The sequence below is a fragment of the Marinobacter salexigens genome, assembly GCF_018860765.1.
GTDB lineage: Bacteria > Pseudomonadota > Gammaproteobacteria > Pseudomonadales > Oleiphilaceae > Marinobacter > Marinobacter salexigens_A.
In genome coordinates this window covers 57672-115342 of the sequence record NZ_JAHKPV010000007.1, presented here as the reverse complement: position 1 = coordinate 115342, position 57671 = coordinate 57672, and the positions used below count along the sequence as shown (strand labels likewise).

General features: G+C 53.0%; 46 protein-coding genes and 1 tRNA gene (2 of these 47 cut by a window edge). 33 read left to right on the top strand and 14 right to left on the bottom strand.

From position 1 onward, the window contains the following. On the bottom strand, positions 1 to 241 hold the 5' portion of the coding sequence (locus tag KO508_RS07360) for an outer membrane protein assembly factor BamE (protein ID WP_216007704.1). 86 nt of this gene lie to the left of the window's left edge; only the first 241 of its 327 coding nucleotides appear in the window; the start codon lies at positions 239 to 241; its stop codon lies beyond the left edge, outside the window. Positions 242 to 363: 122 nt separating this feature from the next. Here KO508_RS07360 and fur point away from each other — a divergent pair, with 122 nt between their 5' ends. Further along, positions 364 to 771 (top strand): ferric iron uptake transcriptional regulator, encoded by a 408-nt coding sequence (gene fur, locus KO508_RS07355; protein ID WP_216007703.1) that lies wholly within the window; start codon positions 364 to 366, stop codon positions 769 to 771. Positions 772 to 880: 109 nt separating this feature from the next. Here the strand turns inward: fur and recN are convergent, their stop codons facing one another. After that, entirely contained in the window at positions 881 to 2560 is a 1680-nt protein-coding gene (gene recN, locus KO508_RS07350) for a DNA repair protein RecN (protein ID WP_216007702.1), read from the bottom strand. A gap of 246 nt (positions 2561 to 2806) precedes the next feature. Between recN and grpE the strand changes: the two genes are divergently transcribed. The 7 genes from grpE (at position 2807) to greA (ending at position 12746) form a co-directional block, all read left to right on the top strand. Then, positions 2807 to 3406 carry a nucleotide exchange factor GrpE gene (gene grpE / locus KO508_RS07345; RefSeq protein WP_216007701.1) on the top strand — a complete coding sequence of 200 codons (600 nt, stop codon included), beginning with the start codon at positions 2807 to 2809 and terminating at the stop codon, positions 3404 to 3406. A 103-nt stretch (positions 3407 to 3509) separates the two neighbouring features. After that, entirely contained in the window at positions 3510 to 5429 is a 1920-nt protein-coding gene (gene dnaK / locus KO508_RS07340) for a molecular chaperone DnaK (RefSeq protein WP_216007700.1), read from the top strand. 77 nt (positions 5430 to 5506) lie between these two features. Continuing rightward, the gene (gene dnaJ, locus KO508_RS07335; RefSeq protein ID WP_216007699.1) at positions 5507 to 6637 is read left to right on the top strand and encodes a molecular chaperone DnaJ; all 1131 of its coding nucleotides are present in this window, start codon (positions 5507 to 5509) and stop codon (positions 6635 to 6637) included. 24 nt (positions 6638 to 6661) lie between these two features. Beyond that, on the top strand, positions 6662 to 7462 hold the full coding sequence (gene dapB, locus KO508_RS07330; protein ID WP_216007698.1) for a 4-hydroxy-tetrahydrodipicolinate reductase: 801 nt from the start codon (positions 6662 to 6664) through the stop codon (positions 7460 to 7462). Positions 7463 to 7823: 361 nt separating this feature from the next. Further along, a complete protein-coding gene (gene carA, locus KO508_RS07325) occupies positions 7824 to 8954 on the top strand; it encodes a glutamine-hydrolyzing carbamoyl-phosphate synthase small subunit (protein WP_252737982.1) in 1131 nt (376 codons plus the stop codon). 89 nt (positions 8955 to 9043) lie between these two features. Then, entirely contained in the window at positions 9044 to 12262 is a 3219-nt protein-coding gene (carB, locus tag KO508_RS07320) for a carbamoyl-phosphate synthase large subunit (protein WP_216007696.1), read from the top strand. Between the two features lie 4 nt (positions 12263 to 12266). Further along, on the top strand, positions 12267 to 12746 hold the full coding sequence (greA, locus tag KO508_RS07315; RefSeq protein WP_216007695.1) for a transcription elongation factor GreA: 480 nt from the start codon (positions 12267 to 12269) through the stop codon (positions 12744 to 12746). Between the two features lie 95 nt (positions 12747 to 12841). Here greA and yhbY read toward each other — a convergent pair whose 3' ends face one another. After that, positions 12842 to 13153, bottom strand: coding sequence for a ribosome assembly RNA-binding protein YhbY (gene yhbY / locus KO508_RS07310; protein ID WP_200362058.1), 312 nt, complete (start codon positions 13151 to 13153; stop codon positions 12842 to 12844). Positions 13154 to 13473: 320 nt separating this feature from the next. On the opposite strand from yhbY, the gene ftsH reads away from it, so the two are divergent. From ftsH to pnp, 13 genes are all read left to right on the top strand, one after another. Then, positions 13474 to 15417, top strand: a complete 1944-nt coding sequence (gene ftsH / locus KO508_RS07305; protein WP_252737981.1) for an ATP-dependent zinc metalloprotease FtsH — start codon at positions 13474 to 13476, stop codon at positions 15415 to 15417. Positions 15418 to 15529: 112 nt separating this feature from the next. Continuing rightward, positions 15530 to 16360 (top strand): dihydropteroate synthase, encoded by an 831-nt coding sequence (folP, locus tag KO508_RS07300; RefSeq protein ID WP_216007727.1) that lies wholly within the window; start codon positions 15530 to 15532, stop codon positions 16358 to 16360. After that, a complete protein-coding gene (glmM, locus tag KO508_RS07295; protein WP_216007694.1) occupies positions 16360 to 17703 on the top strand; it encodes a phosphoglucosamine mutase in 1344 nt (447 codons plus the stop codon). Before folP ends, glmM begins: the two co-directional genes overlap by 1 nt. Before the next feature lie 76 nt (positions 17704 to 17779). Further along, positions 17780 to 18535: a triose-phosphate isomerase gene (tpiA, locus tag KO508_RS07290; RefSeq protein ID WP_252737980.1), complete on the top strand. Its 756-nt coding sequence runs from the start codon at positions 17780 to 17782 to the stop codon at positions 18533 to 18535. A 24-nt stretch (positions 18536 to 18559) separates the two neighbouring features. Then, positions 18560 to 18937, top strand: coding sequence for a preprotein translocase subunit SecG (gene secG / locus KO508_RS07285; RefSeq protein ID WP_216007693.1), 378 nt, complete (start codon positions 18560 to 18562; stop codon positions 18935 to 18937). A gap of 6 nt (positions 18938 to 18943) precedes the next feature. Then, a tRNA-Leu gene (locus KO508_RS07280) sits at positions 18944 to 19028 on the top strand. Between the two features lie 319 nt (positions 19029 to 19347). Beyond that, entirely contained in the window at positions 19348 to 19809 is a 462-nt protein-coding gene (rimP, locus tag KO508_RS07275) for a ribosome maturation factor RimP (protein ID WP_200362053.1), read from the top strand. Between the two features lie 54 nt (positions 19810 to 19863). Continuing rightward, positions 19864 to 21357: a transcription termination factor NusA gene (gene nusA / locus KO508_RS07270; protein ID WP_216007692.1), complete on the top strand. Its 1494-nt coding sequence runs from the start codon at positions 19864 to 19866 to the stop codon at positions 21355 to 21357. A gap of 17 nt (positions 21358 to 21374) precedes the next feature. Then, positions 21375 to 23930, top strand: a complete 2556-nt coding sequence (gene infB, locus KO508_RS07265) for a translation initiation factor IF-2 (RefSeq protein WP_216007691.1) — start codon at positions 21375 to 21377, stop codon at positions 23928 to 23930. After that, positions 23930 to 24364: a 30S ribosome-binding factor RbfA gene (gene rbfA, locus KO508_RS07260; RefSeq protein ID WP_216007690.1), complete on the top strand. Its 435-nt coding sequence runs from the start codon at positions 23930 to 23932 to the stop codon at positions 24362 to 24364. Before infB ends, rbfA begins: the two co-directional genes overlap by 1 nt. Then, positions 24361 to 25290 (top strand): tRNA pseudouridine(55) synthase TruB, encoded by a 930-nt coding sequence (gene truB, locus KO508_RS07255; protein ID WP_216007689.1) that lies wholly within the window; start codon positions 24361 to 24363, stop codon positions 25288 to 25290. The genes rbfA and truB overlap by 4 nt, the downstream gene beginning before the upstream one ends. 78 nt (positions 25291 to 25368) lie before the next feature. Beyond that, entirely contained in the window at positions 25369 to 25638 is a 270-nt protein-coding gene (rpsO, locus tag KO508_RS07250; RefSeq protein ID WP_216007688.1) for a 30S ribosomal protein S15, read from the top strand. A 307-nt stretch (positions 25639 to 25945) separates the two neighbouring features. Continuing rightward, positions 25946 to 28060 (top strand): polyribonucleotide nucleotidyltransferase, encoded by a 2115-nt coding sequence (pnp, locus tag KO508_RS07245; protein ID WP_252737987.1) that lies wholly within the window; start codon positions 25946 to 25948, stop codon positions 28058 to 28060. A gap of 247 nt (positions 28061 to 28307) precedes the next feature. Here pnp and KO508_RS07240 read toward each other — a convergent pair whose 3' ends face one another. The 8 genes from KO508_RS07240 to KO508_RS07205 all read right to left on the bottom strand — a co-directional run bounded on the left by KO508_RS07240 (position 28308) and on the right by KO508_RS07205 (position 36778). Further along, positions 28308 to 29186, bottom strand: a complete 879-nt coding sequence (locus tag KO508_RS07240) for an alpha/beta hydrolase (RefSeq protein WP_216007686.1) — start codon at positions 29184 to 29186, stop codon at positions 28308 to 28310. Then, positions 29156 to 31021 carry an Lnb N-terminal periplasmic domain-containing protein gene (locus KO508_RS07235; protein ID WP_216007685.1) on the bottom strand — a complete coding sequence of 622 codons (1866 nt, stop codon included), beginning with the start codon at positions 31019 to 31021 and terminating at the stop codon, positions 29156 to 29158. Before KO508_RS07235 ends, KO508_RS07240 begins: the two co-directional genes overlap by 31 nt. 85 nt (positions 31022 to 31106) lie before the next feature. Beyond that, positions 31107 to 31571 (bottom strand): DUF3015 domain-containing protein, encoded by a 465-nt coding sequence (locus KO508_RS07230; protein WP_216007684.1) that lies wholly within the window; start codon positions 31569 to 31571, stop codon positions 31107 to 31109. Positions 31572 to 31839: 268 nt separating this feature from the next. Further along, positions 31840 to 32541 carry an ABC transporter ATP-binding protein gene (locus KO508_RS07225; RefSeq protein WP_216007725.1) on the bottom strand — a complete coding sequence of 234 codons (702 nt, stop codon included), beginning with the start codon at positions 32539 to 32541 and terminating at the stop codon, positions 31840 to 31842. An 8-nt stretch (positions 32542 to 32549) separates the two neighbouring features. Next, on the bottom strand, positions 32550 to 33305 hold the full coding sequence (gene livG / locus KO508_RS07220) for a high-affinity branched-chain amino acid ABC transporter ATP-binding protein LivG (RefSeq protein ID WP_216007683.1): 756 nt from the start codon (positions 33303 to 33305) through the stop codon (positions 32550 to 32552). Between the two features lie 6 nt (positions 33306 to 33311). Further along, positions 33312 to 34583 (bottom strand): high-affinity branched-chain amino acid ABC transporter permease LivM, encoded by a 1272-nt coding sequence (gene livM, locus KO508_RS07215; RefSeq protein ID WP_216007682.1) that lies wholly within the window; start codon positions 34581 to 34583, stop codon positions 33312 to 33314. Beyond that, positions 34583 to 35506, bottom strand: a complete 924-nt coding sequence (gene livH / locus KO508_RS07210; protein WP_200362041.1) for a high-affinity branched-chain amino acid ABC transporter permease LivH — start codon at positions 35504 to 35506, stop codon at positions 34583 to 34585. The genes livM and livH overlap by 1 nt, the downstream gene beginning before the upstream one ends. 159 nt (positions 35507 to 35665) lie before the next feature. Then, the gene (locus KO508_RS07205; protein ID WP_216007681.1) at positions 35666 to 36778 is read right to left on the bottom strand and encodes a branched-chain amino acid ABC transporter substrate-binding protein; all 1113 of its coding nucleotides are present in this window, start codon (positions 36776 to 36778) and stop codon (positions 35666 to 35668) included. A 334-nt stretch (positions 36779 to 37112) separates the two neighbouring features. Between KO508_RS07205 and KO508_RS07200 the strand changes: the two genes are divergently transcribed. Further along, a complete protein-coding gene (locus tag KO508_RS07200; protein WP_200362039.1) occupies positions 37113 to 37607 on the top strand; it encodes a MarR family winged helix-turn-helix transcriptional regulator in 495 nt (164 codons plus the stop codon). 19 nt (positions 37608 to 37626) lie between these two features. Here KO508_RS07200 and lon read toward each other — a convergent pair whose 3' ends face one another. Continuing rightward, a complete protein-coding gene (gene lon, locus KO508_RS07195; RefSeq protein ID WP_216007680.1) occupies positions 37627 to 40083 on the bottom strand; it encodes an endopeptidase La in 2457 nt (818 codons plus the stop codon). Between the two features lie 166 nt (positions 40084 to 40249). On the opposite strand from lon, the gene trxA reads away from it, so the two are divergent. After that, positions 40250 to 41113 (top strand): thioredoxin, encoded by an 864-nt coding sequence (gene trxA / locus KO508_RS07190; RefSeq protein WP_216007679.1) that lies wholly within the window; start codon positions 40250 to 40252, stop codon positions 41111 to 41113. A gap of 80 nt (positions 41114 to 41193) precedes the next feature. On the opposite strand, the gene KO508_RS07185 is transcribed toward trxA, so the two are convergent. After that, positions 41194 to 42558: a KamA family radical SAM protein gene (locus KO508_RS07185; RefSeq protein WP_216007678.1), complete on the bottom strand. Its 1365-nt coding sequence runs from the start codon at positions 42556 to 42558 to the stop codon at positions 41194 to 41196. A gap of 679 nt (positions 42559 to 43237) precedes the next feature. Here KO508_RS07185 and aceE point away from each other — a divergent pair. The 10 genes from aceE to astB all read left to right on the top strand — a co-directional run bounded on the left by aceE (position 43238) and on the right by astB (position 57614). Beyond that, positions 43238 to 45901: a pyruvate dehydrogenase (acetyl-transferring), homodimeric type gene (gene aceE, locus KO508_RS07180; RefSeq protein WP_216007677.1), complete on the top strand. Its 2664-nt coding sequence runs from the start codon at positions 43238 to 43240 to the stop codon at positions 45899 to 45901. A 10-nt stretch (positions 45902 to 45911) separates the two neighbouring features. Continuing rightward, complete coding sequence (aceF, locus tag KO508_RS07175) at positions 45912 to 47579, top strand: dihydrolipoyllysine-residue acetyltransferase (protein WP_216007676.1); 1668 nt, start codon at positions 45912 to 45914, stop codon at positions 47577 to 47579. Between the two features lie 351 nt (positions 47580 to 47930). Continuing rightward, a complete protein-coding gene (locus KO508_RS07170; protein WP_216007675.1) occupies positions 47931 to 49196 on the top strand; it encodes an NADH:flavin oxidoreductase/NADH oxidase family protein in 1266 nt (421 codons plus the stop codon). 33 nt (positions 49197 to 49229) lie between these two features. Next, positions 49230 to 49748, top strand: coding sequence for a DUF2478 domain-containing protein (locus KO508_RS07165; RefSeq protein WP_216007674.1), 519 nt, complete (start codon positions 49230 to 49232; stop codon positions 49746 to 49748). A gap of 61 nt (positions 49749 to 49809) precedes the next feature. Further along, a complete protein-coding gene (locus KO508_RS07160; RefSeq protein ID WP_216007673.1) occupies positions 49810 to 51273 on the top strand; it encodes an exonuclease domain-containing protein in 1464 nt (487 codons plus the stop codon). Positions 51274 to 51372: 99 nt separating this feature from the next. Then, positions 51373 to 52587: an aspartate aminotransferase family protein gene (locus KO508_RS07155; protein ID WP_216007672.1), complete on the top strand. Its 1215-nt coding sequence runs from the start codon at positions 51373 to 51375 to the stop codon at positions 52585 to 52587. Positions 52588 to 52595: 8 nt separating this feature from the next. After that, complete coding sequence (locus tag KO508_RS07150) at positions 52596 to 53648, top strand: arginine N-succinyltransferase (protein WP_216007671.1); 1053 nt, start codon at positions 52596 to 52598, stop codon at positions 53646 to 53648. Further along, the gene (gene astA, locus KO508_RS07145) at positions 53642 to 54706 is read left to right on the top strand and encodes an arginine N-succinyltransferase (RefSeq protein WP_216007670.1); all 1065 of its coding nucleotides are present in this window, start codon (positions 53642 to 53644) and stop codon (positions 54704 to 54706) included. Before KO508_RS07150 ends, astA begins: the two co-directional genes overlap by 7 nt. Positions 54707 to 54742: 36 nt before the next feature. Further along, positions 54743 to 56221, top strand: coding sequence for a succinylglutamate-semialdehyde dehydrogenase (gene astD / locus KO508_RS07140; RefSeq protein WP_252737979.1), 1479 nt, complete (start codon positions 54743 to 54745; stop codon positions 56219 to 56221). Between the two features lie 52 nt (positions 56222 to 56273). Beyond that, positions 56274 to 57614, top strand: coding sequence for an N-succinylarginine dihydrolase (astB, locus tag KO508_RS07135; protein ID WP_216007669.1), 1341 nt, complete (start codon positions 56274 to 56276; stop codon positions 57612 to 57614). Between the two features lie 15 nt (positions 57615 to 57629). Here astB and KO508_RS07130 read toward each other — a convergent pair whose 3' ends face one another. Then, positions 57630 to 57671, bottom strand: the final stretch of a protein-coding gene (locus KO508_RS07130) for a TetR/AcrR family transcriptional regulator (protein ID WP_216007668.1). 600 nt of this gene lie beyond the right edge of the window; the window shows 42 of its 642 coding nt (coding positions 601-642); the start codon falls outside the window, past its right edge; it ends in the stop codon at positions 57630 to 57632.

Sequence of the window (57671 nt, the reverse complement as noted above, 5' to 3'; positions counted from 1 at the left end):
GGATATCGCCGCCGCGACGTTGGAAGGTGTAAACGTAGTACTCCCGCGAGCTATCGACGGGGTTGAGCATTAGAGGGCTCCCAAGCAACGCCTGAACCTGATTGCGGGGCATGCCTTCGCTGAGTTTGGACAGCTCTTCAGCAGTTACAATGTTGCCTTGTTGGACGTTGATCTTATAAACGCCCGGAAAAGCGCAACCGGATAGAATCAGAGTGAGAATGAGAGCTGTGAGCTTTTGCATCGCCGGAGGAAATCCTCTATCTTGAAATCGCCTGCCAAGGGCAGGTGTGGCACGGGTTAACCGTTAAATGGCGGCTTCATCATACCGGAAGCCGTGAGGCACACCAAAGAGTGAATAGTAACATGCCATCTGAAAACGCCGAACTACGTAAAGTCGGTCTTAAAGTAACTCTACCGAGAGTGAAGATATTCAACATTCTGGAAAGCGCCAAGGATCACCACCTTAGTGCCGAGGATGTGTATAAGCGGCTTCTGGATCAGGGTGACGATGTGGGTCTGGCCACTGTGTACCGCGTACTTACCCAGTTTGAGACTGCGGGGCTGGTGTTACGCCACAACTTTGAAGGCGGCCATGCAGTATTCGAGATGGCTGGAGAAGACCATCACGATCACATGGTTTGTACTCAAACAGGGCAAGTAATTGAGTTTGTTGATGAGGTGATTGAGGAGCGCCAAAAGAAAATAGCGAAAGAGCATGGTTACGAGATTGTCGAGCACAGCCTGATTCTTTACGTTAAGCCCTTAAAGTAAGCATTCAGCGCTAGAAGTGGTATAAAAAAGGGGCGGGCCGTTAAGCCTGCCCCAATAGCTCTCAAAGTTGAGAGGGGAATCGAGAGGGAATCTCGCCTGCGCCATCTGATCAGTGGTGGGTGGCCTGTCCCTTGGAAAACATTTCTGTCGCGTGGGCAAGGGTGTGTTCAGTCATATCCACGCCGCCTAGCATTCTTGCCACTTCACTAATCCTTCCCTGGTCGTCCAGAGATTCGATTTTCGAGAAAGTCGCGTCTTGCTGTGTGAATTTGCTAACAAATAAGTGTTGGTGGCACTGGGCTGCAACCTGTGGCAGGTGGGTCACGCAGATTACTTGGCCATTGGCTCCCAGTGAGCGCAATAGCTTGCCAACCACCTCAGCTGTGCCGCCGCCAATACCGACATCCACTTCGTCAAAGATCAGGGTTGGTGTTGTCGAAGTTTGAGCGACAACCACCTGAATCGCGAGGCTGATGCGTGACAGTTCGCCGCCGGACGCTACTTTGGCGAGAGGTCTTGCGGGTTGCCCTGGATTGGCACTCACCAAGAACTCTATTTCTTCAAGTCCGTGCGGTGCCGGTTCATCCTGATTGTTGCGGCTTAAGTGAGTAACAAACTGAACTGATGGCATGCTTAACTGAGCCAGCTCGCCAGCAATACGCTGCTCCAGCTCGCCCGCTGCCTTGGCTCGCATTTCTGAAAGCTTACGCGCTAGCTGATTGAAACGGTCGCGATGGCTTTCCAGCTCCTCTTCCAGCTTTTCTAGGCTACCTTCGCCACCGTCCAGTTCGGCTAGCTCTGCGCTTTGCCGTTTATGGAACTCGGGAAGCTCCTCGGGGTTGATGCGATGCTTGCGGGCCATCTGGTATATCGCGCTGAGCCTGTCTTCAACTTGGCTCAGGCGCGCGGGGTCGGCCTCGTAGTCATCCACAAAATGACGGAGGTTGTCGCCCGCCTCGCTGATTTGTATTTGTGCTTCGTTGAGCATTTGAATGGTGTCGGCTAACGCTGGTACCTCAACCGGTAACTGCTCCAGTTGCTGCAGTGCCTGGCGAACCAAACCTGCTGCGTTGGTTTCATCTTCGGTGCACAGCAGTGCGGCCTGCTGGGTGTTGTGAAGAATGGCGTCAGCTTGGCTAAGGTGCGCCTGTTCCTGCTCCAGTTGTTCCTGCTCGCCGCTTTCCAGCGCAAGCCGGTCAAGTTCTTCCACTTGATAGCGCAGAAGTTGCAGCTTAGCTTCAGACTCTTCTGCATTTTGCTGTCGTTCGGTCAACTTCGTGCGGATTTGGTTCCAGACCTTCCAGGCTTCGCGAGTCTGGGTGGCAAGCGTTTTCGCGCCAGCGAACTCGTCAATCAGCTTGCGGTGTGTTTCTTTGCGCAGGAGTGATTGATGTTGGTGTTGGCTATGAATGTCCATCAATAGCCCGCCCAGATCTTTCAGGTGCGCAAGCGGGCAGGGTTGGCCGTTGATATAAGCCCTTGAGCGTCCATCTTTGCTGATTGCCCGCCGCAGAATGCAGTCGTTGTCGTCATCCAGTTCATGGCGTTCAAGCCATTGTAAAGCCTCGGGGATACCTGCAACGTCAAATGTTGCAGTGATATCTGCACGCTTTGCGCCATGCCTTACGGCTCCTGCGTCAGCGCGGCTCCCCATGGCTAACCCGAGGGCGTCCAGAACGATGGACTTGCCAGCGCCAGTTTCGCCAGTGAGGGCTGTCATTCCTTTGTTGAACTGCAGTTCGACTCGCTCTGCAATTGCGTAGTTGGAAACGGTGAGCTGTGTGAGCATGCAGATAACCTCCGCTCTTCAAAATATACTGTTCTTTCATACAGTGACTGTGAATATATACAGGTAAATTTGTGTTTGCAAACACATCGACGAGATTTTCTTCAGGAATGGGACTTGTGGCGGTTGAAACCTGGACGGCAAACCCCATATTCGTTCGCAATAACATTCTTCCGGCTCTGCGAGGCCGGAGCCTATGTTCAATGGGCCGCGTTTAAGCCGGCCACCGAAGATCTGGCAGGAGTAGTCATGAACAGCGACGAAAACCGCAACGAGCAAGTTGATGAATTGAATGAGGCCGCGGAAGCGGCAGCAGATGAAGTACAGGCAGCAGGAGAAGTTCAGCGGGATGAGGTTTCTGAGCTGGATGCGCTAAAAGAGCAGCTTCAGGATTCTCAGGAGCAAATGCTGCGGTTGCAAGCTGAGATGCAGAATGTGCGTCGTCGGGCTGAGATGGACGTTCAGAAAGCGCATAAGTTTGCGCTGGAGAAGTTTGTTAAAGAGCTTCTCCCTGTGGCTGACAGTCTCGAGAAAGCGGTTGAAAGTACCGAGGGTCAGGAGGCTGCCGGTGAGTTGGTGGCCTCTATCCGTCAAGGTGTGGAGATGACGCTCAATTTGTTTGTTTCGAGTTTGAAGAAGTTCAACGTTGAGCCGCTGAACCCGGTCGGCGAACCGTTCGATCCCCAGCAGCACGAAGCTATGTCAATGGTGCCGGCGCCTGATGCCGAGCCGAACAGCGTGGTAGCTGTGGTCCAGAAAGGCTATCTGCTTAACGGTCGTGTAGTTCGTCCTGCAATGGTGATGGTGGCCAAAGCTCAAGACGCACCAAAAATTGATGAGCAGGCTTGAAAAGCCGGCTAAAGCGCCAATATAGCCATTAAATAGAATTAGCCGGAATTAATGTTTCCGGGCAACCATTAAGTGCAGCATTCAGAAGAACTGGAGTGAATCAATGAGCAAGATTATCGGTATCGACCTTGGAACGACCAACTCGTGTGTAGCCATCATGGATGGCGACAAAGTCCGAGTTATTGAAAACGCGGAAGGTGATCGCACCACGCCATCGCTCATCGCTTACACCGATGATAACGAGATTTTGGTAGGTCAGTCAGCCAAGCGTCAGGCAGTTACGAACCCCCAAAACACCATCTATGCTATCAAGCGTCTGATCGGTCGTCGGTTCAAAGACGACGTTGTTCAGAAAGATATTAAGATGGTTCCTTACAAGATTTCCGAGGCAGACAACGGTGATGCGTGGGTAGAAGTTAAAGGCCAGAAAATGGCACCGCCTCAGGTGTCTGCAGAAATTCTGAAGAAGATGAAGAAAACTGCAGAAGATTATCTGGGTGAGAAAGTAACTGAAGCGGTTATCACCGTTCCAGCTTACTTTAACGATAGTCAGCGTCAGGCCACTAAAGATGCGGGCCGAATTGCTGGTTTGGAAGTGAAACGTATTATCAACGAGCCGACTGCGGCAGCTTTGGCTTACGGTCTGGATAAGAAGAGCGGTGATCGCACCGTAGCAGTCTACGACTTGGGCGGCGGCACCTTCGACCTCTCCATCATCGAAATCGCAGATGTGGATGGCGAGCACCAATTTGAAGTGTTGGCAACTAATGGTGACACCTTCTTGGGTGGTGAAGACTTCGATATGAAAATCATCGAATTCCTTGCTGACCAATTCAAAAAAGATAGTGGGATTGATCTGCGTGGCGACTCTCTGGCCATGCAGCGTCTGAAGGAAGCCGGTGAGAAGGCCAAGATCGAGCTGTCCAGCAGCCAGCAGACCGACGTAAACCTGCCGTACATTACTGCGGATGCTAGCGGTCCCAAGCACATGAACGTGAAGCTGACCCGTGCCAAGCTTGAGTCGTTGGTTGAAGATTTGGTCCAGCGCAGCCTCGAGCCTTGTAAAGTTGCTTTGAAGGACTCCGGTCTGAGCGTCGGTGAAGTAGACGAAGTGATTTTGGTTGGTGGCCAGACCCGTATGCCGCTGGTTCAGGAAAAAGTGAAAGAGTTCTTTGGCAAAGATGCTCGTAAGGACGTAAACCCAGATGAAGCAGTTGCCATGGGTGCAGCAATTCAGGCGGCGGTACTTTCTGGGGATGTAAAAGACGTTCTTCTTCTGGACGTAACGCCACTAACCTTGGGTATTGAAACCATGGGTGGTGTGGCCACGCCGGTAATCGACAAGAACACAACGATTCCGACCAAGAAGTCGCAAACCTTCTCTACGGCAGAAGATAACCAAACAGCAGTGACTATTCACGTTGTTCAGGGTGAGCGTAAACAGGCGACGCAGAACAAGTCCTTGGGTCGATTCGATCTGGCCGACATTCCGCCAGCCTCGCGTGGTGTGCCACAAATCGAAGTAACCTTCGATATCGATGCCAACGGTATTTTGAACGTGTCTGCGAAAGACAAGGCGACTGGCAAAGAGCAGTCCATCGTGATCAAAGCCTCTTCTGGTCTGAACGATGATGAAATCGAGAAGATGGTGCAGGATGCCGAGGCGAATGCCGAGGAAGATCGCAAGTTTGAAGAACTGGTTCAGGCTCGTAACCAAGGCGATGCCATGGTGCACGCTGTACGCAAGACCCTGACGGATGCCGCTGACAAAGTTAGCGACAGCGAGAAAGAGTCGATTGAAGCGGCGATTAAGGAGCTGGAAGAGGCATTGACCGGTTCCGACAAGGATGACATTGAAGCCAAGACACAGAAACTGACCGAAGTTTCAGGTGAGCTGGCCCAGAAGATGTACGCAGATCAGGATGGTCAAGCGCAAGAGGCAGGTGGGCAGGAGCAGGCTCAGCCAGCTGACGATGCGGTGGACGCCGAGTTCGAAGAAGTCAAAGACGACGAAAAGAAGTAATTCTGACGTACATCAGGTAGTTGGAAAACGCGGATTTGGTCCGCGTTTTCCGCGTTTAAAAAACAGGGTTTTAAAGCATGGCCAAGCGCGATTATTACGACATTCTCGGAGTTTCCCGGGACGCGGACGAGAAAGACATCAAGCGAGCTTATCGAAAGCTCGCGATGAAATACCATCCCGACCGTAATCCGGAAGATAAAGACGCCGAGAACAAGTTCAAAGAGGCCAGCGAAGCCTACGAAATACTGGCAGACCAGTCCAAGCGCGCGGCCTACGATCAGTACGGCCATGCTGGTGTGGATGGTCAGGCTGGCGGCGGATTTGGTGGCGGCAGCGGCAACTTCTCCGACATCTTTGGTGATGTGTTTGGTGACATATTTGGTGGCGGCGGCCGAGGCGGTCGTAACACCCGTGGCTCTGACCTGCGCTACACCTTGGAGCTGGATCTTGAAGAGGCGGTAAAAGGCAAAACCGTCAAGATCACAATCCCCGGACACCGCGAATGTGATGCCTGTGAGGGCAGTGGTGCGGAAAAAGGCTCCCGTCCAGAAACCTGTGGAACCTGTAAGGGTATGGGTCAAGTGCGCATGCAGCAGGGCTTCTTTGCGGTGCAGCAAGCTTGTCCCACATGCCGCGGCTCCGGCCAGATCATTAAGAACCCTTGTAAGGTTTGTCATGGTCAGGGCAGGGTGCGAGAAGAGAAAACACTCTCCGTTAAAGTGCCACCTGGTGTAGATACCGGCGACCGTATACGGCTCTCTGGCGAAGGCGAGATGGGTATCGATGGCGGCCCCTCAGGCGATCTGTATGTTCAGATGTCCGTTCGAGAGCATTCCATCTTCACCCGTGACGGACGCAACCTATATTGCGAAGTTCCTATCAGCATTATCGACGCCACGCTCGGTGGCGAGTTGGAGGTGCCGACGCTGGATGGTCGCGTGAAACTAAGAATCCCGGCAGAAACCCAAACGGGTAAGCTCTTCCGCCTGCGTAACAAAGGTGTTAGTCCGGTTCGTGGAGGCCCGTCCGGTGATCTGCTGTGCCGAGTGATTGTTGAGACACCGGTTAACCTGACCAAGCGACAGAAAGAACTGCTTGAAGAGTTTCAGGTAACTCTCGACGGAAGCAACAACGGAACAAACCACGCGCCCAAAAAAACCTCGTGGTTTGAAGGTGTTAAGAGCTTCTTCGACGAAATGAAATTCTGAACCGCTGCATATAAGGATAAAGTCATGAGGGTAGCAATCATCGGCGCCGCCGGGCGCATGGGGAAGGTGCTGATCGAGGCGGTTGACGGCACGGAAGGGCTGGAGCTTGGTGCGGCCATCGTAGAACCGGGCAGCAGTCTCATTGGAGCTGATGCTGGCGAAATGAGCAGCATCGGCAAAACCGGGGTAAAGATGGCGGGTACTCTAGCTGATGTGAAAGATGATTTTGATGTACTTGTCGATTTCACCTTTCCGGACCTTACTCTGGAAAATGCGGAGTTCTGCAAAGCCAACGGCAAAATGCTGATCATCGGTACCACCGGCCTGACCGATGCCGAAAAGCAGCAGTTGGCTATAGCTGCAGAATCTACCCAGGTGGTGTTTGCGCCCAACATGAGTGTGGGTGTTAACGTGGTGCTCAACCTTCTGCGCACGGCGGCAGCCACGCTGGGGGACGACTACGACGTCGAAATCATCGAAGCCCACCACCGCCACAAAAAAGACGCACCTTCCGGTACTGCCCTGCGCATGGGCGAAGTAGTTGCTGATGCACTAGATCGCGACCTCAAAGAATGTGCAGTCTATGGCCGTGAAGGTTTCACTGGCGAGCGCACTTGCAAGGAAATCGGTTTCGAAACCATCCGCGCCGGTGACGTAGTGGGTGATCACACAGTACTCTTCGCCACCGAAGGCGAACGCGTCGAGATTACTCACAAGGCAAGCAGTCGGATGACTTTCGCAAAAGGTGCCATGCGCGCTGCTCTGTGGCTGAAAGATAAGCCGGCCGGTTTGTATGATATGCAGGATGTTCTTTCGTTGAAGTGAGTCTCAGGCCACTCAGAGGCGGCGGGCTGTACTCATCGTCCGGAAATGTCGGAGGCCATGGATGGCCGGAGTCAAGCGCACAGGGATGTGCTTGTAGCGCTTTCCGGACGATGAGTACAGAACGCCGCCGGTGTTGGAGCCATGTAATATTTTACATGGACACAAAACCGCAGTTTTTATACAATAAGGCGGTTTAACTGCACCAAGCGTAGGCTTTTAAAAGCCCAAGGGACAAATAAAGTCCCCGGATAACAAAAAGCGGGACGGAGTTTTTACTCCCTCTCGCTTTTTTGCGACCTGAATTTGCGCTTGCGTTCCTGCACGTGACGAACCGAAACGCCACCCGATGAGGATACAAGCCTTGAGCACACCCGCAATCCTTGCACTCGCAGACGGAAGCCTGTTTTACGGCACCGCTATTGGCGCTGACGGCGAAACCAGTGGCGAAGTGGTGTTTAACACCGCCATGACCGGCTACCAAGAAATATTGACGGATCCGTCCTACGCCCGCCAGCTCGTTACCCTGACTTATCCTCACATCGGCAACACCGGCGTGAACGAAGAAGATGTAGAGTCAGATCGCGTTCAAGCCGCTGGCCTGATCATCCGAGACCTACCCCTAGTAGCCAGCAACTGGCGCAGCACCGGATCGTTGGACGAATACCTGCGAAGCAACAACATTGTCGGAATCGCCGATATTGACACCCGCCGCCTTACTCGCATCCTCCGCGACAAAGGCTCACAGAGTGGTGCTATTGTAGCTGGAGCTAATGCCACGCCAGAGCGTGCGCTGGAGCTGGCCAACGCGTTCCCTGGGCTTGAAGGCATGGATTTGGCCAAAGTTGTTACCTGCGAAAAGCCCTACAAGTGGACTCAAGGCGAATGGACACTCGGGGAAGGCTACGCAGAAGATAACGAACAAAAGTTCAAAGTTGTAGCTTGGGATTACGGTATAAAGTTCAACATATTGCGTATGCTCGCAGCTCGCGGCTGTGAAGTAACTGTTGTGCCTGCTCAAACACCAGCGTCAGAAGTGTTGGCTATGAATCCTGACGGCGTATTCTTATCCAACGGCCCCGGCGACCCAGAGCCTTGTGACTACGCAATCAAGGCCATTCAAGATGTGCTTGAAACCGACATTCCTGTATTTGGCATTTGTTTGGGGCATCAGCTTCTGGCAATTGCCAGTGGCGCGAAAAGCATGAAGATGAAGCATGGCCATCACGGCGCTAACCACCCGGTTCAGAGCCTCGAAAACGGCACTGTCATGATTACCAGCCAGAACCATGGGTTTGCGGTGGACGAGGCTTCATTGCCCTCCGTGCTGGAAGTTACCCATAAATCGCTGTTCGACGGCACTTTGCAAGGCGTTCGCCGTACCGACAAACCAGCATTCAGTTTTCAGGGGCATCCAGAAGCGAGCCCCGGGCCGGGTGATGTGGCGACTTTGTTTGACGAGTTTATTCGGCTGATGGAAGCCCGTACGGCCTGATGCCGGGCCAAGGACACAAGCGTCACCTAGACACGCGCCGCGTTTTTGCGCTGCAAGAATTTAAACGTTGCTGACAGGTTTACCAAAACATGCCAAAACGGACCGATATTAAAAGTATCCTGATTCTGGGCGCAGGCCCGATAGTAATCGGGCAGGCGTGCGAATTTGACTACTCCGGAGCTCAGGCTTGTAAAGCCCTGCGTGAGGAAGGCTACCGCGTCATTCTGGTTAACTCGAACCCGGCCACCATCATGACCGATCCGGTGATGGCAGATGCCACCTACATCGAACCGATTACCTGGCAAACTGTTGCCAAAATCATCGAAAAAGAGAAGCCCGATGCTGTGCTGCCGACCATGGGTGGCCAGACTGCACTGAATTGTGCGCTGGAATTAGAGAGGCACGGGGTTTTGGCTGAGCACGGCGTTGAAATGATTGGCGCCAATGCAGACACCATCGACAAGGCCGAAGACCGGAGTCGTTTCGATAAGGCCATGAAGGCCATAGGTCTTGAGTGCCCGCGTGCCTCCATAGCACACACCATGGAAGAAGCTTGGAAAGTTGCTGAAGACATCGGCTTCCCATGCATTATTCGCCCATCGTTCACCATGGGCGGCTCTGGTGGCGGTATCGCCTACAACCGGGACGAGTTTGAAGAGATTTGTACCCGCGGTCTCGACCTTTCCCCCACCAACGAGCTGCTTATCGATGAGTCGTTGATCGGTTGGAAAGAGTATGAAATGGAAGTCGTGCGCGACAAAGCGGACAACTGCATTATCGTGTGCTCTATTGAGAACTTTGACGCCATGGGCGTCCACACCGGCGATTCCATCACCGTCGCGCCAGCTCAGACGCTGACCGACAAGGAATACCAGATCATGCGCGATGCATCACTGGCAGTGCTGCGCGAAATAGGTGTGGAAACTGGGGGTTCTAACGTACAGTTTGGTATTCACCCGGACACCGGCCGTATGGTTGTTATCGAGATGAATCCGAGGGTATCCAGATCGTCGGCTCTGGCCTCCAAGGCAACGGGCTTCCCGATTGCTAAAGTTGCCGCCAAGCTCGCAGTGGGCTACACGCTGGATGAACTGCGCAACGAGATAACCGGCGGCGTAACACCGGCATCTTTCGAGCCTAGTATCGATTACGTGGTTACAAAAATTCCCCGGTTTACCTTTGAAAAATTCCCACAGGCCGACGCTCGCCTGACCACCCAGATGAAGTCGGTTGGCGAAGTTATGGCCATTGGCCGCACCTTCCAAGAGTCTCTGCAAAAAGCCCTGCGTGGGTTGGAAGTAGGCTCAGACGGGTTTGATGAGAGGCTCGAAGAGTTCACTTCCGAAAGCTCCCGCGAAACTCTTACCCGCGAGCTTAGCGTTCCTGGCGCTGACCGTGTCTGGTACATCGGTGATGCCTTCCGTGCCGGGTTGAGCGTGGAAGATGTGTTCGAGTTCACCAAGGTAGACCCTTGGTATCTGGTACAAATCGAAGATCTTATCCTCGAAGAGCAGGCTCTGAAGTCTGCTGGTAAAGCCGATATCGATCATGCCACCTTGTTTCGACTCAAGCGCAAGGGCTTCTCTGACGCCCGTCTGGCCAAGTTGCTAGGGATCACGGATGTGAGCCTGCGCAGGTTGCGGCACGATTTGAACATCCGCCCGGTATACAAGCGTGTGGACAGTTGTGCGGCCGAATTTGCTTCGGCTACCGCCTACATGTACTCCACCTACGAGGAAGAGTGCGAAGCATTGCCCAGTGATCGCGAGAAAATCGTTGTTATCGGCGGTGGTCCTAACCGTATCGGTCAGGGTATCGAGTTCGATTACTGCTGCGTGCACGCCGCCTTTGCCATGCGGGAAGATGGTTATGAAACCATCATGATCAACTGCAACCCAGAAACCGTCTCCACCGATTATGATACCTCTGATCGGTTATATTTTGAGCCGATTACGCTGGAAGATGTGCTGGAAATTATCAGCATCGAGAAGCCCAAGGGTGTGATCGTTCAGTACGGCGGCCAAACTCCGCTGAAACTGGCGCGTGGTCTGGAAGCCGCGGGTGTGCCTATTATCGGTACCAGCCCGGACGCCATTGACCGGGCAGAAGACCGTGAGCGGTTCCAGCAGATGATTCAGCGTCTGGGGCTCAAGCAGCCGGAAAACGCTACTGTGCGCAGCCTTGAAGAGGGCATAGTTGCGGCCAGTGAAATTGGCTATCCGCTGGTGGTGCGTCCATCCTACGTGCTGGGCGGCCGTGCTATGGAGATTGTATACGGCGAAGAGGAGCTGGTGCGTTACATGCGCAGTGCTGTTCTTGTGTCCAACGACAGCCCGGTATTGCTGGATCACTTTTTGAATGCCGCCATCGAGGTGGATATTGACGCTATCTGCGACGGTAAGGATGTAGTTATTGGCGGCATTATGCAGCATATTGAACAGGCAGGTATTCACTCCGGTGATTCTGCTTGTTCCTTGCCGCCCTACACGCTGCCTGCCGATGTTCAAGACGCTATGCGCGAGGCGGTCAGAAAAATGGCCATCGAATTAGAAGTGGTCGGCTTGATGAATGTGCAGTTGGCTTGGCAGGATGACGAGATTTACGTGATCGAAGTTAACCCCCGTGCCTCAAGAACCGTACCTTTCGTATCAAAGGCCATTGGTGTATCTCTGGCGAAAGTGGCGGCGCGAGTAATGGCTGGTACCTCCCTTGCGGAGCAAGGCTTTACTAAAGAAGTTGTGCCTAGCTACTACGCGGTAAAAGAGTCCGTGTTCCCGTTCAATAAATTCCCCTCGGTGGATCCGATTCTTGGGCCAGAAATGAAGTCAACGGGCGAGGTAATGGGGCTTGGCGACAGCTTCGATGAGGCCTTTGCCAAGGCGTCGCTAGCCATTGGAGAGCGCTTGCCTTCCAGTGGTACGGTGTTCATGTCAGTTCGTGATGTAGACAAGGCGGGTGCCATTCAGGTTGCTCGCGATCTGGTTGATATTGGCTTCCAGCTTGTCGCTACAACTGGCACCGCGAAAGCGCTTCGAGAGCAAGGCATTGAGGTGGCTCGTGTTAATAAAGTGGGAGAGGGGCGGCCACATATTGTAGACGCCATCAAGAATGGTCAGGTCCAGCTCATTATTAATACCACTGAAGGCCGTAAGGCCGTGTCTGATTCGGCGCAGATTCGCCAATCAGCTCTGCAGACCAAAGTAGCTTACACAACAACATTGGCTGGCGGCGAAGCCTTCTGTCGGGCTATCAAGTTCGGCCCAGAGCGCACAGTACGCCGCCTGCAAGACCTTCACGCCGGGAAGTAAGATTATGAGTGAAAGAGTACCTATGACCAAAGCGGGCGAAGCCCGCCTACGTGAGGAGCTTCAGCAACTGAAATCCAAGGATCGTCCGCGGGTTATTGAGGCGATTTCGGATGCCCGTGAGCACGGCGACCTCAAAGAAAACGCCGAATACCACGCTGCTCGTGAACAGCAGAGCTTTATTGAAGGCCGGATTCAGGAAATAGAAGGCAAGCTTTCTGCAGCGCAAGTGATTGATGTTACGGAAATGGAGAATACCGGCAGGGTCATTTTCGGCACCACAGTGCATTTGTTGAATGTGGATACGGACGAGGAAGTTGTCTACAAAATCGTCGGTGAGGATGAAGCGGATATCAAGGAAGGCAAGTTGTCGATATCTTCGCCCATTGCTCGTGCGCTAGTGGGAAAAAATGAAGACGACGTTGTCGCTATCCGCGTGCCGTCTGGCACAGTGGAATACGAAATCGGAAAGGTGGAATACATCTGATTCGATGGGTGCCGGTTTAGTTAGCCTGCACCCGGGAAAACAAAAAACCGGCTGTATTTATGCAGCCGGTTTTTTGTTTTTAGCTTTCGTAAGTATCAGTTTTTGTGGCGTAGCAGGTTGGATAATTTAGGATTGGGCTTTTTGGCTCTGCGCATCAGGACGGCAATTTTCCCGATAGTTTGTACCACTTCGGCACCACTCGCTTCGCACAGGGCGTTGATTGCTTCCTGACGAGCTTCTCGATCCTGACTTGCCACTTTAATCTTGATTAGTTCGTGGTCGTTCAGGGCGCGATCCAGCTCTTCCTGAAGGTTCTCGGTGAGGCCCTTGTCGCCCACAATAATGACGGGCTTCAGGTTGTGGGCGATGGCCCGGTATTCCCGGCGCTGTTCCGCTGAAAGGCTCATGATGTAATCTCTTTATCAGTGCAATTAACAAAAGGTCAGCGGCATATTCGCTGGCAACGTCGTATAATCGGCGGATTGTAACAGACAACCTTGTATACAGATCACCCTGCAGGCGTTGTAATTTCCGAGATGAAGCCCACATATAAGGCATATGGGGATTTATCCGACGCATAAAGTGCATTTAGGTTGATCCGCAGCTGCGTTTTTCTGTGGCCGTTACGGATGGGCCGTTTCTGGTGGATAGACGTACAATTGGTGTAAGGTGTCGGTAAAGAGTGGTTCCTTCGACGGCCCGCTCTTCAATTCACAGGTGATGATCCTTGAGCGATATGGCAAAAAATCTGGTTCTCTGGCTAATCATAGCCGCTGTTCTGTTGATGGTGTTTCAGAATTTTTCTCCCACCACCAGTGGTCAGCAAGTCAATTATTCCCAATTCGTTGAAATGGTTCAGCAGGGCCAAGTCAACAGAGTCACTATTGATGGCCTGGAAATTCAGGGCACCCGTGGCGATGGATCCCAGTTTGAGACGATTCGTCCTCAGGTGGCGGACAACAAGCTGATGGACGATCTGCTTGCGAATCAGGTTGAGGTGATCGGCAAACAGCCCGAACGCCAGAGCTTGTGGACGCAGCTTTTGGTCGCAGCATTCCCGATACTGATCATTATTGCGCTGTTTGTGTTCTTCATGCGCCAGATGCAAGGCGGCGGTGGCGGCAAAGGCCCCATGTCGTTTGGTAAGAGCAAGGCGCGCTTGATGAGCGAAGATCAGATCAAGACCACGTTTGCAGATGTGGCGGGTGTGGATGAGGCTAAGGAAGACGTTAAAGAGCTGGTGGACTTCCTTCGGGATCCCAGTAAGTTTCAGCGTCTGGGTGGCAGCATCCCCAAAGGTGTTTTGATGGTGGGGCAGCCGGGTACCGGTAAAACCCTTCTTGCCAAGGCAATCGCGGGCGAGGCTAAAGTTCCCTTTTTCTCGATTTCCGGTTCTGATTTCGTAGAAATGTTCGTAGGTGTTGGCGCATCCCGGGTGCGGGATATGTTCGAGCAAGCCAAAAAGCAGAGCCCCTGCATCATTTTCATTGATGAAATCGACGCTGTCGGTCGTCACCGTGGTGCTGGTATGGGTGGAGGCCACGACGAGCGTGAGCAAACCCTAAACCAGCTTCTTGTAGAGATGGACGGTTTTGAGGGCAACGAGGGCGTTATCGTTATTGCTGCGACTAACCGCCCGGATGTTCTGGACCCTGCGCTTCTGCGCCCCGGCCGTTTCGACCGTCAGGTTGTTGTCGGGCTGCCAGACATCATTGGTCGTGAGCAGATTCTCAAGGTGCACATGAAAAAAGTGCCTCTGGACGAAAACGTTGAGCCCGCCTTCATCGCGCGCGGTACTCCCGGATTCTCCGGTGCCGACCTTGCCAATCTGGTTAACGAGGCTGCGCTTTTTGCTGCCCGCCGGAATCAGCGTTTGGTGTCCATGGAAGAATTTGAGCTCGCGAAAGATAAAATCATGATGGGTGCCGAGCGCAAGTCCATGGTGATGAGCGAGAAGGAAAAGCTGAATACTGCCTACCACGAAGCTGGGCACGCTATTGTTGGCCGCCTGATGCCTGAGCACGACCCGGTATACAAGGTGAGTATTATTCCTCGCGGTCGCGCTTTAGGTGTCACTATGTTCCTCCCGGAAGAGGATAAGTACAGCCATAGCAAGCGTTTCCTGATCAGTTCTATTTGCAGTTTGTTTGGCGGGCGTATCGCGGAAGAATTGACCCTAGGCTTCGACGGGGTCACCACCGGCGCATCGAACGACATCGAACGAGCTACGAGTCTGGCGCGTAACATGGTTACCCGCTGGGGGCTGTCAGAGAAGCTTGGGCCTCTGCAGTATGACGCAGATAGCGAAGAGCCGTTCCTTGGTCGCTCTGCCGGACAGTCACAAACGGTCTACTCTCCGGAGACCGCTCAGCGGATTGATGAAGAAGTGCGTAACATCATTGACACATGTTATGAGAAGGCGACTCAGATTCTGGTTGATAATCGTGAAAAGCTCGATGCCATGGCTCAGGCTTTGATGAAGTACGAAACCATCGACCGTCATCAGATTGATGACATCATGGAAGGTCGCACTCCTCGCCCGCCGAAGGGTTGGGATGATCGGGGCTCGGCAGGTGGCGTTAAAGCTGACGATGCGGGCAAGGCCCCAGAGGCTAAGCCTGCTGATGACAGTCAGAGGCCAGACGTTGGTCGCCCGGCTGGAGAGCATTGAGGCTTCGAGTTACATCAAGTTTGAGATTACTTGCGCCGCCCTTTTGATGGGCGGCGTTTGCTTTTTACGGAAGCTGCTTTTGGCTCTGGTGCCTATTCTGGGAAGGTTTGCTATGGAATTAGATTTCGCCGGGCGATTGTTGGATATGTCCCGATGCCATGTGATGGGCGTGCTCAATGTAACGCCAGACTCTTTCTCTGACGGCGGTCGATTCAATCAGCTGGATATAGCCTTCGCAAAGGCGCGACAAATGGTGGCTGATGGTGCCGCGTTTATTGACGTAGGAGGTGAGTCTACTAGGCCTGGTGCTGCCAGCGTGTCGGTTCAAGAAGAGCTTGATCGGGTTTGCCCAGTGGTGGAAGTTATTTCCAGGGAATTGGATGTTATCGTTTCGGTGGATACCAGCACCCCTGAGGTTATGTCTCAGGCGGCGAAGCTTGGAGTCGGGCTGATTAATGATGTGCGTGCGCTGCAGCGAGAGGGGGCTTTAGTTGCGGCTGCAAAGGCCCGGGTACCGGTTTGTATTATGCATATTCAGGGTGAGCCGGAAACCATGCAGGAGCGCCCCGAATACCGTAACGTGTTGCGGGAGGTGGGGGAGTTTTTAGCTGGACGTGTTAGGGCTGCTGCACAAGCAGGCATTGCGACAAATAATATAATACTGGATCCGGGTTTCGGTTTTGGAAAAAACCTAGAGCATAATCTTCGTTTATTGGCTGCGCTGGAGCAGCTTCATGCTCTGGGGCACCCTGTGTTGGTGGGTATGTCCAGAAAATCCATGCTAGGCCAGATCACCGGCCGTGATGTTGACGAAAGGTTGTCAGCCAGTCTTGCGGCCGCGACAATATCGGCCATGAAGGGTGCGAGTATCATCCGCGTGCACGATGTTAGGGAAACTATAGACGCCGTCAAGGTTGCGACGGCCGTGAAGGGGGTAGTTTGATGGCCGGAAGAAAGTATTTTGGTACCGATGGCATACGTGGGAGGGTGGGTGAGCACCCGATTACGCCCGAGTTTATGCTGCATCTGGGTTGGGCTGCCGGGCAGGCGTTCAAGCGGGCGGGTCAGCGCAACAGCGTGTTAATCGGCAAGGACACCAGGTTGTCCGGTTATATGTTCGAGTCAGCTTTGGAGGCTGGGTTGTCAGCCGCAGGGGTGGATGTAAAGCTGCTAGGCCCAATGCCAACGCCCGCCATTGCGTATCTAACCCGCACGTTTCGTGCTTCGGCGGGTATTGTTATTAGCGCCTCCCATAATCCCCATCATGATAACGGCATCAAATTCTTTTCAGCGGAAGGCACCAAGCTCGACGATGACTTGGAGGCAGAAATTGAACGCTGGCTGGACAAGTCGATTGAGGTTTGCGAGCCCGGCGAGCTTGGTAAAGCGTCGCGAATATCGGATGCGCCGGGGCGCTATGTAGAGTTCTGCAAAAGTACCGTGCCAAACGAGTTCACACTGGGCAACTTGAAGTTGGTGCTGGACTGCGCTCACGGGGCCACTTATCACGTTGCGCCAAAAGTGTTCCGCGAACTGGGTGCGCAGGTTTTTGTTATTGGTGCGGAGCCTGACGGGCTCAATATCAATTTGGATGTAGGCTCCACCCACCTTGATGCCTTGAAGCGAGCCGTTATTGATAAGGGTGCAGACCTCGGTATTGCCTTCGACGGTGATGGCGACCGGGTGCTAATGGTCGATCGCGATGGATCCGAGGTTGATGGTGATGAGCTGCTTTACGTGATCGCCTCCCAGAGGTTCGCAGAGAACCGCCTCAAAGGCGGTGTGGTCGGCACGCTGATGACCAATCTGGGTGTGGAATTGGCGTTGACAGAGATGGGTATTTCCTTCGAGCGCGCCAATGTTGGTGACCGGTATGTGATGGAACGCCTGATCACCAACAATTGGGTGCTTGGTGGTGAGGGCTCGGGGCACATGGTCATTCGTGATTGCACAAGTACCGGTGATGGTATTATCTCAGCGCTTCAAGTGCTGTTGGCTATTGGTAAGTCAGGAAGAACGTTGGCTGAGCTGCGTCAAGAGATGAGCAAATTGCCTCAAACAATGATTAATGTTCGGGTTGCTGCTCGCTTTGACCCGTTCAGTCGCGACGATATCGTGGCTGCGGTGCAGCGAGCAGAAGAGGAGCTTGGAGGTTCGGGCAGAATTCTCCTGCGAGCGTCGGGAACCGAGCCTTTGATCCGCGTAATGGCGGAAGGTCAAAATGCCGACGAAATAAGTCGTGTGGTGAAAAAGCTGGCCACAGTTGTGGAAAACTCAACGCCCTGATTTTGTTGGTTTCAAGCTGTTGTCTGTTCTGAGGGACTGCTGTATAGTGCGCCCTCCCTTACATTCGGGAATTGTTATGCGTCGCAAGATAGTAGCCGGAAACTGGAAGATGAACGGGTCGAAAGACCTTTCGGAAAAGCTGGTGGGTTATGTTCGGACTGAAGCTGGCTCTCTTGATAATGGCGTGGAGGTTGTTATCATTCCTCCCGCAATTTATATCAGGGACGTGGTGGGTCAGGCCGGTGGCGCTGTTTCAGTTGGTGTTCAGAATGTAGGGCAGTGGCAGTCGGGAGCATATACGGGCGAAATTTCCTCGGAGATGGCCAAAGACTCAGGCTGCGATTACGTGCTTGTTGGGCACTCTGAACGCAGGCAGATTTTCGGCGAGACTGATGAGTTGGTTGCCGAGAAAGTAGCGCTGGTAGTTGCTAGTGGTTTAACGGCCATAGTGTGTGTTGGCGAGACTCTCGAAGAGCGTGAGTCGGGTTCGGCCGAATCGGTGGTTGAGAGTCAAGTGCGGCAAGGTTTGTCGGCTGTGTCAGGTGCCTGGAAGAATGTTGTGGTAGCCTACGAACCTGTTTGGGCAATTGGTACCGGTAAGACGGCTACTGCAGAAGACGCTCAGGCCATGCATGCTTCGATACGCACTGTATTGAAAGAGATGGGAGCGCCAGCCGAAGAGATTTCACTACTTTACGGCGGCAGCGTAAAAGCGGATAATGCAGCGGCTCTTTTTGCAGAGCCGGATATAGACGGCGGTTTAATTGGCGGTGCATCGCTGGTCGCAGAAGAATTTATCAGTATTTGCCGTTATTTTCCGGCAAGATCTTAAAGCTAATGGCTCGCGAGAATTGATATGGATTGGATGGAAACACTAGTAGTCGTTGTGCACGTCGTAGTCGCGGTGGCACTGGTGGGTCTGGTGTTAATCCAGCAGGGTAAAGGTGCGGACGCAGGCGCGGCCTTCGGTGGCGGCGGTGCTTCCCAGACCGTATTCGGTAGTCAGGGTAGTGGTAGTTTTCTGACTCGTATGACTACTATGCTTGCAATCGTATTTTTTGTAACAAGTTTTTCGCTGGCAGTGTTTGCCAAGCAGCGCGCAGAAGTAGCGGGTGAGGCGGGGATTCCAACGGTTACGGAATCTCGTCAGGCGCCTGTAGAGGGTGCTGTTGATGGCGGCGCTGGTGAAGGCGAAACCGAGAGTGGGGAGTCTGGTCTCCCTGAGCTCGAGTGAGGTGTTGCCCAAGTGGTGGAACTGGTAGACACGCTATCTTGAGGGGGTAGTGGCGAAAGCCGTGCCGGTTCGAGTCCGGCCTTGGGCACCAATTAGTAAGAAAAACGGCTTGGTTTATCCAGGCCGTTTTTTTGAGCAGTCCTTGACCAGTTCGCTCGGCGTCTCTATACTCCGGCGAATATTGGAGTCCGGCATCTTTTGTAGTCGGGTTTCTGGCAGGCCAGGTGTCTGTCAGCAGGAGGCGGTTTACCGGTTTGCTTCCTGCGAGTTCTTGCAACAAAAGGCCCCAGTTATCGGGGCTTTTTGATTAAGGGGCCTGGCACAACGGGCCCTGGTGCGTAAAAAGGGCTGGCTAACAGCCCTTTTTTTGTTTTTGGGGCCAGTAAATTACATAACGGAGACCGCCTAACTTGTCAGGCAAGCTTAAACAACTGGAAGACATACTTCGCCCTGTGGTGGAAGGTTTGGGTTACGAGTTCTGGGGTATTGAGTATCGCTCGAAGGGCTACCAATCCATGCTGCGGGTCTTTATAGACGATGCCGAGAAGGGTATAGGTATCGACGATTGCGAAAAAGTCAGCCGCCAGATCAGTGGCGTAATGGATGTGGAAGATCCCATCCAAACTGAATATACGCTTGAAGTTTCGTCCCCTGGAATGGATAGACCGCTATTCCGGCCTGAGCAATATCAGGCGTTTGTGGGGCATCAAGTACAAATTCGCTTGCGTATGGCGTTTGAAGGCCGCCGCAAGTTTCAGGGGCTAATAAAGGGTGTGGAAGGTGATGATGTGGTCGTGGTTGTTGATGATCACGAGTATTTACTGCCTTTCGACAGCATTGAAAAAGCCCAAATCATTCCGGTATTCGAGTGAGCTATTTGAACAACTCAGTAGATGCACAGTTTATTTTTAGGGCAGGGCAATCCAATGAGTAAAGAGATCTTGCTGGTGGTTGAAGCCGTCTCGAACGAAAAAGGCGTCGAGAAGGATGTGATTTTCGAGGCAATCGAGTTGGCCCTCGCCACCGCTGCGAAAAAACGTTACGAAGATGAAGAGTCGGATGTGCGCGTGTCCATTGACCGTCGCACCGGTGAGTATGAAACTTTCCGCCGTTGGCTGGTGGTTGACAACGATGCGGTGCCTGCATTGGGTACTGAGCTAACGCTACAGGAAGCAGAGGAAATCGACCCAGCGTTGAAGCCTGGCGATACCTATGAAGAGAAGGCAGAATCAGTTGCCTTCGGCCGCATCGGAGCTCAGGCTGCAAAGCAGATCATCTTCCAAAAGGTTCGCGAAGCTGAGCGCAGTAAAATCGTTGACAGCTATCGCGACCGTGTTGGTGAACTGGTTTCAGGTACGGTCAAAAAGGTTACCCGTGATAACGTTATCGTGGACCTTGGTGCCAACGCCGAAGCTCTGTTACCGAGAGAGCACTTGATTCCGCGGGAAACCTTCCGTATGGGAGATAGGGTGCGTTCACTGTTGTTGGAGATCCGTACAGATCACCGTGGCCCGCAACTCATCCTGAGCCGCTCTGCACCGCAGATGCTGGTAGAGCTGTTCCGTATTGAAGTTCCGGAAATTGCTGAAGAGTTGATCGAGATCCGTGGCGCTGCCCGAGACCCTGGTTCCCGCGCTAAGATCGCGGTGAAAACCAACGACCGTCGCATTGACCCGGTTGGTGCCTGTGTAGGCATGCGGGGATCCCGTGTTCAGGCTGTTTCCAATGAATTGGGCGGCGAGCGTGTCGATATTGTGCTTTGGGATGATAACCCAGCTCAATTGGTGATTAACGCCATGGCGCCAGCAGAAGTTGCTTCGATCCTGATGGACGAAGACCGCCATACTATGGAAGTGGCTGTGGCCGAAGACAATTTGGCACAGGCCATCGGCCGAAATGGGCAGAACGTTCGTTTGGCTACAGAATTGACGGGTTGGACTCTTAACGTGATGACGGAAGAGGAGGCCGGTGAGCGTCAGGAGCAAGAGTACAATGCGCTGGTTGAGCACTTTACCACCCACCTTGATGTGGACGAAGAATTTGCTGGCGTTATGATTGATGAAGGCTTTACCTCCATTGAAGAGGTTGCCTACGTACCTATGGAAGAAATGTTAGCGATTGACGGTTTCGACGAAGACACAGTCACCGAACTACGTCGTCGCGCTAAGGATGCGTTGCTAAATCAGGCCCTGGCTAGTGAAGAAGCCCTCGATGGTGCAGAGCCTGCAGAAGATCTTTTGGGTATGGACGAGATGGATCGTGGTCTGGCGTTTAAGCTCGCCGGCATGGGTGTGCGCACCATGGAAGATCTGGCGGAGCAGTCGGTTGACGATTTGCTCGATATCGAAGGTATGGATGAAGAGCGTGCGGGACAGTTGATTATGATCGCACGCGCCCCCTGGTTTGAAGACCAGGCTTAATTCGGGAGGAGACCAGTATGGCTGAAGTAACGGTAAAACAACTGGCCGATGATGTAGGCGCTCCCGTGGATCGTTTGCTGAAGCAGATCGTGGAGGCTGGCCTGAAAGCCCGCTCTGAAAACGACGCTGTTTCCAGTGATGAGAAGCAGCAGTTGCTGGCTTATCTGAGAAAGACCCACGGTGAAGCAGGCGCTGAGCCGAACAAGATTACGCTTAAGCGCAAAACCACAACTACGCTCAAGGCGGGTAAAGCCAAGACCGTGAATGTGGAAGTGCGCAAGCGCCGTACCTATGTAAAGCGTGCGGAATTACAGCCGGAGCCGGAAGCGGCAACGCCGACAGCTGAAGAGTTGCCGGAAGAGCAGAAAGTGGAGCAACCGCAGGCCGAACAGGTTGAGAATGTAACAGCTCCGCAGGCAGAAACGGAGGCTCCTGCTGAAGAGCCTAAAGTAGAGGCGCCAGTTGCTGAAGAGCCGGCACCTGCAGCCAAGGCTGAGCCTAAACAAGCCGCGGAACCGGAGCCTGCAGTTGCGCCGGAAGATATGCCTATGCCGCCGCCAGAGGGTGAAGGCAAAGACCGTAAGCCCAAGAAGAAGAAAGACAAGGTTCGTGAGCGTGGCAACGAAACCGAAGAAGGCAAGCCGAAAAAGAAACAGGCTGGCCATCGTGGGCCGCGTAATCGCCCTGCAGACGCTCCAGTGGTAATCTCAGATGACGATGATGACACCACATTGCGCAAGCCGTTGCGGGCCAAAAAGAAACCCAAAGAGAAGCGTCATGGCTTCGAGAGGCCGACCAAACCAATGGTCAGAGAAGTAGAAGTTCCTGAAGTAATTACCGTAGGCGATCTCGCCCAACGTATGGCCGTTAAATCCGGTGATGTCATCAAAGTGTTGATGGGCATGGGCGTGATGGCAACCATTAATCAGCCTCTGGACCAGGAGACATCAACACTGGTTGTTGAGGAATTGGGTCATAAAGCTAAGCCTATTAGTGATGACGCGTTTGAGCATGACGTGCTCAGCGAATTCAAAGTGGAAGGCAAGGAAAAAGCCAAGCGTGCTCCGGTTGTGAGTGTAATGGGCCACGTAGACCACGGTAAGACGTCGTTGTTGGACTACATTCGCCGTACCAAAGTTGCGTCCGGTGAGTCTGGTGGTATTACCCAGCATATTGGCGCCTACCATGTAGAAACCGATCAGGGCATGATTTCGTTCTTGGATACACCGGGTCACGCCGCGTTCACCGCAATGCGTGCTCGCGGTGCCCAATGTACTGATATCGTTATTCTGGTTGTTGCATCCGACGACGGTGTGATGCCGCAGACCAAAGAAGCCGTGCAACACGCCCGCTCTGCTGGTGTTCCTATCGTGGTGGCAATCACCAAGATGGATAAAGAACAGGCAGATCCGGACCGCGTGAAGAACGAATTGGCAGCGATCGAAGTTATTCCGGAAGACTGGGGTGGCGACGTTCAGTTTGTGCCCATCTCTGCGCACTCTGGTGAAGGCGTTGATACATTGCTTGAAGCGGTTCTGCTGCAAGCCGAGATCCTTGAGCTGCAGGCCTCTCCTGATGCACCGGCTAATGGCGTTGTGGTTGAGTCCAGTCTCGAGCGTGGACGTGGGTCTGTTGCCACTGTTCTGGTTCAGAACGGTACTCTGCGTCAGGGCGATATGGTTGTTGCAGGTTCCTTCTTCGGTAAAGTTCGTGCGATGACCGATGAGGCCGGCAAGCCAGTTAAAGAAGCTGGCCCGTCTATTCCCGTCGAGATTCTTGGCTTGAATGGAACGCCAAACGCTGGCGACGAGTTCTTTGCGGTAGCTGATGAGCGCAAGGCCAAAGAACTTGCAGAATTCCGCCACATTCGTGAGCGTGAACAGCGGTTGCAGCGTGCACAAGCAGCCAAGCTTGAGAACCTGTTTGAGAATATGGGCAAAGATGAGGTTAAAACCCTCAACGTTGTTCTGAAAACCGACGTTCGTGGTTCTCTGGAAGCAATCACCAAGTCCCTGCAAGATCTGGGTAACGACGAAGTTCAGGTGAAAATCGTGTCTTCCGGCGTTGGTGGTATTGCCGAGACAGATGTTAGCCTTGCAATGGCAACCAGCGCCGTTATTTTCGGGTTCAACGTGCGTGCCGATACAGCATCCAAGCGCCTTGTTGAGCAAGAAGGTCTCGACTTACGCTACTACAGCATTATCTATAACCTACTTGATGATGTGAAAGGTGCCTTGACAGGCATGTTGGCACCGGAATTCCGCGAAGACATAGTTGGTGTTGCCGATGTTCGCGACGTATTCCGCTCACCGAAGTTTGGTCAGGTTGCTGGCTGCATGGTTACGGAAGGTAACGTGTACCGGAACAAGCCGATTCGTGTACTGCGCGACAACGTGGTTATCTTTGAAGGCGAGCTGGAATCACTGCGTCGCTTTAAGGATGACGTACCCGAAGTTCGCAACGGTATGGAATGTGGTATCGGTGTTAAAGGCTACGACGTGAAGGTCGGTGACCAGATTGAAGTCTTCGACCGGATCAGAGTCGAGCGTAAGCTCGAATCTACGGGGGCCTAATGCCTAGAGAGTTCAGTCGTATTGATCGCATTGGCGATCAGATGCAGCGTGAGCTTGCGCAGTTGATTCAGCGCGAAGTCAAGGATCCGCGGCTCGGCATGGTAACGGTGAACGCAGTCAAGGTCAGTCGTGACCTTGGCTACGCCGATATCTATGTCTCTCTGTTGACCACCGAGGAGCTCACTGCTGATTCTCCCGAGGTAAAAGATTCGATTTCGGTATTGAACCGAGCGGCCGGGTTCCTTCGTGGTCAAGTGGGAAGGGCGATGAAGCTGCGGGTAATACCCCAGCTTCGCTTCCACTTTGATGCGCTTCAAGGCTACAGCCGTAGAATGGACAGTCTGATCCGCGAAGCGGTTGGTGATAAGTCAGCCGTCGAACGGAACGGCGATAGCCCGAATGATGATGGAAATGACCCGGAGTCAAACGCTTGAGCCGCAGACGCAAAGGCCGTGATGTTAATGGCATTCTGGTCATCGATAAGCCGTTGGGTATTACCTCTAACGGCATTTTGCAGGAGGTCAAGCGCCTCTATGGCGCAGCGAAGGCAGGCCATACGGGTGCTCTCGACCCTCTAGCAACCGGAGTGCTTCCCCTGTGTTTCGGTGAAGCCACCAAATTCTCCCAAATGATGCTGGATAGCGATAAGGCCTACATTGCCACTGCACGGCTCGGTGAGCGTACCGAAACCGGTGACAGTGAGGGGGCTGTCGTTGCCACTAAACCAGTACCAGACAACCTTACACCGGAAGTGCTTGAGTCAGTGCTCGAACAGTTCCGTGGTGATATCCAACAAGTTCCCTCCATGTACTCCGCGCTTAAGCACAACGGTCGACCGCTTTATGAATATGCCCGCGAAGGCATAGAAGTGGAGAGACCTGCGCGCCCGGTAACCATCTACGAGCTTCGGCTTCTGGATGTACGTGAAAATGAGCTGGATATCGCTGTAAAGTGCACTAAAGGTACGTACATTCGCTCACTCGTTGAGGATATCGGCGAGGTGCTGGGGTGTGGCGCTCATGTGGTCGAGCTTCGACGCACACTGGCTGCCGGGTTCACGTTGGAGGATGTGCATGCAGTACCTGATCTTGAGGCAATGCGCGAGCGCGGTGAAAGTCTCGATGGTCTTTTGGTGGCACCCGATGCGGCGCTTTCCATGTTCCCGGAACACCGATTGTCGGGCCAGCCTCTGGTGTCGATATTGAATGGACAACCGGTTAGAATACCGGGCCGGGCTTATGATGGCTTTGTTCGAGTATACGGCAACGAAGGCTTTGTAGGTTTGGCAGAAGCATTGCCAGAAGGCGAGGAAACCAAATTGGTTCCCCGTCGATTGGTGAGTGACAGCGGTAGGCGTTAGGCAAGCCGCTGTCTAGCCGGGCTGTAGAGATGCGCGGTTCGGCCGGATTTGACAGCATCGCAAACATTGAGGTGAGTTATGGCATTGTCTGCCAATGAAAAAGCACAGATCGTTAAGGACTACCAGCAAGCTGAAGGTGATACCGGTTCCCCGGAAGTGCAAGTTGCACTGCTGAGCGCCAACATCAACAAGCTGCAGGGTCACTTCAAGGCCAACAAGCAGGATCACCATTCCCGCCGTGGTCTTATTCGGATGGTAAACCAGCGTCGTAAGCTGCTGGACTACCTTCGTAAGAAGAATGGCGATCGTTATCTAGAGCTGATCAAGCGTCTAGGTCTGCGTCGCTAAATCTGGTCTTATGACCTGAGGGCTACACCGGTTGTTTCGGTTGTAGCCAACAGCCGGTGGGTTCCTTACGGGGCCTGCCGGTTGTGCTTTTCATAACTACCATGAATATATTAGTGAATCTGAGCTTTTCTGTCGTATTGGAAAGCTGAAATTGATAGCAGGTTGTTGAAAGCCCGGGCGCTACGCATCAGCAGCGTATCGATTCTCTGGCCGGGGTTTTACAACAGCCTGTTAGCTTTCAGGCAGAGTGTCTTCAGAATCACGTTACAATCATTCTGAACAGATAACGCAGGAGTTCGTTGTGGATCTGCAACCGCGTAAAAAATCATTTGAGCTAGGCGGCGAAACCGTCACTCTGGAAACGGGCCGCATTGCCCGTCAGGCTTCGGGTTCCGTTCTTGTCACCATTGGTGATATTTCGGTTCTCGGTACCGTTGTTGGTGCCAAAGAAGCCAAACCGGGTCAGCCGTTCTTCCCGTTGACCGTTAATTATTTCGAAAAAACCTATGCCGTAGGTAAAATTCCCGGCGGTTTCTTCAAACGTGAAGGTCGCCCTTCCGAGAAAGAAACCCTGACATCGCGCCTGATCGACCGTCCGATTCGTCCGCTCTTCCCGAGCGGCTACATGAACGAGACGCAGGTTATTTGTACGGTTATGTCCTCGAGCAAGCAGCAGGATCCAGATATTGCCGCTATGCTGGCCGCTTCGGCCGCCTTGTCGATTTCCGGGATTCCTTTCGCTGGCCCAATCGGTGCGAGTCGTGTTGGTTACACCAGCGAGAAAGGCTATTTCCTAAACCCGAGCTTTGAAGATCTGCAAACCTCTTTGCTAGATATGGTGGTTGCGGGTACCGAAGACGCCGTTCTGATGGTTGAATCCGAAGCCAAAGGCCTGAGCGAAGATCAGATGTTCGGTGGCGTTCTGTTTGCGCATCAGGAAATGCAGGCTGCGGTTACAGCTATCAAAGAGTTTGCAGCCGAGCATGGTAAGCCCCGCCGGGAGTGGCAGCCAGCTGCTGAAAACACGGAGCTGCTGGATGCGATCAAGGCTGAGTTTGCTGGCACCATTGGTGAGGCCTATGGCATTCACGACAAGATGGCTCGTTACGAGCGTCTTGGTGAAATCAAAACGGCTGCTGTTGAGAAGCTTGCAGGCGAAGAGGAAGGCCAGCCTTCCGCAGATGACGTTAAAAAGTACTTCGGAAAAGTCGAGAAGACCGTTGTTCGCCAGCAGGTAATCGATGGCAAGCCGCGTATTGATGGCCGTGATAACAAAACGGTTCGCCCGATTGAGATCGAAGTGGGTATCCTGCCGAGTGTGCACGGTTCTGCACTGTTCACCCGCGGTGAAACTCAGGCAATTGTTACCACTACACTGGGTACCTCCCGCGACGTGCAGACGATCGATGCGTTAGAAGGCGAGCGTAAAGACCCGTTCCTGTTTCACTACAACTTCCCTCCATATTCTGTAGGTGAAGCTGGCCGTGTTGGTACGCCTGGGCGTCGTGAAGTGGGCCATGGTCGTTTGGCTAAGCGCGGTGTGATGGCCGTTATGCCAACTATGGAAGAGTTCCCGTATGCTATTCGTGCGGTATCCGAGATTACTGAGTCTAACGGCTCTAGCTCTATGGCGTCTGTTTGTGGTTCAAGTTTGGCGCTGATGGATGCTGGTGTTCCCTTGAAGGCGCCAGTTGCTGGTATTGCCATGGGTCTGGTTAAGGAAGGCGATAAGTTTGCCATCTTGACTGACATTCTAGGTGACGAGGATCATCTGGGTGATATGGACTTCAAGGTTGCGGGTACTAAAGACGGTATTACTGCTCTGCAGATGGATATCAAGATTCAGGGTATTACGGACGAAATCATGGAGCTTGCCCTTGAGCAGGCTCACGATGCTCGTCAGCACATCTTGGTTGAGATGAACAAGGTTATTTCCGAGTCACGCACCGAGCTGTCTCCGCGGGCCCCGAGCATTACTGCGATCAAGATTAATCCTGAGAAGATCCGTGACGTGATCGGTAAGGGCGGTTCTATGATCCGTTCTATCTGTGAAGAGACTGGCGCTTCTATTGATCTCGATGACGACGGTAATGTGAAGATCTATGCAGATAATCAGGAAGCGGCCCAAGCGGCGGTTAACCGGGTTAAGGAGATCACTGCGGAGATCGAAGTTAATGCTATCTACAAGGGACGCGTTGAGCGCATTGTAGACTTTGGTGCTTTTGTTAACATTCTGCCTGGCAAGGATGGTCTGGTGCACATTTCCCAGATTTCTGATCGCAGGATCGAGAACGTGACTGACGAGTTGAGCGAAGGTCAGGAAGTTCTGGTCAAGGTTTTGGATGTGGACAATCGTGGCCGTGTGAAGCTGTCTATGAAGGAAGTTAAGGAAGGCGAGCAGCCGACTGACTTTTCTGATTAATAGTTAGCAGCTAATAAAAACCCGCCTCTCTTCTGGATTGGCGGGTTTTTTCGTTTCTGGCTTTGGTGCTGGCACTCGTCGAGCAAGGCTTTTCAAAACACGCTACGAGCCCATCCATGTGCGCTTGTTTCGGGCCATCCTTGGCCCTCTACAGTTTTGAAAAGCCTTGCCCGACGAGTGCTCCTACATCTCAGAGGCTTGCAAGAAAAAGGACCAGAAGTGATGTCGCAACGGGTCAATGAGCCTTTCAACGCCCTTCCAAAAACTCCAGGACCGCATTCTTGTAAGCCGGAATGATGAACGTCGCTGCGTGGCCTGTGTCCGTCTGCAGGAATCGCTTTGGCTCATCAGCGGCTTCGTAGAGGTCTCGGCCGTGGTGGAAGGGGATTATTCCGTCGCGAACGCTGTGGATGACCATAACCGGTACGGGGCTGATGTTGGCTATCTGGTCTATGCCTTCGTATTCGTCTGGGATGGTCCAGCTGAGGGGTATCTGGAGCGGCCAAGTTAGCCAGAAGTTGGAGAGTTTTTCTCTGGCTATGCCACGGAAGCCTGAGAAGGTGCCATCGAGGATGATGCCGGTGAGTTCCGGGGTTTCGTTGCGTTGTACCCATTCGCTGGCGAGGGTCAGGCCAAGGGCGCCGCCCAGACTTTGGCCGAGAAGAAAGGTTGGTGTGTTCTGGGTATCTGTTTTGGTTGCGAGCCAGCGTAGGCCGATTTCAGAGTCGTGGAGTGCGCCTTCTATGTCGGGTGCGCCGGTGGACTTGCCGTAGCCCCGGTAGTCGATGGTGAAGACATTGTAGCCTTCTGCGGGCAGCCAGGCGATGTTGAGGAGGTGGCTGCTGATGTTCTGGGCATTTCCATGAAGAAAGTAGATCGTGCCTTTGGGGTCGCCTAGGGCGGGTAACCACCAGCCGTGCAAGGTTTCTTCATCGGCTGTTTCAAGGAAGATGTTTTCGTAGGTTAGGTTGAGGCGGTCTGGGGTTATGTAGGTGTTCTTGTCCGGAAAGAAGAACAGGCTGCTGCAGCCGCTTTGCAGTAGGGCTGCGGCTGAGAGTAGCAGGGCCAGTAAGGGTGTTTTTATTCGGCCTGATTTTAGAAGTACGCGTGGAGTCCGGCTTTCCATGTGCTCTGGTACCTGTCGTAGTGTTCTTCGCGGGTAAATTCGGCGAATAGGCTGAATTCTCGACCGATGTGCCAGTTGCCTTTGGCGTACACCTGATCCTGCCGATGTTGGCTGCTGACAATCCAGGCTTTGGTTTTAGCCCCGGCGGTCAGGCTGAAGTAATTGTTTTGGTGAAGTAAACCGATGTCTGCCCCGGGGGCTGCATCGTAGCCATGGCGCAGGTCGTCGTCGATTTCGAGATCTGCAGTGGCAATGGCGAAGGCTTGGGTGTGTTGGCCTAGACTCCAACTTCCGCCGGTTCCGCCTTCCAAGTAGGGCGTAAGAACCCTTTTGTAGCCGGTGTCAGTGCGTCGACCACCAAAGCCAACCTGCCATGATAATGGCGAGAAAAATGCGTTTCTGGGGCTTAGGGAGCGAATCTCTACGCCGACGAGTTGTTCGAGTTGTAGCTCGTCGTTGTCGGTGTAATAGCGCGCATCCATACGAAAAAACTGCAATTGGGCGCCGCTTCGGTACCCAGCGGGTGGATCAAGGATGTCGTGATAAGCCGGTCGGAAGGTGAGTTGGTTAAACCCGCGGTGTGCAAGTTGTCCGGCGCTTAAGCTTATACGGAATGTATCATGGCCCTGATCATCTCTAACCTCCGGTTCCGGCGGTTTCTCAAGTGGGGCAGCGCCGTCAATTTTACTGCGCTCACGCAACAGGCTGTGGGAGAGTGGTGCAGCGAATTCTCTTGGCCAATTGTCTGCTTCGCTCTTGTAGCGCACGTAATCGTATGTGGCATCAAGCAGGTGGGCTCTTTCTTGTGAAGGTAAAGCAAGAACCTCGTTGCTGTTTGGCGCTACATAACCATTCGCGATGGCGGCAGCCAGAGTTTGATTGGGTTTTGGCAGCGCAGATAGGCTGTGGGCTACGTTGGTGGCTGCCGAAGGGCGGTAGTGCACATCAGAAACAAGCTCTTTGTCGATTACCCAGCGCACGGTATCCGACGGTATGGCATGGGTGCTGACTTCGCCCAGCAGGTCAGTGCCGGGGCGAGCAATGTCGATGAGTGCTAGCAGGCGGTAGGCGCAGTTTTCGTCAAAAAAATAGTAATCAAAATTGCGCTCCCGGATTTCCCAAGCGTGAGCCAGCATAAAGTCGACCTCTTGCTGGTTCAGGTTCAGTTTATATTCCCACAGGTCTCGATGTTCAATGTCAGAGTAGAGTCGAATTTTTTCATAGTAAGGTTGTACGGTTGTGATGCCGGGATAGCCGCCAAAAATGCCGCGGTACGCGAACATTATCTCACTGTCGTGGGCGGCCGCATCGGCTGCATAGGAAATCGTGTTTGCGAGCAGTAAGTTGGTTTTCTCGTCTTCCTGTGGCGGATCCAGCCTAAGGAAGGTATGCCCGAACATTGATGAAGGGCTGTTCAGATAAGACGCAGCAAATACTAAAGTAACGCTTTCTGTGTTTAGTGTGTTCTTCCATTCTTGATAATCCGGGCATTCTATAGCTTTGGCTGGTAAGTCAAGGTGTTTACGAAGCCAAGCATCCCGTGCTGGAAAGCGGCAACGGGCGTGGTCTGCGCCACCGCCGGGTTTTTGTATGGCCTCCAGCGTCGCTTCAAGTTCTGCCTTTGGGGAAGTTTTGCCTTTCTCGCTTAGAAAAAACTCGGAATCGTCGGCTTGGCTGGTGTGGCCGTTCCCGAACTTGTCAGGCTGATAGTGAATAAGAGTGAGCCAGGCCGGATCCAGATGGAGTGGCTCGTCCATGGCTTGAGTGTGTGCCTGCAGAGGTAAACTTATGATGAGCCAAAGCACCATTGGCCCAATGCGAAGCGTGTTGCCCATGGGTAAATGCGAGTTCCGGTCGGGAATTATTAAGCGGGGAAAGCGCGCCATCCGTGGCGCTCGGTGCATCCCTACTGTATAGCTATTAGGCCGCTACGTATTTGCTTAGCGACTCATTCTTTTCCAGCAGAGCAACAATTGCGTCTACTGCTTCACCAGAGGAGGTGTCGGAGCTTGGGAAGATAGCAGCGAAGTTATCCTGCAGAACCTTACGGAAATCACCGCGGTCTGCTGCATCAACGCCTAGAAGAACCGCTAGGGTTTCCAGGTTTTCGCCAGTGCCGCGAGACATATCGCGAGCTACTTTATCGATGTTGCTGTCCATGTACATGGCCATTGACTGTACAGACTCGTTAGTCTGGCAGCCAAGTGTGCCGGTGGTCATACCGAATGTTTGGTTGCCGAGCGTACCGTTAGTTGTTGCTGCCAATACGTGGGGGGCAATACCTGATTGTCCTTTCCAAATCATCGAGCCAACGCCGCAGCCCGGTTGAGCAAAAGCCATGGAAGAAGCACCCAGAAGAATTGCACCTGCGATCAGTTTTTTCATTATCCACTCCATTGTATATTTACAGTCGTCGCAAAATCCACATAACCAGCCCTGATGCTGGTAGTGGGGAACGGCCCTGACGGGCTCCTGTGGAGACAAGTATAAAGACCGTTGCCTTGAGTATAGTGCAGATTTGATTACGGCAAGTCTATACTTCTGCGACTATTTGATTTCGCCAGACTATTTCTTTTTTTGATGATATTCATATAAAGCTATGGTATGAAAAAGCCGGAGCATGCTCCGGCTTTCAGGTTAAACGATCACGGGGTTAGCCGCCCAAATATGCATTTTGCACATCAGGGTTGGCGAGCAAGTTTTGCCCGGTGTCGTGCAAACGTATTTTTCCGGTTTCCAGAACGTAGCCGCGATCAGCAAGGTGCAGCGCCTGGTGAGCGTTCTGCTCCACCAGAAACACGGTAATGCCCTCGTCCCGCAGCTGTCCGATAATCTCAAAAATTTGCTTGATGATTAGCGGTGCCAGCCCAAGTGACGGTTCGTCCAAGATGATCATGTTGGGGCGGCTCATCAGTGCCCGGCCTATCGCCAGCATCTGTTGTTCGCCACCAGACATGGTGCCCGCACGTTGGTGCTCTCGCTCTTTCAAGCGTGGGAACAGCTCGTAAACGTGGGCTTGGCTTTTGCGGATCTCGGTTTTGTTGTTGAAGAACCCTCCCATGTGCAGGTTTTCTTCTACCGTTAGGCCAGAGAATATACGCCGACCTTCAGGTACTATTGCCAACCCTGAGCGCATGATTTGCGCTGTGGGCTCATTGGTAATGTCTCGATCTTCCAGAAAGATGCGACCTGAGCTGGCCTGGGGCATCCCGCATACAGTCATTAGCAGGGTGGTTTTGCCAGCGCCGTTGGCTCCGATCAGCGAGACTATTTCGCCTTTGTTTACCTCAACAGAGACCCCATGCAGGGCCTCAATCTTACCGTAATGGGTGTGGACGTTTTCTAGTACAAGCATGCTCATGTTTAGGCCTCGCCCAGATAGGCTTTGATCACATCGTCGTTATGGCGAATTTCTTCCGGTGTGCCACTGGCCAGAGGGCGGCCCTGGTTGATCACGTTTATCCGGTCGGAAATATCCATTACTAGACTCATGTCGTGTTCAATTAGCACCACGGAAACGTTGTAGTCCTCTTTCAGGCTCACAATAAGCTGATTGAGTTCTTTGGTTTCCGCTGGGTTGAGGCCTGCTGCGGGCTCGTCGAGCATGAGCAGTTTAGGCTCGGTGACCATACAGCGTGCTATCTCAAGTCGCCGTTGTTGGCCGTAGGCTAAGTTGCCTGCATCCCGATTGGAGAGGTCCAGAAGACCGACGCGCTCAAGCCAATAAGCAGCGCGGTCCAAGGCACTTTGCTCGCGTTCTTTGTAGTTGGGGGTGCCAAAAAGCCCCGCAAGCATATTGGTGTTGAGGTGGCGGTGCTGGGCAACAAGCAGGTTTTCCACAACGCTCATCTGAGTGAACAAACGAACGTGCTGGAAGGTTCTCACCATGCCCAGCCGGGAAATCTTGTAATCCGGTATACCCTGAACTTCCTTGCCTTCGAAAATGATTTTGCCGCCGGAGGGCTTGTAAAAACCACTCATGCAGTTGAATACGGTGGTTTTTCCTGCGCCGTTGGGGCCAATAATGGAAACAATTTCCCGTTCTTGAACGTCCAGAGAAACGCCGTCTACCGCCAGAAGGCCACCGAAGCGCATGGACAGATTTTTTACTTCAAGCATTGTCTGTCACCCCTGCTTATTCAGTGTGATGTGGATACGACGCATGGGTAGCAGACCCTGTGGTCTCCAAACCATCATCAGAACCATGGCAGCGCCGAAGATCAGCATGCGGTATTCGGAAAACTCCCGCGCCAACTCTGGCAAGATGGTAACCGCAATAGCCGCCAATATGACGCCAAGCTGCGACCCCATGCCCCCCAGAACGACAATCGCCAGAATAATGGCGGATTCTAGGAATACAAAGGATTCCGGGCTAATAAAGCCTTGCTTGGAGGCAAACACGGTGCCAGCAAAGCCAGCAAAGAATGCACCGATGGTGAATGCAGAGAGCTTGACGGCAGTGCGGCTGAGGCCGAGAGAGCGAGCTGCGATTTCATCTTCGCGCAAGGCTTCCCAGGCGCGGCCTACGGGCATGCGCATGAAGCGACGGATGATCAATGCAGTGATAACGGCGAGCACCAAAGCGATCAGGTACAAAAAGATAACTTTATGTTCGCCGCTGTAGGCAATGCCAAAGGTCTCGTGGAAGGAGGTGTTGCCTTCTTCCTTAATGCGCCGGCCAAACTCCATACCAAACAACGTCGGCTCCGGAATGCCACCGATGCCGTTGGGGCCGCCGGTGAGGGTTGTCCAGTTGTTGAGCAGGATGCGGATGATCTCGCCGAAGCCCAGCGTAACAATCGCTAGATAGTCCCCCCTGAGGCGTAAAACCGGGAAGCCCAGAATCATGCCGGTTAACCCTGCTAGTAACGCACCGATGGGCAAGGCCATCCAGAACGAAATGCCGGTGTATTGTGACAGCAGGGCGAAGGTGTAAGCACCCACTGCATAGAAGGCTACATAGCCTAGATCGAGCAGGCCAGCGAGGCCGACAACTACGTTGAGGCCGAGCGCGAGCATGATGTAGATCAGAACCAACGTAGCTAGATCCACCGAGCCCCGCGACACAACAAAGGGCCAGAACAGGGCAAGAACCACAATGCCGGTGAGCACCCAGGATTCGAGCTTAACTCGCTTGGATTGCTCCATGGGTTCTTTATCGGCCAAAGGGTTGAGCTTTGGTAATTTGCCCAGCAGGCCCATGAACGAGTCACGGTAGGCCTGAAATACAAAGACCGCCACAGCCGCCAGAATAACGGCAACGATCGTTGAGGTTTTGGCTCCTGTGAGCTCGATGTTGACGCCCTTGGCTTCCAAGTTGAAACCAAGAATAGGGAACGAAATAATCAGCGTGACAATGGCGCAAAAAAGCGCATGTCTGTAATTGTTAGCAGCCATCAGATCTTCTCAACCTCCGGTTTGCCGAGTAGGCCCGTGGGTTTGAACAGCAAAATGAGGATCAGCAATCCAAAGGAGACGACGTCTTTATACTCACCGCTGAGATAGCCGGAAGTCATGCTTTCCGAGACGCCGAGAATCAAACCGCCGAGCATGGCGCCAGGGATGCTGCCGATGCCACCGAGCACGGCTGCCGTGAAGGCTTTGAGCCCTGCGATAAAGCCGAATAGAGGGTCGATTGAGCCGTAATACATGCCAAGAAGCAGGCCTGCAACCGCCGCCAATGAGGCCCCGATGATAAAGGTTGCAGAGATAATGCGGTTGGTATCAATGCCCAGTAGGCTTGCCATGCCGAGATCTTGCGACACTGCCCGGCAGGCGCGACCCGTGCGGGAGCGCGAGATGAATAGCGAAAGCGCAGTCATACAAACTAATGTGGTCACGAAAATCGTGATCTGCATGTAAGACAGCGACATTTCGAACGCGCCGTCAGCGCTAAAGTTGAAACCACCTTCAATTAACGCAGGAAAACCGATATTGCGGGAACCCTGTGCCAAATGAACATAGTTTTGTAAGAAGATAGACATGCCGATTGCGGAAATCAGTGGAATCAGGCGGTGCCGGCCACGCACAGGGCGATAGGCAACACGTTCCACGGCCCAGCCCATAGAGCTGGAAACGATCATGGCGCACAACAGCGCAACAATCAGAATCAAAGGTAACCAGGCAAGACCAAGGGCAGTCAGGCCGGTAATAGCGATAAGCGCAGTGTATGCGCCAATCATATAGATCTCACCATGGGCAAAGTTAATCATGCCGATGATGCCGTATACCATCGTATAACCGATGGCGATCAGGGCATAAGCGCTTCCGATCGTCAGCCCATTAATGAGCTGTTGAGAGAAGTATAGGAGGTCTTGCATTGTTGTTTGACTCCAGAGGCCTGCCCCCTCCTCTGCACACGCCAAACACAGGATAACTGTGAAGAGCAAATGACAGACTCAGCAGGGGCCTAGAAAAACACCTTCTCCCGGATCGCGGTGAGAAGGTGCTCTCATGATTACCGTTTATTAACGATTGGCTTAGTTTACCGGAGTTTTGCTGCCATCTGAATGCCATTCGTACACAACAAACTCAAATGACTTCATGTCGCCAGCCTTGTCATATTGCACATTGCCGATAGGTGTTTCAAAGCTGCCGCTGCGAAGGGCTGCAGCAACGTCGAACGGGTCTTTGGAATCCGCGGCTTCAATACCTTGGGCAACCAGCTGGACTGCAGCATAGGAGGTCAGCACGAACGGTCCGGAAGGATCTTCGCCTTTGTCTTCAAAGGCTTTAACCAGACTCTTGTTTTCGGCTTTTTGGTCAAAGCTTGGTGGCAAGGTTACCAGAAGGCCTTCTGATGCTTCGCCGGCAATGGTGTTGATATCCTTGTTGCCAACGCCTTCAGGGCCCATAAATTTGGCGTCAAGGTCTGCCTGACGCGCTTGGCGCAGAATCAGACCCAGTTCTGGGTGATAGCCGCCAAAGTACACGTAATCCACATCAGCTTGTTTGAGCTTGGTGACCAGCGAGGAGAAATCCTTGTCGCCAGCGGTGATGCCCTCAAACATAGCAATTTCGACGCCTTTGTCTTTTAGCGTGTCGCGCACTGCGGTGGCGATACCTTCACCGTACTGCTGTTTGTCGTGGACAACCGCAACTCGCTTAGGATTTTGGCTCGCAATGTAGTCGCCAGCCACGGGGCCTTGCATGCTATCTAGGCCGATGGTGCGGAAAACCAGCTCATAACCACGCTCTGTGATTTCAGGGCTGGTCGAAGCAGGCGTAATCATCAGAATGCCTTCGTCTTCATAAATATCGGACGCGGGCTGGGTAGAGCTTGAGCAAAGATGGCCGATGACATATTGAACGCCATCGTTTACCAATCGGTTTGCCACAGTAACGGCTTGCTTGGGATCGCACACGTCGTCGTATTCAACGGCGACGAGCTTTTCGCCCATCACGCCGCCATTCGCGTTGATCTGCTGGATAGCCATGCGAGCGCCGGAGAACTGCATGTCACCATACTGGGCAACGGGGCCAGTCATTGGGCCTGCAATACCGATCTGGATATCCGCTGCGGCGTGGCCGGCACCCAGAAGGGCGACAGAGGTGCTGATGGCGGTTACGATTTTTTTCAGTGAAGTTGTCATTGAGTCTGTCCTGTTAGGTTCAGGGTTATTCTTATGTTCTCAGAAAGCTAAACAAACACTACACATCCAGCGTTGTCAAGCTAGCCCGAGGTTTCTTTGATCATTTAACATTGGCGACACAATCGTCGCAGATGTCGGGATGATCTATGAGGTTAGTGTGCGGAAGCTTTTGTTGACGTGCAACTTTTCGAGGGTCAGAACGAAAAAATGTAACCTGAGTGATTCGCTACTAGGGAATACCGCTACTCGTATCTGCTTGCATTCGCGGGTGCGAAGACCTCTAATGGTTAGAGGTGTAAATACGGGGCGGTGACCCCACTGGAGTAGTCGTACAGTGAACAATTATGAGCATGTTTTGGTAGCACTTCGGCGTGTTATCCGGGCAACAGATCTTCATTCCAAGCGTCTTAGCAAAAATGCCGGTCTTACCGGCCCGCAACTTTTGATTATGCGAACCATCCGAGAGTTAGGCGAAGTTACTATCGGCACTATCGCCGACAAAGTAAGCTTAAGTCAGGCCACGGTGACCACAATTCTCGATCGTCTTGAGCATCGGCAGCTGGTTTACCGTGTTCGCAGCACGCAAGATAAGCGCAAGGTTCATGCGCACCTAACCGAGAGCGGTGCAGACATACTTTCCCGTGCACCGAATCCCTTGCAAGAAGACTTCATCAAGAAGTTCCAAAGCCTTCATGAATGGGAGCAGAACATGATTCTGGCCTCGCTTCAGCGTGTCGCCAATATGATGGACGCTGACGATATTGATGCCTCACCTGTTCTGGATGTAGGGCCGGTTTTGAAGGACGACGGCTGGAAAGAAAAGGCCTGAGCCTTTTCTTTCCAGCGTTCTAGTGCACAGACGACCCAGTTTTTGGTTTGTTTCCGAAGCAGACCTGAAACACATCGTTATAATGCCGAGCGAAGTTAACTGTAAGGCCTTCTTTGAGGTAATCTGGCAGCTCTTCATAGTCCCCGCGGTTTGCTTCCGGAAGAATCAGGTTGTTGATTTTTTGCCGACGGGCCGCTATGACCTTTTCCCGTATACCTCCCACTGGTAGCACCTGCCCTGTAAGGGTTAGCTCTCCGGTCATCGCTGTATTCTGCTGAGGCGCCTCTCGACGAGCAATTGAGAGCAGTGCGGTTGCCATGGTAACGCCAGCGCTGGGGCCGTCTTTTGGAGTTGCGCCTTCCGGCACATGGAGGTGTACAAACGACTTGTCGAAAAATCCGGGGTCGCCTTTGAATCGTTTCAGGTTCGAGGAAACATAGCTGTGTGCAATCTCTGCCGACTCTTTCATCACATCGCCAAGCTGCCCGGTTAGCTTGAAACCGCGCTGACTTGAATGGATGCGCGAGGCCTCTATACTCAAGGTCGCACCGCCCATGGACGTCCATGCAAGTCCGGTTACTACCCCCACGCCTTTGAGAGACTTCTCTTTGCGGAATGCTGGTTGGCCCAGATATTCCTGCAAGTCGGATACGCCGACTTTTACCGGCTCGTCGGGGGATTCCAGCAGTTTTACAATGCCTTTGCGCATGACCTTGTGAAGCATCTTTTCCAGATTTCGCACACCAGCTTCCCGAGCATAGCCTTCGATAATCTGGCGAATAGCGGCATCGGTAATGTTGAACTGCTTTTTAAGTAGCCCGGCTCGTTTCAATAGGCGTGGCAATAGATGGTGCTTTGCAATGGCCAGTTTTTCCTCGCCGATATAGCCCGATAGCCGGATAACATCCATTCGATCCAGTAGGGGGCGGGGAATGGTGTCGAGCTGATTGGCCGTGCAAATGAATAGCACCTTGGACAAATCCATGCGTACATCGAGATAGTGATCCAGAAACTCTTTGTTCTGCTCTGGATCCAGAGTTTCTAGAAGCGCGGAGGCTGGGTCGCCCTGATAGGAGGTGCCGATCTTATCGATTTCGTCCAGCATGATCACAGGGTTTGCCACCTTGGTATCTTTAAGGGCCTGCACGAACTTGCCCGGCATGGCGCCAATGTAGGTGCGTCTGTGGCCTTTTATTTCTGCCTCATCGCGCATACCGCCCACACTAAAGCGATAGAACTTCCGCCCTAGTGCGTCCGCAACTGAGTGGCCAATGGACGTTTTACCCACGCCCGGCGGGCCTACCAGCAGTAAGATCGAGCCGCTGACTTCGCCCTTAAAAGTACCTTCGGCGAGAAACTCAATAATGCGGTCTTTCACATCATCAAGGCCGTCGTGGTCGCGGTTTAGAATGCTGCGAGCTTTTGCCAGGTCAAACTGGTCGTCAGAGTGCTGGCCCCAAGGCACCTGCGTAATCCAGTCCAGATAATTGCGGGTGACGCCGTATTCAGGCGAGCCCTGCTCCAGAATCTGTAATTTCTGCAGTTCTTCGTCAAAGCGTTCCTGAACGGCCTCGGGTGGGCTCAGTTCTGCCATGCGTGCTTCAAAGCGCTCAGCATCCGCCGTTTTATCGTCTTTCGACATACCCAGCTCGCGCTGGATAACCTTGAGTTGTTCTTTTAGGAAGAAGTCGCGTTGATGTTTCTGAACTTTTTCGTTCACCTCTTCACTGATCTCGGATTGCAGTCGCGCTACTTCAAGCTCTTTGCGCATCAACAGCAGCACTTTTTCCATGCGGCGGAGCAGGGGGACCGTATTCAATACGCTTTGCAGTTCCGAACCGGGAGCGCTGGTCATGGAGGCGCCAAAGTCGGTCAGTGGGGAGCTGTCTTCAGGGCCGAAGCGTGAAAGGTATTGTTTGACCTCCTCACCATACAAGGGGTTAGTGCGCAGCAGCTCTTTAATGGCGCTGATGATGGCGAGTGTATAAGCTTTGGTTTCATCTGCGTCTTCTTCTGGCTCCTGCGGGTACTCCACTTCAACCAAATAGGGTGGCTTTCGGCGCAGCCATTGCACAATGCGGAAACGCTGCAGGCCTTGGGCAATAAACTGGACATTGCCGTCTTTATTCTGGGCATGGTGCACCCGTACCGCACAGCCTATGGTTGCCAGTTCATCGCTCTCGGGTATGCTCTGGCCGGGGTTGTGGCCATCGACAAAACAGATGCCGAGCATCTTATGGTCTGTCTCGCCAACGCGTTTTAGCGTTTCCTGCCAGGGGTTTTGGTTAACCACAACAGGCTGCACTTGTGCCGGGAAGAATGGTCGGTTTGATACGGGCAACACGTACATTTGTTTGGGTCGAGATTGCTCTGGTAGGGCGAGCTCTTTGCTGTGTTCGTTTTTTCCAATGTACTCGGTAATGTCTTCCTCGAACTCTTCCAGCGAGTCGTTGCCGTTGCCGTTGTCGTGATTCATGCCGTATCTGCTTCCTGATAGGAGGAGTGTCTCACCACTACCTAGAGCCTAAACTTATATTTTCAAGCGCAGAGGACTATTAAAGGCCTGATCTGGTGCTCTTGAATTTCCAGGCCACACCCCCCATCTAGGCTTCAATCAATTACGAACATTTTAGGTGCCCAACATGAGCAGCTCTCCCCATATTTTTGAAGCCACCATGGAAAACTTCCAGCAAGAGGTGATGGACGCCTCTTCGTCTGCGCCTGTGCTTGTCGATGTGTGGGCGGAATGGTGCGCGCCCTGCAAACAGCTTATGCCCTTGCTGGAAAAACTGGCGAATGAGTATCAGGGTGCGTTCCGCCTTGCGAAGGTCAATGCGGATGAGCAGGAGCAGCTGACTTCCAGCCTAGGCGTTCGCAGCTTGCCGACCGTTATTTTGGTGAAGGATGGCCAAGCGGTAGATGGCTTTAACGGCGCCTTGCCGGAGAGCGAAATCCGCAAAGTGTTGGAGAAGCATGTGCAACTACCGGAGGAAGACCCTTACGAAAAGGCGCATCGCATTTGGGATGAGGGTGATATCGACGGTGCGCTCGAAATTCTGTCGGACATGAACCAGAAAGATCCTGAGAACCTGAAAGTGCTGATCGATCTTGCTCAACTGAAAGCTGAAAACGGCGATATCGAAACTGCGGAGCAGGTGCTCGAAAGCCTGCCGCCGGAGGAAAAGCTGCAACATCAGGCGAAACAGTTGGCTGCCAGAATCAAGTTCTTGAAACAGTCCGCAGAGCTCCCTCCCGTGAAGGATTTAGAGATGGCGCTGGAGCAGGATCCGAAGGACCCTAACGCGTTGCACCTGTTAGCGCTTCATAACGTTTTGCAGGAAAAAAATGCGGAAGCGATGGAGTTGCTGATTCGGCTTATGCGAGTCGATAGCAAATACAAAGACGAAGTGGCGAAAATCACGCTGGTTGAGCTGTTCGAGAAGCTGGGGAATAACAACCCGGATGTGCGTACCTATCGACGTAAGCTTTATACGCTGATGCACTGATTGGCGGCGAACGCGGTTGTTTAAGTATCACTAAAAAAGCCGGGGGTTACCCGGCTTTTTTAGTGGTGAGAGGATCAGGGTCAGCCATTACCCTTTTGCATTTCTTCAAATTCATCCTCAAAGAAGAATTTTTCCTCCCCGAAGGCGGGCTCTAGCTCATGCAGCCAAGTGGCTGTTTCGCTGTATTTGGCAAAGAATGGGCGCTGTACCCAGTCTGGGTTGCGGCCTTGCAAAAAGCGCAGCACAAACACCTTCTCGCCATTCACTTCGGTAATACCTTGAACTTCTACCTTGCCGGGGCCAGCACTCATGCTTGGGCCGCGGGCAGTGCGGGCCAAGCCGCTGACTTTTTTCATGGCTTCGCGGTAAATGTTAAAGGCTTCTGCCAAGGGCACTTCAAAGTAGTTCTTGGCGCCGGTGTCCCGCTCTACAAACATGTAGTAGGGAATGATGCCGAGCTGAACTTCCTTCTTCCATAGTTTGGCCCAGGCGTCTGCATCGTCGTTCACGTGTTTGATTAGTGGGCCTTGTGCGCGGATTTCTGCGCCGGTTGACCGGATGCGGCGTATGGCCTCTTCGGCAATATCGGTAGTGATTTCCTGCCAGTGGTTGTAGTGGGCCATAATCGCAATGTGTTTGCCTGCATCCACAAGCTTGGCGAACAGATCAATCAGCTCATCTGCATCTTTGTCGGTTACAAAGCGGTATGGCCAGAAGGTAAGGGCTTTGGTGCCGATGCGAATGGTTTGGATGTGGTCGAACTCTGGCTGCAATAAGGGTTCAAGATACTGAGTCAGGCTCTTGGTTTTCATTACCATGGGGTCGCCACCGGTCACCAGCAAGTCGGTTACTTCGGTGTGTTCCTGCAGGTAGCCGTGTAGCTTGTCTGCTTCGGTGCTCGACATTTTTAGGTCTTTGTCGCCGACAAATTGCGCCCAGCGGAAACAGAAGGTGCAATAAGAGTGGCAGGTCTGGCCCTGAGCCGGGAAGAAAAGCACGGTCTCGCGATACTTGTGTTGTACGCCATCGAGCACCTCGCCTTCCAGTTCCGGCATGTTCATTTCCATCTGGCCAGCCGGATGAGGGTTCAGTTCATCGCGGATCTCTTTGGCGACGGCTTGAATATCCTTCTTCTCGGCACCGTCCCGGTGCATCTGGGCCATGCGTTCAAAGTGTTCGTCCTTGAGCATGCCTTTTTGCGGGAAAACCAACTGGTAGATGGGGTCGTTGGGCACTTTGTCCCAGTTGATCAGTTCGTTGATGACATACTCGTTCACCCGAAAGGGCAGCACGCTGGCCACTACTTTCATCTCAAACAGAGTCTCTTCTGGGAGGTTCTGAATGATCTCGATTTTGTCTAGCTGGCGGTCTGTATAAACCTTGAAGCGTCGTTCCTCGAATTCTGTGGTGGGAATCCGGTTAGGGAAGGTGACGATAGAGTTCATGGTTCGCCCTCTGTAGTTGAAAGACTGAAATGGCAGGAGGGTGTTATTAACGCCGCTCCGATGGTCAAAAAATGGGCAGGCGAGTATACATAAATAATTGTTTAGTTTCAGGTCTAATTAAAAAAGTGTGTCGAAAAGTGGAGGGTGTATTCTTTGTGTTTTTTAACCAATTGAATTTAAAGATGAATTTTTCCGTCTACCCCATGACGTGTTGAGATAGGATCGTTTAGCGCGGTAACAAAAAGCGATTTTTTCGCGACTAAGACGTTGGTCGGAGTCCAGTTGTTTGGTGTTCTGAAAAAAGGCACTATTGCGTAACTAATCGTAAATATTTTCGTGTTTTACTAGGTTGCTTCACATTTCAATCCTTTTTCTTAGTGGATATGTAGTAAAAATCCTACGAGTTTTTGTTCTGAGTATAGAGTTTTGATGGGGCTGAGGTGGCAAGTTGGCTACACCATGGCGGCAGGCAGTAAAAGTGCAAAAGCTGTTCTATGCTTGGTGAATAAGGTTTGAGCAATACGGCGTTGTGAACAATAGAGAGTGTCGTTGACTAACACGCTGCAGCGAAGGCTGCTCACATTGAAAAAGTTGTCGTTGTCGCAGCTTTATTTTTACCGCATGCGCAGATGCCAAGATCGGTAACTGCTGCATTTTTGAATGCGAAGGGGGAGGTTTGATGTACCAGGATGATGATCCCATTGAAACGAGCGAATGGCTTGATGCACTTGAGTCGCTCATGGAGCACGAGGGTATAGATCGGGTTAAGTACATTCTGGAGCGCCTGTCTGAGCGCGCTAGCCGGGATGGTACCGAGTTGCCTTACTCCATTACGACTCCGTTCCGAAACACCATACCGGATACTCAGGAAGCACGGATGCCGGGCGACCTCTTTATGGAGCGCAGGATTCGTTCGTTGATTCGTTGGAACGCCATGGCCATGGTTGTGCGCGCTAACAAGCGCCCGGGCGATCTGGGCGGTCACATTTCCACCTTTTCGTCTGCCGCCACACTCTATGATGTAGGCTTCAACTACTTTTTTCATGGTGGTGATGAAAAGCGCGAATCAGATCTGGTTTATTTTCAAGGCCATGCTTCGCCGGGTAATTATGCTCGATCTTTTCTAGAAGGCCGGTTTACCGAAGATCAGCTTGATAAATACCGTGAGGAAGTGGACGGCGATGGCCTTTCCTCCTATCCGCACCCCTGGTTGATGCCAGACTACTGGCAGTTCCCTACCGTATCTATGGGTCTTGGGCCGATTCAGGCCATTTATCAGGCCCACGTAATGAAGTACCTCGACAGCCGCGAACTTGTTGAAATGGGTGATCGTAAGGTTTGGTGTTTTGTCGGTGACGGCGAGACCGACGAGCCAGAAACTCTCGGATGTATATCGAAGGCTGGCCGGGAAAATCTGGACAATCTGGTGTTCGTGGTGAACTGCAACCTGCAGCGTTTGGATGGACCGGTGCGGGGTAATGGCAAGATTATTCAGGAGTTGGAAGGCTCATTCCGTGGGGCTGGCTGGAATGTTATCAAGGTCGTTTGGGGTCGCGTGTGGGACACCCTATTTGATCAGGACGAAAATGGAGTTATGCAGCGCGCCATGGACGAGATCTGTGATGGTGACCTGCAAAACTTCACGCACAACGGCCCGGCATATACCCGCAAGCATTTTTTTGGGAAGTACCCCCAGCTGGCAAAGTTAGTCGAAGACTGGACTGACGAGGATATCAACAAGCTCAACCGTGGTGGTCACGACCCGTACAAAGTGTACGCCGCTTATAAAAAGGCGATGACGGAGTCGAACGGAAAACCAACGGTGATTCTTGCCCATACCATTAAAGGCTATGGTTTTGGCGCGGCGGGCGAGTCCCAGAACACGGCCCACTCATTGAAGAAGCTGGATATTGAAACCCTCAAGGCGTTCCGTGACCGCTTTGCGATCCCGCTGAAAGACGAAGAGCTCGAAGACGTTCCTTATTACCGCCCTGCGCCAGACAGCCCCGAGTTGGTGTATATGAACAAGCGCCGACAGGAACTCGGCGGCTTCTATCCCCGGCGCCGCAAGGATTGTCAGCCACTCAAGATACCCGAGTTGGATATTTTCAAGCAGGTTCTGGAAGGTTCGAATGGTCGGGAAATTTCCACAACCATGGCTTTTGTGAGGGTGTTGGGTGCACTGGTCAAAGACAAGCGTATTGGCAAGCGCATAGTGCCAATAGTGCCAGACGAAGCTCGCACCTTCGGTATGGAAGGTATGTTCCGCCAGTTGGGTATCTACACCTCCGAGGGTCAGAAATATGTGCCTCAGGATCGTGAGCAGATCATGTATTACCGTGAGGACAAAAAAGGCCAGATTCTTCAGGAAGGCATCAACGAAGGGGGTGCCATGGCCGCGTGGATGGCTGCCGCTACCTCCTATAGCAACAACAACTTCCCGCTGATCCCCTTCTACGCCTTCTACTCTATGTTTGGTTTCCAGCGGGTAGGAGACTTGGCCTGGGCTTCAGGCGACATGCAAGCTCGCGGTTTCCTGATTGGTGGTACGGCAGGGCGTACTACGCTGAATGGCGAAGGCTTGCAGCATCAGGATGGGCACAGCCATGTTCTGGCGAACACCATTCCCAACTGTAAGGCTTACGATCCGGCCTACGGCTATGAGATGGCCGTGATAATCCACCATGGTATGAAGGAGATGTTTGAAGCGAATAAAAACGTTTTCTATTACATCACCATGGAAAACGAGAACTATGAACAGCCAGCCATGCCCAAGGGCAGTGAAGATTCCATTATCAAGGGCATGTACAAGTTCGAGTCTGTGGAAGTAAAAGGTGGCAAGAAAAAGCTGCGCGTTCAGTTGCTGGGCGCTGGTGCAATTCTTAATGAAGTGCGAGCCGCAGCTCAGATGCTGAAAGACGACTGGGGCGTTGCCTCGGATGTCTGGAGTGTGACCAGCTTTAACGAGCTTGCCCGCGATGGCCAGCACGTTGAGCGCTGGAACCTGCTGCACCCAGATGACAAGCCCCGCAAAGCCTTCGTTACTCAGTGCTTGGAAAAACAGGCGGGGCCGGTGGTTTCTTCTACGGATTACATCAAACTGCACTCCGAGCAGTTGCGGGCGTTTATCCCGAAAACGTTCTTGACTCTGGGAACCGATGGCTTTGGCCGCAGTGATACCCGGGAGAAACTGCGGAGTTTCTTCGAGATAGACCGCTATTACGTAACGGTAGCCGCCCTGTCGGCCTTGGCCAAAGATGGTGAAGTTAAGGAAGAGCAGGTTCTTGAAGCCATGCGCAAGTACGGTATCGATCGCAATAAAACGAACCCGGCGCACTGCTAAGGAGACCGTCATGAGTGAACAGGAAATCAAGGTTCCCGATCTTGGCGGGGCAGATGAAGTTGAGATAATTGATGTTTTGGTCAGTGTTGGCGATTCGGTTGAGGCGGAGGATTCGATCCTTACAGTTGAAACTGACAAAGCCTCCGTAGACTTGCCTTCCCCCGGTGCTGGCAAAATCACCAAACTTAGTGTGAAGGTGGGGGACAAGGTTAAAGAAGGTGATGTGGTGGCGATGATGGTCGCTGGCGGTGCCTCGGATGATGACTCCAGCGATGAGCCGGAAGATAAAGCGGAGAGTGAATCCGGCTCCGAAGCGCAGTCTGAGCCTGAAGAGAGCAAACCTGCACCGAAGAAAAAATCCGGCGGCTCACGTAAGGAAACTGTTCTGGTGCCGCCTCTAGACGGAATGGAAGACGTACCGGTTATCGAGATCAACGTGGCAGAGGGCGATACCATTGAGGTTGATGAGCCTCTGGTGACGGTTGAATCCGATAAAGCGTCTATGGAAATTCCGTCGCCCTACGCTGGCAAGGTGGTCAAGATTTTGGTGGCTGAGGGCGACAAGTTGTCTGAAGGCGACAAGCTTTTGGAACTGACGGTTGTGGACGATGGCAATGAGGAGGACGAGGAGAGCGAGGCGAAGAGTGAAGCGCCTGCAACTGACTCCAGCGAAGGTTCAAAGCCAGAGCCTAAGGTAGAAAAGCAGTCGCAGAAAGAGCCAGAAGCTCAGTCGCAAAGCTCGACCTATGAGCCTCCTTCACCGGGGGCCAAAGTTCACGCTGGCCCTGCCGTGCGTAAGCTGGCCCGTGAGCTGGGTGCAGACATGACTCGCATCAAGGGGTCCGGCCCTAAAAGCCGGATTCTGAAAGACGATGTGAATAGTTATGTAAAACATCAACTGCAACAGACCCAGCAAGGGAGCGTGGGGGCGACCTCTGGCTCCGGAATACCGGCGGTGAAACTACCGGACTTCAGCAAGTTCGGGGACATTGAAAAAGAGCCAATGTCGCGGATGATGGCGGTTACGGCCACCAATATGCAGCGCAGTTGGCTGAACGTGCCTCACGTTACTCAGTTTGAAGATGCGGATATCACTGACATGGAGGCGTTCCGCAAATCCCAGAAAACGGCAGGTGAGAAAAAAGGCGTGAAGATGACGCCTCTGCCGTTCATTCTGAAAGCTTGTGCAACCGCACTGGCTGAGCTGCCGCAGTTTAACGTGTCTCTGGATTTGGAGCGCAAAGAGGTGGTTCGCAAGAAGTACATTCATATTGGTATTGCTGTCGATACGCCGAACGGGCTGATGGTTCCGGTGATTCGCGATGTGGATCAGAAGGGGCTTTGGGATTTGGCGGCAGAAAGTGCCGAGCTTGCCCAGAAAGCGCGGGACAAGGAGTTGAAGCCGGCAGACATGCAGGGTGCCTGTTTTACTATTACCAGTCTTGGTGGTATTGGGGGTACGGCATTTACGCCGATTGTGAATACACCGGAGGTGGCGATTCTCGGGGTTTCCAGAGCGGCCATGAAGCCGGTGTGGGATGGTGGTGAGTTTCAGCCTAGGCTGATGCTGCCTTTGTCTTTATCCTACGATCACCGGGCGGTGAACGGTGCTGATGCGGCGCGGTTTACCTCGTTGCTTAGTCAACTGCTTGGGGATATTCGTACCCTGCTACTTTGATAGCCGGTAGATTCGTCCCCAGCCTTTAAGGCTTGGGGCGGCGAGAGGCGGGCAATACAATTCGGGACACGCTACGAGCCCCCTGCGGGGCCCGGCCAGCAATCGCAGATTGCTGGCGTTCGGCTGCGCATGAAGCTTCGCTTCATAAACGCTTGCCTCACCCATGTGCGCTTGTTTCGGGCCATCCTTGGCCCTCTACAGTCCTGAATTGTATTGCCCGCCTCTCGCGTTCTGGCCCCTCCGTTTTCGCTGTGTTTTACTGCGTTTCTAGCTTTGCGTCGCTCGGGCCATTGGCCATAGGGTTTTACCTGTTCACTATCCTGTGATGCAAAATAATCAGAGAGCACTGCCATGAACGCCGCTGAAGTATTGTCCAAACCGCTAAGCCTAAAGAACGGTAAGATTATTCCGAATCGCTTCGCCAAGTCCGCCATGAGTGAAACTCTGGGTACGATTGATAACCGGGTTACGCAAGAACTCGTGACGCTATACCGTACATGGGCGGAAGGTGGAACTGGCCTGTCTATTACCGGGAACGTGATGGTCGACCGGCGGCACATTGGTGAGCCGCAGAATGTGGTGCTGGAGGATGAACAGGACATCGAGCTTTTGAAAGCTTGGGCAAAGGCGGGTAAGGCTGGTGGTAAGCAGATTTGGATGCAGCTGAATCACCCCGGTAAACAGATTCCGAAAATGCTCAACAAGGAGCCGGTGTCGCCTAGTGCGATTCCGTTCCGCAAGGAGATGCAAAGCATGTTCGGTACGCCTAGGGCGCTCACTGGGCCGGAGGTTGAAGATATTGTTGAGCGGTTTGCCCGCAGTGCTGCCATTGCCGAGAAAGCAGGGTTTGATGGTGTGCAGATTCACGGGGCCCATGGGTATCTGGTTAGCCAGTTTTTGTCGCCACACCATAATCAGCGCACGGATGAGTGGGGCGGTTCGGCTGAGAAGCGGATGAAGTTTGTGCTTGAGGTTTACCGGGCTATTCGAGCGTCTACAAATCCCGATTTTTGTGTGGGCATTAAATTGAATTCGGCTGATTTCCAGCGTGGTGGTTTCACGGAAGATGAGTCTTTGGCCGTTATCGATGCTTTGGCGAGTGAGGGTATTGATCTGGTTGAGGTCTCGGGAGGTAATTACGAGAGCCCTGCCATGGCGAAGGGAACCGGAAAAGGCAAAGGAAGTGGTGGCGTGAAGCAGAGTACTTTGGCGCGCGAGGCTTACTTTCTGGAATTTGCTGAGAAGGTTCGTAAACGTGTGGATGTGCCTTTGATGGTTACCGGGGGATTTCGTACCAGTGAAGGAATGGCTCGGGCTATTGCGTCTGGAGCGACGGATTTGGTGGGACTCGCCAGACCGTTGGTGGTGGAGCCAGATTTGCCAAACCGAATCATGTCGGGGGAAGCCTTCACAAGCCTTGTAAGGCCGATCAAAACCGGCATCAAGGCAATCGACAACATGGCCCTCATGGAAGTGAGTTGGTATGCCCGCCAACTTGGGCGTATGGGCAATGGGAAACCGCCTAGGCAGCATGATAGAGGTTTGTTGTCTTTGGCAGAGGTGCTTGGCGTGATGACCACCCGAGGCGTTAGAACCCGGTTGCGGGCAGGTGAGTGAGTTTCCCATTTCAGGTTTTTAGGTATTGAACGCATGAGCAAAGAACTGAATCTTGCAGCCATTATTTATGACAACGATGAGCAGCCTGTGGATAAATTGCTGCACAAGGTAGCGGCAACACTGAATCAGCGTGGCGACAGAGTTGCCGGGCTGACGATGGCATTGAATGAGCAGGGCTTGCGGCGAGAGCCTATGGCGCTCCAAGATCTGGAAACCGGCAAGGAGTATTCCATAGCCCAGAACCTGGGGAAGGAGTCGCAATCTTGTTGCCTCGATCCTCGCGGGCTGGCGGATGCCACCAACGTGCTGCGCGCTTTGGTAGAGCGGCCACCTAAGCTGGCGGTTGTGAACCGGTTCGGACAGCAGGAAATCGACGGTAGAGGACTCCGCGCGGAGTTTGCTCAGTTGCTGGATGCAGGTATTCCAGTTTTAACGGTGGTGAAGCGTAAATTCCTTGAGCAATGGCACGAGTTTGGTGGTGAGGATGCAGTAGACCTACCCTTTTCAGAAGACAAAGTGTTGCGGTGGTGCGACGAGTTTTTGAGCGTATAGAAGTGCTTCGAGCCCTCTAGAACAGACGCTCCGCAGTGCGTAGCTGGATCGAATCAAGAGCATGACGGCCCAAAATGCCTACTTAAAACACACCACGTTTGCGTTTCTCGATATTGAGACCACAGGCGGTAACTCATCGCACGATCGCATTACTGAAATCGGAATTCGTTTCTGGCGTTCGGGCGAGGAGGTTGGGGAGTGGCAAACGCTACTGAATCCGAATGCCCGCATCTCGCCTTTTATTGAGCAGTTAACGGGTATTTCGAATGAGATGGTGTCTGATGCGCCATCGTTTGAAGCCATAGCAGATGAACTTGAAGAACAGCTGCGAGATACGGTATTCGTTGCCCATAATGCGCGCTTTGATTACGGCTTTATCAAATCGGAATACCGCAGGCTTGGTCGGCTATTTTCTGCGCGGGTATTGTGCACTGTGAAACTTTCTCGGCGGCTGTACCCGGAGTTCCGCAAGCATAATATGGATGCACTGATTGAGCGCCATGGGTTGAAGCAGGTGCAGCGTCACCGGGCTATGGGTGATGTATCCGCCATGCTTGAGTTTTTTACTCATGCTTTGGCAGAAAAGGGCAATGAAGAATTAGAAGGGGCGGTTGGTGCACTTTTGCAACGGCCGAGCATTCCATCGCACCTGCCGCTGGATACCTTGAAGAATTTGCCGAAAGGGCCCGGAGTATACCGGTTTTATGGCGAGAACGATGTGCTGTTGTATGTGGGAAAAAGCACCAATATTGCCCAGCGCGTAGCGTCGCATTTTTCGGGAGACCATAACACCAGCAAAGGGGTGCGCATATCTGAAAGCCTGCGTCGCGTGGAGTGTACAGAAACCGCTGGCGAGCTCGGCGCTTTATTGCTGGAGCTTCGTCAGATCAAAACGCTGAACCCTCTTTTTAATCGTCGCTCCAGAGCGGCTAAAAATTTAGTGAGCATTGAGCTTGCCCCGAACGAGTCCGGCTATTTTCAGGCGGGGCTCGTGAGGGAGATAGAGCCGCACCGGCTTGCCAGCTATTACGGGTTATTTCGTAGCAAGCGTGATGCAGAGCGAGCGCTGAGTGGTGTTGCAGCTAAGAACGAGCTTTGTAACCAACTGCTAGGGCTTGAGCCAGCGCACGACGGCCCTTGTTTTCAGCGTGCTCTGGGGCGATGCAAAGGTGCTTGTGAGGGTATTGAAGATGTTGCCCGTTACAATCTTCGAGTGCAGATCGCATTCCACGAACTGCGCTTGCGAACCTGGCCGTGGAAGGGGCCCGTTGCGATTGTGGAGCGGCGCGCAGACTGGGTGCAGCCGGATATTCTGGTGATCTACAATTGGATGCACGTCGCCACCTTGCACGATGAGCAGGAGCTTCAGGATTTGTCACTGCGTGGCCAGTCTGTCACCTTCGATCTGGATTCCTACAAGCTGTTGATAAAGGCACTGATGGCTCCGTATCGGGGCGGGGGCCATCAGGATCATTCCCTGCTAGAGCTGCCCGCAGTGGGCGAGCCGGATGTGCTTATGCCCTGAGTGGCGTAATATACGTTATTGATCCGCACACATACGTACTTGTCTGTAGCGGCAACTCTACTATTTTTATAGGCTTAACTGCTTTCCTGAGAGAGATCTATGCACAAAGAACCTGTGAGTCGCGAACTGTTTGATGAAGTCATGGTGCCAAACTATTCTCCCGGTGCCATTATTCCGGTGCGAGGCGAGGGTTCCCGTATATGGGATCAGGACGATCGCGAGTTTATAGATCTTCAAGGTGGCATTGCGGTGAATTGTCTGGGGCATTCGCACCCTGGTTTGGTGGGGGCCTTGCAAGAGCAAGCAGAGAAAATCTGGCACCTTTCCAATGTTATGACCAACGAGCCAGCTCTGCGCTTGGCCAAAACCCTTTGCGACCTTACGTTCGCTGAACGGGTGTTTTTCGCCAACTCCGGAGGTGAAGCCAACGAAGCTGCTTTCAAGCTCGCGCGTCGTTATGGCTGGGAGCACACCGGGCCAGAGAAGCATGAGATCATTTCTTTCAAAAACGCCTTTCATGGGCGCACCCTATTCACCGTGAGCGTTGGTGGTCAGGCAAAATACCTTGAAGGCTTCGAGCCAGCCCCGGGTGGCATCCACCACGCAGACTTCAACGACTTGGAATCGGTTAAGAAGTTGATATCCAAAGCTAAGACCTGTGCTGTGGTTGTGGAGCCCATTCAGGGTGAGAGCGGCATTGTACCCGGAACCCCGGAGTTTCTTGAGGGTCTGCGTAAGCTCTGTGATGACAACGACGCTTTGTTGATTTTCGATGAGGTTCAATCGGGCGTCGGCCGCACAGGTCATCTTTATGCCTACCAAATGTACGGAGTAGTGCCCGACATTCTTACCAGTGCGAAAGGGTTGGGTGGTGGCTTTCCGGTAGCAGCCATGTTGACCACGGCAAAGGTTGCCGCGAGTCTCGGCATTGGTACCCACGGCAGCACCTATGGTGGCAACGCACTGGCTTGTGCCGTTGCCCAGAAGGTTATCGATACCGTGAGCCAGCCAGAAATTCTCAAAGGTGTGAAAGCCCGTTCTGATCACCTGCGTAAAGGCATGATGGATATTGGCAAGCGTTATGAGATCTTTAGTGAAGTTCGCGGTGAAGGGCTTTTATTGGGTTGCGTACTGACCGAAAAATGGAAAGGTAAAGCGAAGGAGTTCCTGAACGCTGGCTTGGATGAAGGTGTGATGGTGTTGATTGCAGGTGCCGATGTGATTCGATTAGCACCTTCGCTGATCATTCCGGATACGGATATCGATGAGGCGCTGGAGCGCTTTGAAGCTGCTGTTAAAAAACTGACTGCTTAGGAGCTTTTATGTGGCTGGTACGTCCGGCCTTGCCGGGTGATGTGAACCAGATACTTGCGATTGCGGGCACGGTCGATTCCGAAACCGCCCGCCTTTCATCCACGCTGCCAAGGCAGCGGGAAGCTCTCGCGGAAAAAATACAACACTCACAGGCGTCTCTTGCCGGAACGGCCTCTAGCGACAGCCAACCGCCAAGAATACTATTTGTACTGGAAGATACAGCCACGGGGCGGATCCATGGTACGGCAGGTGTTGATGCGCGTGCGGGAAATGGCCAGCCTTTTTATAATTACCGCCGCGATGCACTTATCCATGCCTCCCATGAACTTGGCATCTCCAGCCGGGTAGACGTTCTCTACCCCAGTCATGGGTTAACCGACCATACTCTGCTTTGCTCGTTTTCCATCACGCCTGAGTTACGCAATACAGACGCCTTTGAGCTCTTATCCAGAGCGCGAATACTGTTCATTGCGGGTCACCGAGACTGGTTTACCCATAGGGTTGCGGTGGAGATTCAAGGCGTTCAGCTAGCCGACGGCAGCGTACCTTTCTGGGACAGCTTGGGGCGCCATTTTTTTAACATGGACTTTGATACTGCTGATCAGCATTCCGGCCTGCTTAGCAAAACCTTTATTGCCGAATTAATGCCGCCCAATCCCGTGTATGTCACCCTGCTTTCTGAATCGGCTCAAGCGGCCCTTGGGCAGCCTCATGAACTGACTGTGCCGAACCTTGAACTGCTTCAGCGAGAAGGATTTCAGGCAGGCTGCTATCTGGATATTTTTGATGGCGGGCCGGTTCTAGAGGCGCGTACGGATGCATTGCACACTCTGGTGATCAGTCAGCCTAAAGCGCTTCACGGTGCCATTGAGAGTGAGGTCGAGAGCGTGGTAGAAGACGGTGGGGATCTATGCCTGATTGCTGCGGGGGAGGGCGCCGGATTCCGTTGTACTCTGGCCAAAGCGGCTGGCACGCTTGAGGGAACACTTAAGGTGCCGGTGAAAGTATGGGAAGTGCTGGAAAAAACAGCCGGCGATCAGGTGAGGGTCGCGCCATGCTAGTCATTCGCCCGCTAAAGGAAACCGACCTGGAAGATCTCTACGCTATGGCCCAAAAGGCCGGTAAGGGATTGACGACACTGCCAGCCGACCGGGACCTATTGCAGCGCAAGATTGCTCACGCTCAGCAAACGTTCAATCAACGTTGTGCGCCAGAGGCGGGCTTATATTTGTTTGCGCTGGAAGATACGGAAACTGGCAAGGCTGTTGGTATCAGCGGCATTCAGGCGCGAGTAGGTTTGGATGAGGTGTTTTATAACTACCGACTCAGCGTTACCGTAAATGCCTCCAAAGAGCTGGGCGTTCATGTGCGCACGCCAACGCTCCACCTCTCAAACGATATGACGGATACCAGCGAGATATGCTCGCTGCTGCTCTCTGATGATTACCATGGCGGTGGTAACGGGCTGTTGCTATCACGCTGCCGCTTTATGTATCTGGACGAGTTTCGTAAACACTTCTCTGAAAAAGTATTTGCTGAAATGCGTGGTGTGTCTGATGAGCAGGGCCGGAGCCCGCTATGGGATGCGCTCGGCAGCAAGTTTTTTGATATGGAATTTACCCAAGCGGATGTGCTTTCGGGCCTTGGTAATAAATCCTTTATTGCAGAGTTGATGCCTAAGTATCCCATCTACTTGCCCATGCTGCCGGATTCGGCGCGAGCGGTGATTGGCCGCGTTCACGGCAACACGGCCCCGGCACTCAAGATGCTGCAGGCCGAGGGGTTCAACTTTAATGGCATGGTGGATATTTTTGACGGGGGACCGGTGGTCGAGGCCTTTGTTAACACCATTCGCACGGTGCGCGACAGTGTTAATCGCCATGCTATGATCGCCAAAAAGCCCATCAACCTTAATGTTCCGGCCTCAGAGCGAGTAATGGTTTCCAATCGTTCGTTCCGTAATTTCCGAGTAACCACGGTGCCAGCCAGTTGCATCAGTACCGATACCGTCAGCTTACCGCCCGCTGTAGCGGAAGCGTTGCAGATTGAGTCGGGTGATCCGGTGCGTTTAGCACCCTTGAAAGAAAAACCAAAGGCAGCAGTACACGCATTGGGCTGAATGCCCTACACATCCAGTAACGGGAGAATGAGTGATATGTCAAATATGACAGGCGAGCTGTTTATCGGTGGGCTTTGGCTTCAAGGCCACGGGCCCGCGTTTGAGTCGATTCAGCCCGTTACCGGCGAGAATGTTTGGGAAGGTTCTGGCGCCAGCCTTGCAGATGTGGATGCAGCCGTGCGCAGCGCCCGGGATGCTTTTCTGAAGTGGCGCCGCAAGAGCTTCGCTGAGCGTTTGGCGGTTGTTGAAGCTTTTGGTGAACTGTTGGAGTCCAACAAAGAAGAGCTTGCCCACCAGATTGGTTTGGAAACCGGCAAGCCCCTTTGGGAGTCGCGTACGGAAGTGGCAGCCATGGTTGGTAAGATAGGCATTTCGGTAAAAGCCTATAATGAACGTACCGGCCATACTGAATCCGATGTGGCGGGTGGCCATGCCGTACTTCGTCATCGACCCCACGGCGTTGTTGCCGTGTTTGGCCCCTATAATTTCCCCGGCCATCTCCCGAATGGTCATATTGTGCCTGCGTTGCTTGCGGGCAATACCGTTGTCTTTAAACCCAGTGAGTTAACTCCCGGTGTGGCAGAGCTCACGGTTAAGCTCTGGGAAAAGGCAGGCTTGCCCGATGGCGTTATCAACCTGATTCAGGGCGCAGCGGATACCGGAAAATCGCTGGCAGGCCACCCGATGATAGACGGCCTTTTCTTCACGGGCAGTTCAACGGTAGGCCATAAGTTGCATGAACAGCTTGGCGGCCAGCCCGACAAAATTCTTGCGTTGGAAATGGGCGGCAACAACCCGCTGATTGTTCAGGATGTCGCGGATATCGATGGTGCGGTACATCACGCGTTGCAATCTGCATTTTTGTCGGCGGGCCAACGTTGCACGTGCGCCCGCAGATTATTGGTTCCCAAGGGCAAAAAAGGCGATGAATTTCTAGATCGCTTAGTTGCTGTGTCTGCGCGCATTCAGGTGGGAGAGTTTGATAATAAGCCGCAGCCGTTTATGGGCTCGGTTATTTCTGCGCAAGCAGCAGAGAAGCTGTTGGCTGCGCAGGCGAGCATGCTGGAGCAGGGCGCAACGTCTTTATTGGAAATGAAGCAGATCAAACCAAACACAGGCCTTCTTTCCCCCGGTATCGTTGATGTAACGGGGTTGGAGCTACCTGATGAAGAGTTCTTTGGGCCGCTGTTAACAGTCTATCGCTACAAGAGTTTTGACGATGCCTTGGAGCTGGCTAACAACACCCGCTATGGACTTTCCGCAGGTCTGCTTTCTGATGACAGAAAGCTCTACGAGCGATTGCTTGAAGAGGCACGTGCTGGCATTGTCAATTGGAACCGTCCTTTGACGGGGGCCAGCAGCGCTGCGCCCTTTGGTGGCGTGGGAGCTAGTGGAAACCATCGCGCCAGTGCCTACTACGCAGCAGACTACTGCGCTTCGCCTATGGCCTCTCTTGAGTCTAGCAAAAGCGAAGTGCCGGACAGTCTGGCACCTGGCCTTAATTTTGATTCTTGAAAATCAGTTTTGAGCCTTATTTCCTGCATTCGTATGGATGGAACTCTAAACCATGGTTAAGCATGCGGTAGAAGTAAATTTTGATGGTCTGGTTGGCCCGACCCACAATTACGCGGGCCTTTCATGGGGTAATGTGGCATCAAAGTCTAATGTGAATGCGGTATCCAATCCCCGTGAGGCTGCGCTTCAAGGGCTAGCAAAAATGAAGCGTTTGGCGGATCGTGGTTATGTTCAGGGTATTCTTCCACCCCATGAGCGGCCTCATATTCCATCCCTCAAAGCGCTTGGGTTTAGCGGAACAGATGCACAGGTTCTGGAGCAAGTCGCAACTACTAGTCCGTCGATTCTGGCCGCGGCGTCTTCAGCTTCTTCCATGTGGACGGCGAATGCCGCCACTGTGTCGCCGAGTGCCGATACCACCGATCACCGAGTACATTTCACGCCAGCGAACCTGAGCGCTAAGTTTCATCGCTCCATCGAACATACCGTCACCGGCCGTAGTCTGAAGTCTATTTTTGCAGATGAAGGCTATTTTGCCCATCACCCTGCACTGCCTTCGGTCAGCCATTTCGGCGATGAAGGCGCAGCCAACCATACTCGGCTTTGTAGCCACTACGGTGAGCCGGGAGTCGAGTTATTCGTGTATGGTCAGGAGGCTTTCAACGAGCAGGCGCCTGCGCCGCAAAAATACCCGGCCCGACAAACCCTTGAAGCCTCGCAGGCCATTGCCCGGCTGCACGGTTTGAAAGATCACAATGTGGTATTTGCCCAGCAAAACCCAGCGGCCATAGATGCCGGTGTATTCCATAACGATGTTATCGCAGTGGGCAATGGCAACACTCTGTTTTATCACAGCATGGCTTTTCTTAACGAAGAGCAGGTGCTGGCAGATATCCATGCTCGACTTACAGGCGCTGAACTTGAGGCTGTTCGTGTTAGCGATGCGGACGTACCCCTTGAGGATGCGGTGGCCTCATACCTGTTCAACAGCCAATTGCTGAATACACCCGATGGCATGCTATTAGCTGTGCCGGGCGAGTGTCGGGAAGTTGCATCTGTTAGCAAGTATTTGGATAAATTGCTGGACGCTGGCGGACCCATAACGGCGGTGGAAGTGTTTGATGTGAAACAGTCCATGCGCAATGGCGGCGGCCCCGCCTGCCTGCGTTTGCGTGTGGTTCTGAATGATGACGAACTTCAAGCGATGCATCGCGGGGTGCTTCTGACCGATGCGCTGTACGAGCGCTTGACTACTTGGGTCGAGACCCACTACCGCAGTGAGCTTACCCGTGGTGATCTGGCCGATCCTATGTTGCTGGATGAGGTGCGCAAAGCACTGGATGAATTAACCGGAATTCTGGGGTTGGGGTCTATCTACGACTTCCAGATGTAGCCGCGCTTCAAGGTCTCACGAGGAAGCGGCTATGGAAGAGGTCAGCATGTCCATGGT

Coding starts and splice junctions, on each gene's coding strand:
- astD (WP_252737979.1), top strand. CDS start 54,743: ATGTCAAATATGACAGGCGAGCTGTTTATCGGTGGGCTTTGGCTTCAA.
- yhbY (WP_200362058.1), bottom strand. CDS start 13,153: ATGAGCCTTTCAGCGGAACAGCGCCGGGAATACCGGGCCATCGCCCAC.
- KO508_RS07160 (WP_216007673.1), top strand. CDS start 49,810: ATGACGGCCCAAAATGCCTACTTAAAACACACCACGTTTGCGTTTCTC.
- aceF (WP_216007676.1), top strand. CDS start 45,912: ATGAGTGAACAGGAAATCAAGGTTCCCGATCTTGGCGGGGCAGATGAA.
- KO508_RS07230 (WP_216007684.1), bottom strand. CDS start 31,571: ATGAAAAAACTGATCGCAGGTGCAATTCTTCTGGGTGCTTCTTCCATG.
- aceE (WP_216007677.1), top strand. CDS start 43,238: ATGTACCAGGATGATGATCCCATTGAAACGAGCGAATGGCTTGATGCA.
- rpsO (WP_216007688.1), top strand. CDS start 25,369: ATGGCATTGTCTGCCAATGAAAAAGCACAGATCGTTAAGGACTACCAG.
- nusA (WP_216007692.1), top strand. CDS start 19,864: ATGAGTAAAGAGATCTTGCTGGTGGTTGAAGCCGTCTCGAACGAAAAA.
- dnaJ (WP_216007699.1), top strand. CDS start 5,507: ATGGCCAAGCGCGATTATTACGACATTCTCGGAGTTTCCCGGGACGCG.
- trxA (WP_216007679.1), top strand. CDS start 40,250: ATGAGCAGCTCTCCCCATATTTTTGAAGCCACCATGGAAAACTTCCAG.
- KO508_RS07225 (WP_216007725.1), bottom strand. CDS start 32,541: ATGCTTGTACTAGAAAACGTCCACACCCATTACGGTAAGATTGAGGCC.
- recN (WP_216007702.1), bottom strand. CDS start 2,560: ATGCTCACACAGCTCACCGTTTCCAACTACGCAATTGCAGAGCGAGTC.
- tpiA (WP_252737980.1), top strand. CDS start 17,780: ATGCGTCGCAAGATAGTAGCCGGAAACTGGAAGATGAACGGGTCGAAA.
- KO508_RS07205 (WP_216007681.1), bottom strand. CDS start 36,778: ATGACAACTTCACTGAAAAAAATCGTAACCGCCATCAGCACCTCTGTC.
- dnaK (WP_216007700.1), top strand. CDS start 3,510: ATGAGCAAGATTATCGGTATCGACCTTGGAACGACCAACTCGTGTGTA.
- glmM (WP_216007694.1), top strand. CDS start 16,360: ATGGCCGGAAGAAAGTATTTTGGTACCGATGGCATACGTGGGAGGGTG.
- KO508_RS07150 (WP_216007671.1), top strand. CDS start 52,596: ATGTGGCTGGTACGTCCGGCCTTGCCGGGTGATGTGAACCAGATACTT.
- KO508_RS07185 (WP_216007678.1), bottom strand. CDS start 42,558: ATGAACTCTATCGTCACCTTCCCTAACCGGATTCCCACCACAGAATTC.
- fur (WP_216007703.1), top strand. CDS start 364: ATGCCATCTGAAAACGCCGAACTACGTAAAGTCGGTCTTAAAGTAACT.
- KO508_RS07155 (WP_216007672.1), top strand. CDS start 51,373: ATGCACAAAGAACCTGTGAGTCGCGAACTGTTTGATGAAGTCATGGTG.
- dapB (WP_216007698.1), top strand. CDS start 6,662: ATGAGGGTAGCAATCATCGGCGCCGCCGGGCGCATGGGGAAGGTGCTG.
- astA (WP_216007670.1), top strand. CDS start 53,642: ATGCTAGTCATTCGCCCGCTAAAGGAAACCGACCTGGAAGATCTCTAC.
- livH (WP_200362041.1), bottom strand. CDS start 35,506: ATGCAAGACCTCCTATACTTCTCTCAACAGCTCATTAATGGGCTGACG.
- lon (WP_216007680.1), bottom strand. CDS start 40,083: ATGAATCACGACAACGGCAACGGCAACGACTCGCTGGAAGAGTTCGAG.
- secG (WP_216007693.1), top strand. CDS start 18,560: ATGGATTGGATGGAAACACTAGTAGTCGTTGTGCACGTCGTAGTCGCG.
- KO508_RS07240 (WP_216007686.1), bottom strand. CDS start 29,186: ATGGAAAGCCGGACTCCACGCGTACTTCTAAAATCAGGCCGAATAAAA.
- KO508_RS07235 (WP_216007685.1), bottom strand. CDS start 31,021: ATGGGCAACACGCTTCGCATTGGGCCAATGGTGCTTTGGCTCATCATA.
- grpE (WP_216007701.1), top strand. CDS start 2,807: ATGAACAGCGACGAAAACCGCAACGAGCAAGTTGATGAATTGAATGAG.
- folP (WP_216007727.1), top strand. CDS start 15,530: ATGGAATTAGATTTCGCCGGGCGATTGTTGGATATGTCCCGATGCCAT.
- rbfA (WP_216007690.1), top strand. CDS start 23,930: ATGCCTAGAGAGTTCAGTCGTATTGATCGCATTGGCGATCAGATGCAG.
- KO508_RS07165 (WP_216007674.1), top strand. CDS start 49,230: ATGAGCAAAGAACTGAATCTTGCAGCCATTATTTATGACAACGATGAG.
- livM (WP_216007682.1), bottom strand. CDS start 34,583: ATGGCTGCTAACAATTACAGACATGCGCTTTTTTGCGCCATTGTCACG.
- KO508_RS07170 (WP_216007675.1), top strand. CDS start 47,931: ATGAACGCCGCTGAAGTATTGTCCAAACCGCTAAGCCTAAAGAACGGT.
- greA (WP_216007695.1), top strand. CDS start 12,267: ATGAGTGAAAGAGTACCTATGACCAAAGCGGGCGAAGCCCGCCTACGT.
- astB (WP_216007669.1), top strand. CDS start 56,274: ATGGTTAAGCATGCGGTAGAAGTAAATTTTGATGGTCTGGTTGGCCCG.
- carB (WP_216007696.1), top strand. CDS start 9,044: ATGCCAAAACGGACCGATATTAAAAGTATCCTGATTCTGGGCGCAGGC.
- infB (WP_216007691.1), top strand. CDS start 21,375: ATGGCTGAAGTAACGGTAAAACAACTGGCCGATGATGTAGGCGCTCCC.
- livG (WP_216007683.1), bottom strand. CDS start 33,305: ATGCTTGAAGTAAAAAATCTGTCCATGCGCTTCGGTGGCCTTCTGGCG.